Origin of the sequence: Paraburkholderia sp. RL17-368-BIF-A, from assembly GCF_046054045.1 — a bacterium.
Taxonomy (GTDB): domain Bacteria; phylum Pseudomonadota; class Gammaproteobacteria; order Burkholderiales; family Burkholderiaceae; genus Paraburkholderia; species Paraburkholderia graminis.
Map to the genome: position 1 here is coordinate 115343 of NZ_JARESN010000003.1, position 57671 is coordinate 173013.

At 61.9% G+C, this 57671-nt stretch carries 50 protein-coding genes and 5 pseudogenes (2 of these 55 running past the window's edge); 25 read left to right on the plus strand and 30 right to left on the minus strand.

Features of this window, described 5'->3' with window-relative positions; genetic code table 11:
* Positions 1-383, plus strand: partial view of a TetR/AcrR family transcriptional regulator gene (locus tag P0D87_RS06480; protein ID WP_006050981.1) — the 3' portion only. It extends 232 nt beyond the left edge of the window; the window shows 383 of its 615 coding nt (coding positions 233-615); the start codon falls outside the window, past its left edge; its stop codon occupies positions 381-383.
* Between the two features lie 441 nt (positions 384-824).
* On the opposite strand, the gene P0D87_RS06485 is transcribed toward P0D87_RS06480, so the two are convergent.
* On the minus strand, positions 825-1250 hold the full coding sequence (locus P0D87_RS06485) for a MerR family transcriptional regulator (protein WP_198143926.1): 426 nt from the start codon (positions 1248-1250) through the stop codon (positions 825-827).
* A 47-nt stretch (positions 1251-1297) separates the two neighbouring features.
* Between P0D87_RS06485 and P0D87_RS06490 the strand changes: the two genes are divergently transcribed.
* The 7 genes from P0D87_RS06490 to P0D87_RS06520 all read left to right on the plus strand — a co-directional run bounded on the left by P0D87_RS06490 (position 1298) and on the right by P0D87_RS06520 (position 6794).
* The gene (locus P0D87_RS06490) at positions 1298-2119 is read left to right on the plus strand and encodes an oxidoreductase (RefSeq protein WP_082366988.1); all 822 of its coding nucleotides are present in this window, start codon (positions 1298-1300) and stop codon (positions 2117-2119) included.
* Between the two features lie 758 nt (positions 2120-2877).
* Entirely contained in the window at positions 2878-3402 is a 525-nt protein-coding gene (locus tag P0D87_RS06495) for a helix-turn-helix domain-containing protein (RefSeq protein ID WP_029969363.1), read from the plus strand.
* Between the two features lie 119 nt (positions 3403-3521).
* The gene (locus P0D87_RS06500) at positions 3522-4400 is read left to right on the plus strand and encodes a PhzF family phenazine biosynthesis protein (protein WP_321175725.1); all 879 of its coding nucleotides are present in this window, start codon (positions 3522-3524) and stop codon (positions 4398-4400) included.
* Positions 4397-4915, plus strand: a complete 519-nt coding sequence (locus P0D87_RS06505) for a RidA family protein (protein ID WP_035570103.1) — start codon at positions 4397-4399, stop codon at positions 4913-4915. Before P0D87_RS06500 ends, P0D87_RS06505 begins: the two co-directional genes overlap by 4 nt.
* 79 nt (positions 4916-4994) lie before the next feature.
* Positions 4995-5615, plus strand: coding sequence for a transporter substrate-binding domain-containing protein (locus tag P0D87_RS06510; protein WP_051153990.1), 621 nt, complete (start codon positions 4995-4997; stop codon positions 5613-5615).
* 169 nt (positions 5616-5784) lie between these two features.
* The gene (locus tag P0D87_RS06515) at positions 5785-6000 is read left to right on the plus strand and encodes a cupin domain-containing protein (protein ID WP_269745258.1); all 216 of its coding nucleotides are present in this window, start codon (positions 5785-5787) and stop codon (positions 5998-6000) included.
* Between the two features lie 413 nt (positions 6001-6413).
* The gene (locus tag P0D87_RS06520; protein WP_029969354.1) at positions 6414-6794 is read left to right on the plus strand and encodes a hypothetical protein; all 381 of its coding nucleotides are present in this window, start codon (positions 6414-6416) and stop codon (positions 6792-6794) included.
* A 310-nt stretch (positions 6795-7104) separates the two neighbouring features.
* Here P0D87_RS06520 and P0D87_RS06525 read toward each other — a convergent pair whose 3' ends face one another.
* The 3 genes from P0D87_RS06525 to P0D87_RS06535 all read right to left on the minus strand — a co-directional run bounded on the left by P0D87_RS06525 (position 7105) and on the right by P0D87_RS06535 (position 10448).
* Positions 7105-8124 (minus strand): aldo/keto reductase, encoded by a 1020-nt coding sequence (locus P0D87_RS06525; RefSeq protein WP_053858244.1) that lies wholly within the window; start codon positions 8122-8124, stop codon positions 7105-7107.
* 81 nt (positions 8125-8205) lie between these two features.
* On the minus strand, positions 8206-9072 hold the full coding sequence (locus P0D87_RS06530; RefSeq protein WP_053858245.1) for an NmrA family NAD(P)-binding protein: 867 nt from the start codon (positions 9070-9072) through the stop codon (positions 8206-8208).
* A gap of 62 nt (positions 9073-9134) precedes the next feature.
* Positions 9135-10448, minus strand: coding sequence for a serine hydrolase domain-containing protein (locus P0D87_RS06535; RefSeq protein ID WP_171799855.1), 1314 nt, complete (start codon positions 10446-10448; stop codon positions 9135-9137).
* Between the two features lie 288 nt (positions 10449-10736).
* On the opposite strand from P0D87_RS06535, the gene P0D87_RS06540 reads away from it, so the two are divergent.
* Both P0D87_RS06540 and P0D87_RS06545 read left to right on the plus strand, forming a co-directional pair.
* Complete coding sequence (locus P0D87_RS06540) at positions 10737-11669, plus strand: LysR family transcriptional regulator (protein WP_029969346.1); 933 nt, start codon at positions 10737-10739, stop codon at positions 11667-11669.
* 324 nt (positions 11670-11993) lie between these two features.
* The gene (locus P0D87_RS06545; RefSeq protein WP_053858247.1) at positions 11994-12314 is read left to right on the plus strand and encodes a hypothetical protein; all 321 of its coding nucleotides are present in this window, start codon (positions 11994-11996) and stop codon (positions 12312-12314) included.
* Between the two features lie 291 nt (positions 12315-12605).
* Here P0D87_RS06545 and P0D87_RS06550 read toward each other — a convergent pair whose 3' ends face one another.
* The 3 genes from P0D87_RS06550 to P0D87_RS06560 are packed head-to-tail and all read right to left on the minus strand — an operon-like array spanning position 12606 to position 16710.
* Complete coding sequence (locus tag P0D87_RS06550; protein WP_053858248.1) at positions 12606-14261, minus strand: tannase/feruloyl esterase family alpha/beta hydrolase; 1656 nt, start codon at positions 14259-14261, stop codon at positions 12606-12608.
* A 59-nt stretch (positions 14262-14320) separates the two neighbouring features.
* Positions 14321-15364, minus strand: a complete 1044-nt coding sequence (locus P0D87_RS06555; protein ID WP_053858249.1) for a hypothetical protein — start codon at positions 15362-15364, stop codon at positions 14321-14323.
* Positions 15361-16710: an MFS transporter gene (locus tag P0D87_RS06560; protein WP_408636766.1), complete on the minus strand. Its 1350-nt coding sequence runs from the start codon at positions 16708-16710 to the stop codon at positions 15361-15363. Before P0D87_RS06560 ends, P0D87_RS06555 begins: the two co-directional genes overlap by 4 nt.
* A gap of 112 nt (positions 16711-16822) precedes the next feature.
* Here P0D87_RS06560 and P0D87_RS06565 point away from each other — a divergent pair, with 112 nt between their 5' ends.
* Both P0D87_RS06565 and P0D87_RS06570 read left to right on the plus strand, forming a co-directional pair.
* Positions 16823-17731 (plus strand): LysR family transcriptional regulator, encoded by a 909-nt coding sequence (locus P0D87_RS06565; RefSeq protein ID WP_053858251.1) that lies wholly within the window; start codon positions 16823-16825, stop codon positions 17729-17731.
* 172 nt (positions 17732-17903) lie between these two features.
* Positions 17904-18205: pseudogene (locus P0D87_RS06570) on the plus strand (AMP-binding enzyme); the annotation flags it as partial.
* A gap of 93 nt (positions 18206-18298) precedes the next feature.
* On the opposite strand, the gene P0D87_RS06575 reads toward P0D87_RS06570, so the two are convergent.
* On the minus strand, positions 18299-19174 hold the full coding sequence (locus tag P0D87_RS06575) for a LysR family transcriptional regulator (protein WP_408636767.1): 876 nt from the start codon (positions 19172-19174) through the stop codon (positions 18299-18301).
* A gap of 306 nt (positions 19175-19480) precedes the next feature.
* Between P0D87_RS06575 and P0D87_RS06580 the strand changes: the two genes are divergently transcribed.
* From P0D87_RS06580 to P0D87_RS06610, 7 genes are all read left to right on the plus strand, one after another.
* Positions 19481-21361, plus strand: coding sequence for a TRAP transporter large permease (locus tag P0D87_RS06580; RefSeq protein WP_053858253.1), 1881 nt, complete (start codon positions 19481-19483; stop codon positions 21359-21361).
* Between the two features lie 108 nt (positions 21362-21469).
* A complete protein-coding gene (locus tag P0D87_RS06585) occupies positions 21470-22549 on the plus strand; it encodes a TRAP transporter substrate-binding protein (protein WP_006048714.1) in 1080 nt (359 codons plus the stop codon).
* A 32-nt stretch (positions 22550-22581) separates the two neighbouring features.
* Positions 22582-23298: an HpcH/HpaI aldolase family protein gene (locus P0D87_RS06590; RefSeq protein ID WP_006048713.1), complete on the plus strand. Its 717-nt coding sequence runs from the start codon at positions 22582-22584 to the stop codon at positions 23296-23298.
* Positions 23299-23311: 13 nt separating this feature from the next.
* The gene (locus P0D87_RS06595) at positions 23312-24046 is read left to right on the plus strand and encodes a dienelactone hydrolase family protein (protein WP_053858254.1); all 735 of its coding nucleotides are present in this window, start codon (positions 23312-23314) and stop codon (positions 24044-24046) included.
* A 27-nt stretch (positions 24047-24073) separates the two neighbouring features.
* Positions 24074-25060 (plus strand): D-2-hydroxyacid dehydrogenase family protein, encoded by a 987-nt coding sequence (locus tag P0D87_RS06600; protein WP_053858255.1) that lies wholly within the window; start codon positions 24074-24076, stop codon positions 25058-25060.
* 17 nt (positions 25061-25077) lie between these two features.
* Positions 25078-25830 (plus strand): 2-keto-4-pentenoate hydratase, encoded by a 753-nt coding sequence (locus P0D87_RS06605; protein WP_051154099.1) that lies wholly within the window; start codon positions 25078-25080, stop codon positions 25828-25830.
* Positions 25831-25944: 114 nt separating this feature from the next.
* Positions 25945-27438 (plus strand): aldehyde dehydrogenase family protein, encoded by a 1494-nt coding sequence (locus tag P0D87_RS06610; protein WP_006048708.1) that lies wholly within the window; start codon positions 25945-25947, stop codon positions 27436-27438.
* Between the two features lie 254 nt (positions 27439-27692).
* Here the strand turns inward: P0D87_RS06610 and P0D87_RS06615 are convergent.
* From P0D87_RS06615 to P0D87_RS06625, 3 genes and pseudogenes are all read right to left on the minus strand, one after another.
* Positions 27693-27987: pseudogene (locus tag P0D87_RS06615) on the minus strand (sugar-binding domain-containing protein); the annotation flags it as partial.
* A 925-nt stretch (positions 27988-28912) separates the two neighbouring features.
* Positions 28913-29068 (minus strand): annotated as a pseudogene (locus P0D87_RS06620) (branched-chain amino acid ABC transporter substrate-binding protein); the annotation flags it as partial.
* Between the two features lie 141 nt (positions 29069-29209).
* The gene (locus tag P0D87_RS06625) at positions 29210-30139 is read right to left on the minus strand and encodes a LysR family transcriptional regulator (protein WP_053858256.1); all 930 of its coding nucleotides are present in this window, start codon (positions 30137-30139) and stop codon (positions 29210-29212) included.
* Positions 30140-30264: 125 nt separating this feature from the next.
* On the opposite strand from P0D87_RS06625, the gene P0D87_RS06630 reads away from it, so the two are divergent.
* From P0D87_RS06630 to P0D87_RS06640, 3 genes and pseudogenes are all read left to right on the plus strand, one after another.
* The gene (locus P0D87_RS06630; RefSeq protein WP_053858257.1) at positions 30265-31038 is read left to right on the plus strand and encodes an SDR family NAD(P)-dependent oxidoreductase; all 774 of its coding nucleotides are present in this window, start codon (positions 30265-30267) and stop codon (positions 31036-31038) included.
* Positions 31039-31051: 13 nt separating this feature from the next.
* Entirely contained in the window at positions 31052-32035 is a 984-nt protein-coding gene (locus tag P0D87_RS06635) for an aldo/keto reductase (protein ID WP_053858258.1), read from the plus strand.
* A 187-nt stretch (positions 32036-32222) separates the two neighbouring features.
* Positions 32223-32330 (plus strand): annotated as a pseudogene (locus P0D87_RS06640) (biotin/lipoyl-containing protein); the annotation flags it as partial.
* A gap of 800 nt (positions 32331-33130) precedes the next feature.
* Here P0D87_RS06640 and P0D87_RS06645 read toward each other — a convergent pair.
* The 4 genes and pseudogenes from P0D87_RS06645 to guaB form a co-directional block, all read right to left on the minus strand.
* Positions 33131-34326, minus strand: a pseudogene (locus tag P0D87_RS06645) (tyrosine-type recombinase/integrase).
* A gap of 219 nt (positions 34327-34545) precedes the next feature.
* A complete protein-coding gene (guaA, locus tag P0D87_RS06650) occupies positions 34546-36129 on the minus strand; it encodes a glutamine-hydrolyzing GMP synthase (protein ID WP_006048699.1) in 1584 nt (527 codons plus the stop codon).
* A 257-nt stretch (positions 36130-36386) separates the two neighbouring features.
* Positions 36387-37193 carry a hypothetical protein gene (locus tag P0D87_RS06655; RefSeq protein ID WP_053858260.1) on the minus strand — a complete coding sequence of 269 codons (807 nt, stop codon included), beginning with the start codon at positions 37191-37193 and terminating at the stop codon, positions 36387-36389.
* A gap of 6 nt (positions 37194-37199) precedes the next feature.
* Positions 37200-38660 carry an IMP dehydrogenase gene (gene guaB, locus P0D87_RS06660; RefSeq protein WP_006048697.1) on the minus strand — a complete coding sequence of 487 codons (1461 nt, stop codon included), beginning with the start codon at positions 38658-38660 and terminating at the stop codon, positions 37200-37202.
* Between the two features lie 247 nt (positions 38661-38907).
* On the opposite strand from guaB, the gene P0D87_RS06665 reads away from it, so the two are divergent.
* Positions 38908-39885: a DMT family transporter gene (locus P0D87_RS06665; protein WP_006048696.1), complete on the plus strand. Its 978-nt coding sequence runs from the start codon at positions 38908-38910 to the stop codon at positions 39883-39885.
* Between the two features lie 56 nt (positions 39886-39941).
* On the opposite strand, the gene P0D87_RS06670 is transcribed toward P0D87_RS06665, so the two are convergent.
* Both P0D87_RS06670 and P0D87_RS06675 read right to left on the minus strand, forming a co-directional pair.
* Positions 39942-40274 carry an RnfH family protein gene (locus P0D87_RS06670; protein WP_053858261.1) on the minus strand — a complete coding sequence of 111 codons (333 nt, stop codon included), beginning with the start codon at positions 40272-40274 and terminating at the stop codon, positions 39942-39944.
* The gene (locus P0D87_RS06675) at positions 40271-40708 is read right to left on the minus strand and encodes a type II toxin-antitoxin system RatA family toxin (RefSeq protein WP_006048694.1); all 438 of its coding nucleotides are present in this window, start codon (positions 40706-40708) and stop codon (positions 40271-40273) included. The genes P0D87_RS06670 and P0D87_RS06675 overlap by 4 nt, the downstream gene beginning before the upstream one ends.
* 100 nt (positions 40709-40808) lie before the next feature.
* On the opposite strand from P0D87_RS06675, the gene smpB reads away from it, so the two are divergent.
* On the plus strand, positions 40809-41255 hold the full coding sequence (gene smpB / locus P0D87_RS06680; protein ID WP_006048693.1) for an SsrA-binding protein SmpB: 447 nt from the start codon (positions 40809-40811) through the stop codon (positions 41253-41255).
* A 133-nt stretch (positions 41256-41388) separates the two neighbouring features.
* Here the strand turns inward: smpB and P0D87_RS06685 are convergent, their stop codons facing one another.
* The 3 genes from P0D87_RS06685 to ppsA all read right to left on the minus strand — a co-directional run bounded on the left by P0D87_RS06685 (position 41389) and on the right by ppsA (position 45459).
* Positions 41389-42324: an SPFH domain-containing protein gene (locus P0D87_RS06685; protein WP_053858262.1), complete on the minus strand. Its 936-nt coding sequence runs from the start codon at positions 42322-42324 to the stop codon at positions 41389-41391.
* 96 nt (positions 42325-42420) lie between these two features.
* Complete coding sequence (locus tag P0D87_RS06690; protein WP_029970857.1) at positions 42421-42876, minus strand: NfeD family protein; 456 nt, start codon at positions 42874-42876, stop codon at positions 42421-42423.
* A gap of 177 nt (positions 42877-43053) precedes the next feature.
* On the minus strand, positions 43054-45459 hold the full coding sequence (gene ppsA / locus P0D87_RS06695; RefSeq protein WP_006048690.1) for a phosphoenolpyruvate synthase: 2406 nt from the start codon (positions 45457-45459) through the stop codon (positions 43054-43056).
* Between the two features lie 539 nt (positions 45460-45998).
* Between ppsA and ppsR the strand changes: the two genes are divergently transcribed.
* A complete protein-coding gene (ppsR, locus tag P0D87_RS06700; protein WP_006048688.1) occupies positions 45999-46814 on the plus strand; it encodes a posphoenolpyruvate synthetase regulatory kinase/phosphorylase PpsR in 816 nt (271 codons plus the stop codon).
* A gap of 16 nt (positions 46815-46830) precedes the next feature.
* On the opposite strand, the gene P0D87_RS06705 is transcribed toward ppsR, so the two are convergent.
* From P0D87_RS06705 to P0D87_RS06750, 10 genes are all read right to left on the minus strand, one after another.
* Positions 46831-47619 carry a TrmH family RNA methyltransferase gene (locus tag P0D87_RS06705; RefSeq protein WP_053858263.1) on the minus strand — a complete coding sequence of 263 codons (789 nt, stop codon included), beginning with the start codon at positions 47617-47619 and terminating at the stop codon, positions 46831-46833.
* 133 nt (positions 47620-47752) lie between these two features.
* A complete protein-coding gene (gene rnhB / locus P0D87_RS06710; protein WP_053858264.1) occupies positions 47753-48574 on the minus strand; it encodes a ribonuclease HII in 822 nt (273 codons plus the stop codon).
* A complete protein-coding gene (gene lpxB / locus P0D87_RS06715) occupies positions 48571-49740 on the minus strand; it encodes a lipid-A-disaccharide synthase (RefSeq protein ID WP_053858265.1) in 1170 nt (389 codons plus the stop codon). Before lpxB ends, rnhB begins: the two co-directional genes overlap by 4 nt.
* Positions 49741-49743: 3 nt before the next feature.
* The gene (lpxA, locus tag P0D87_RS06720) at positions 49744-50532 is read right to left on the minus strand and encodes an acyl-ACP--UDP-N-acetylglucosamine O-acyltransferase (RefSeq protein ID WP_053858266.1); all 789 of its coding nucleotides are present in this window, start codon (positions 50530-50532) and stop codon (positions 49744-49746) included.
* A 105-nt stretch (positions 50533-50637) separates the two neighbouring features.
* Positions 50638-51102, minus strand: a complete 465-nt coding sequence (gene fabZ, locus P0D87_RS06725; protein WP_006048683.1) for a 3-hydroxyacyl-ACP dehydratase FabZ — start codon at positions 51100-51102, stop codon at positions 50638-50640.
* A gap of 207 nt (positions 51103-51309) precedes the next feature.
* On the minus strand, positions 51310-52434 hold the full coding sequence (gene lpxD, locus P0D87_RS06730; RefSeq protein ID WP_006048682.1) for a UDP-3-O-(3-hydroxymyristoyl)glucosamine N-acyltransferase: 1125 nt from the start codon (positions 52432-52434) through the stop codon (positions 51310-51312).
* A 67-nt stretch (positions 52435-52501) separates the two neighbouring features.
* Positions 52502-53023 (minus strand): OmpH/Skp family outer membrane protein, encoded by a 522-nt coding sequence (locus tag P0D87_RS06735; RefSeq protein WP_006048681.1) that lies wholly within the window; start codon positions 53021-53023, stop codon positions 52502-52504.
* A 47-nt stretch (positions 53024-53070) separates the two neighbouring features.
* Positions 53071-55383, minus strand: coding sequence for an outer membrane protein assembly factor BamA (gene bamA, locus P0D87_RS06740; RefSeq protein ID WP_029970852.1), 2313 nt, complete (start codon positions 55381-55383; stop codon positions 53071-53073).
* 67 nt (positions 55384-55450) lie between these two features.
* Positions 55451-56854: an RIP metalloprotease RseP gene (rseP, locus tag P0D87_RS06745; RefSeq protein ID WP_053858267.1), complete on the minus strand. Its 1404-nt coding sequence runs from the start codon at positions 56852-56854 to the stop codon at positions 55451-55453.
* A gap of 7 nt (positions 56855-56861) precedes the next feature.
* On the minus strand, positions 56862-57671 hold the 3' portion of the coding sequence (locus tag P0D87_RS06750; protein WP_053858268.1) for a 1-deoxy-D-xylulose-5-phosphate reductoisomerase. It continues 396 nt past the right edge of the window; only the last 810 of its 1206 coding nucleotides appear in the window; its start codon lies beyond the right edge, outside the window; it ends in the stop codon at positions 56862-56864.

Genomic DNA, 57671 nt, shown 5'->3' on the forward strand with positions numbered 1-57671 from the left:
ACGCCCTGAGTGAAAATCCCGCCGTAGGCCTGCGAAAAATGGGCGTGAGCTACGCGCTCCTGATGCGCGGAGCAAACATGCAGGCAATTTATCGCCTGATTATCTCCGAGGCCATGCGATTTCCTTTTCTCGGCCAAACAGTCTATGACCGGGTCAAAGGCCCCTTTTTGAAACGCCTTGAAGACTATTTGCAGACGCAAGTCGCAGCTGGCCGGATGGCCATCGACAATATAGAAACAGCGTCTAATCAATTTCTCGCGGTTATCACCGGCCAGTCGTTCTGGCCCGAGCTAATTGGACCTGGCTGCGGTGGCACAAAAAAAGACGTTGAGCACGTTGTCGAGGAAGCGGTGAAACTCATGCTCGCTCGATACGCTGCGTGAAGCGATTCCCGGTACGCGCGCCTGACTGATAAGTTTTGCGCTTTCTCGCGAGTTACTAGCCGACAAATCCCTTCTGTGCATCTATGGAAAAAGCTATCGAGCGGCCACGAAAAATAATCCGCTTTTTAGCGTTTCTTTAAGAATGCGGCATATGTGCGTCTAGCCGACATTCGTTCTGCATGGAGGGCCTGTGCTACCACTATGTTTCATTCTCACGTCAGCCAGCTTGTGTGACGGTAGTTAAATCAATATTTGTTGTCGTTTATAGACCGCAAAGTCGTGTGCTTATTCTGTCCGCGAGTTGATCTGTGATCCGAATGCGAAAATTCATGTACGAATGGTTCCGGACGCTTTCTCAACAGTCGAAACACCGGCTGTCCCGGCCGCTATCCCCGGATTAAATGCGCGCTGATTTCGTCGCGCTTAATGCAGTCACTCGTCTCAATGACCCGTTTCCGTCTTTGTCTCTAGGTATATTCGATCTTTTGCTCGGTATCGTCCCATTTTGTCGACGATGAAGGCTTCGACCTCTTGCAAAGAAGCGATCTTCTCCCGGATGACAACAAGCCTTGCGTCGAGGAACTCGATCGTTTGCTCCACGCTTGGAGGAGCATCCAGATAAGCCTTCAGAAGAGGCGCAATCTCTTTTAATGAAAAGCCCAGGCGTTGTGCGTCACGGATGTGCTCGATCGTGACAAGTATCGATGGGTCGTAGTCGCGATAGACGCGGCTCCCTGCGCTGCGTGCGGTCGAACGGAAGAGGCCCATCTTCTCGTAGTGGCGAATGCCATCCTTGGACAAGCCAGCAATTTTCGAAATCTCGCTTATGAGCATAACAATGGACTTGACTGTGGGGTTACTCGACACTTTATCCTAACCAGCGAAATTTTCATTCACACATTGGAGTGAACAGAGTGGGCCTTATCCAAAAACCCGTCGCTCTCGTTACCGGGGCCTCTTCCGGTATGGGGAACGACTTTGCACTGCGCCTGCTCGATGAAGGATATGTCGTATACGGCGCGGCGCGGCGTCTCGTGCGCATGGGCAACATCGAGGCCGCTGGAGGTATAGCGGTCTTGATGGACATTACCAATGATTCTGACCTGGTGGCATGCGTTGATCGAATCATTCGCGATCATGGCCGAATTGATGTACTCGTTAACAACGCCGGGTTTGGTGAGTACGGTGCGCTCGAAGACGTGCCGTTAGAAGTTGCACGCCGACAACTGGAAGTAAATTTGTTCGGTCCGGCACGGCTTACACAACTGTGCTTGCCATACATGCGGGAACGCCGCGCCGGCCGCATCATCAACGTTTCATCGATCGGTGGAAAGCTGGCGCTTCCTCTAGGTGGCTGGTATCACGCTTCGAAATTTGCCCTTGAAGGCTACTCAGACGCGTTGCGCAATGAGGTTCGCCCGTTTGGCATCGATGTCATTGTGATCGAACCGGGGGGTATAAAATCGGAATGGAGCACTATTGCCCTGGAATCAGCAAAGCGGCATTCGTCGGGAAATGCCTATTCCTCGCTTTCGAAAAAACTGTCGAACGCTCTGGCGAATCCAACTGGTCAACCTGGACCCGAAGTCATCACCGATCTTGTAGTTGCTGCGCTGAAGGCAAAGCGTCCAAAGGTACGCTATTCCGGTGGTCATATGGCAAAGTCGTTGTTGTTCTTGAAGTGGTGCCTTCCTGATCGTCTCTTTGATTGGCTGATCATGTCCGCGCTTAAATAAAGACCTGGGAAATTTTACTGGCAGAACGAAGCTTGCGCGTCAAACTACGGCGGTCAAGGCCATGGTTTGCGGTCGCGATTAATTTTTAGAGCCGCAGATTACCCAGACACTGTCTGGAAAATCTCCGCCTCCGGCCGCAATATCCCTGCTTTCAGACGCCTCGACAATACTCAAAGTGCCCTGGCTGCGGCATGTGCATGGCCGACGCCACGAAACCTGGGCATTTGCTCAACGATGGCAGGCGCGTCTCCGACAACAACCGAGTCGAATCGGTGCCCGCCCTCCATGTTCAACGAGAGAGACCAATCTCCCTCATGGACGGACAGGTTAGCTGTCGGATGCCGGAATTAAAGTACACGTATCATGCGGCAGCGAAGACGGACATCGTTCTCCTTGAGGTGCCACCATGCTGAGATCATTCGACCAGATTTGTCAGCCCGCCGACAAACGTGTGCTCGTCGCTGCTGACGACGGGCACGCGGCGCTAACCGGCGGTGGCACGTATGCGATGCCATGGCACTGGCACGATTGCCTCATGTTCATCCTGCCCAGCCACGGCGCAGTCGAACTTTGCCACGAGGACCAGCGCGCGGGTACGTGGCTGTCGGAGGATCGTTTCGCCGTGGTTCCGTCTGGGCGTGCTCATCAAACGCGCGCGGGATGCGCTACCCATACGCATCTTGCGGTCTACGTGACGGGAGACGCGCTGCGCAAGCTTGATACCAAAGTCGGCTCGCTCGGGCTAATTCCGCCGGCGCATGCGCACACCCATCCTCGCGCGTCAAACCTCAGCCATTCGCGCCTTACAGGACCTCTCGCTGCGCAACGATCTGAGCGACTATGGCAACGCAGCCGTTCGCCAGGCTCTGTCATCGGCCTTGCTGATGCAGTGCATCGGCGAGATCGTCACCGGCAAGACGATGTCGGGCACCTCGCCGCGTGAACATGGCATGGCGCTGGTCGCCGATCTCGAGGCGTTTGTCACTCGCCATGCCGATCAGGCCATCCCGCTCGATACGCTGGAAGGACGCTTCGGCATTTCACGCCGCCACATCACGCGCTTGTTCCGTGAAGGCACCGGCATGTCGATCGGCGAGTTCCAGCAACGCACGCGCTACGAGAATGCCTGCCGGCTGCTCGCCGAAACGGATCTGCCCATAGGCGAAGTTGCGTTTCGCGTTGGGTCCGAAAGCGGCGCGGCGCTCGCGCGTGCGGTGCGACGCATTGGTGGCCATTCACCTTCGGCTCTGCGCACTACCATGGCCCGTTCGGTCAAGAAGTAAGGCCCATAGGGCCGCGCGCCACCGCGCCGATCTCCGTAATCTGACCGGATGGAAACAGATTCCCGGTCAGACGGGTTTGAACGGTCATGCAAGAACGTCACATCGTCGAACTCGTAAGCGTGTTCGCCGCCGGTCCCGGCGGCGGCAACCCGGCGCCCATCGTGGCCGACGCCGCCGGCATGTCCGACACGCAAATGCAGGCAGTGGCCCGGCGCTACGGTCATGAAAGCGGCTTCGTATTGCCGGCGCCCGCCGGTTCCGGCTGCGACTACGAGTTTCGCTTCCGGGTCCCCAACCACGAAATGTCGATGTGTGGCCACGCCACCATCGGCGCAGCGTGGCTGCTCCACCCGACCGGCCGCTTGCAGCGCAACCGGCTCGTCGTCCTGACGCGCAGCGGTCGCGTGTCGATCCGTATCACGGGGCGGGCGGGCGACGGCACCGTGGTCGAGATATCCCAGCCCGCTGGCCGTATCGAACCCTTGCCGGACACGCCAACCCTGCGCGACGACATCCTCGACGTGTTGGGCATCGACGCCGCGCAGCTTGCGCCGCTGCCAATCCAAAACGCCAGCACGAGCCGGGTCAAGACCCTGATTCCGCTTGCCAGTCCCGCGCATGTCGACGCCCTTCGGCCGCGCTTCGAGAGAATCGAGGCGCTGTGCGAGCAGCTCGGCTCGACCGGGCTCTATACGTACGCCACGTTCGACGCAGACCGTCAGATCTTCGACGCCCGGCAATTCCCGCGTGCCTCGGGTTATCCGGAAGATCCGGCCACCGGAATCACGGCCTCCGCGCTGTCGTTCGGCCTCCTCGCCAATGGCATGGTCGAACCGTCCGCGCGCCTCATTACGATTCGCCAGGGACGCGCAATGCAGCGTCCGTCGCAGATATCCGTGCGCTTCAATCACGAGACAGGTTCCACACGCGAGCGTCTGGACGGCTGCTGGCTCGCCGGCACAGTCCGGTTCGAAACACACCTTGGCGCGGCGTCATGACGACCCGGTTGCTGGCGCGGATTGCGCAACTTGGCCTGACTTTGCCACCCGTGCCATCAGCACGAGGTGCATACGTGGGCGCGGTCGTCCACGACGATGTTGTGTACGTCAGCGGCCAGGTCAGCCGTGTCGGCGACGCGATCATCGCCGGTCCGGTCAGTGCCGACACGCGGCCCGATGTCTTGCGGCACGCAGCGCGCACCTGCGTGTTGCGTGCGCTGAGCGCGCTCGTCGCGACGCTGCCGCATGCGACGGCGATCGACCGCATTCTTTTTTTGCGCGGCTTCGTCAATGCCGTACCCGACTTCGCGAATCACAGTCAGATCCTGGACCATGCCTCAGCCCTTCTCCACGACATCTTCGATGAAAGCGGCCGGCATGCGCGCTCGGCACTCGGCGTCGCCAGTTTGCCGGGGAACGGCCTGCTCGAAATCGAACTGGTGGTCGCGCTCGCGCCAGGGTTTCGCATGGGCCGGCCAAAACGCGCTGGCCCCCGTCACGAGAACGGACGCTGACGCTGCACCCGTTCACCAAGGCACCGGACCGGCCTCGACGCGCTGGCCCGGCACGATCACCCAGCGTATAGGAAGCACCATGAACCGCCGTCAACTGTTGCAACTCGGCGTCGCAGTCGGGCCCGCCATGCTGCTGTCCCGTTCCGTGCAGGCAGCCGACGCCGAACTGGTCGTCGGCTCCAACGTTGGCGCTCCGCCATTCGCATTCAAGCAGGGCGACACCTATTCCGGCTTCGACGTGGAAGTGTGGGATGAAGTCGCGAAAGGCCTGAACCGCACGTGGCGCCTGCAGCCCATGGAGTTCGGCGCGCTGATCCCCGCACTCCAGACACATAACATCGACGTGATCGTGTCGCAGCTTTTCATCAAGCCGGAGCGCCGGCAGGTCATCGATTTCTCCGATCCGTACTACAAGAGCGGACTGATCGCGCTCACGCGTATCGACAATACGACGATCTACTCGGCGGGCGACCTCGCCAGCAAACATCTCGGCACCGAAACTGGTACGGTCGCCGTGGGCTACATCAAGGAGCACATCAAGGACGCCACACTGGAACAACTGCCGAGCATCAACAACGCACTTCTCGCGCTGGAAGGTAACACCAGACGGAACCATCAGCCGCGCGAACCGCGCGAAGACGAACTAGCCGCGAGCTCGCACAAACTCTTTTCCTCACCGACCGACCATCGAATTTTTTGATTTGAAAGGCAGATTGATATGAGCACGACGACTGAAAATCTTGCATCTATGGACGGCAAGTTTTGTCTTTCCCGAGCAGATGAACCGTTCGAAGCAGACCCGTTCCGCGACTGGCTGATCGCGCGACTTTGGTCTGGTCGAAGCGACCAACGGCGCCTACGGCGGTCAGATCACCCGCGCGAAAGAGCTCGGTCGTACCACCGGCCCGCACTGGCACCCGATGACGTTCCAGATGATTTACGTGCTGAAGGGCTGGGTCAAGTTCTGGTACGAACGTGAAGGCGAATTAATGCTCAAGGCCGGCGACTTCGTGTATCACCCGCCGCGTGCGGCGCACGACCTCCTGGAATACAGAACGGACTGCGCGCAGATGGCCCCCCCTTGATACCGACATACGCCGCTTTTTCACAGCCTCCGGGCTTCGTCCACTGCGCCAACGAGTTTTCGAAACCGGTAGGCGCAGGCATCGTACTTTTCCTTCATGGCTAACTACGCGGGTCTGATACGCCGAAAGCCGGTGCACGCGCTGAAAAACGAAGAGTGCAATGCCTGGACGCTAAAGACCTGTCGTCCATAGCCGATATTCAGTCACCGCGCGACCGTAGAACGTGGGTAAGTCCGGGCAAGTATGCCGACCCTACCGCAAGCCTTTGACCCGGACTTTCCGCCAGCCTCGCTTCCCCAAACTGGAAACTATCAATGCGTCTCGTCCCGATTTCAGCCATCTGCGTCGTCCTTCTTTCAGCGTGTGCGGGGGCTCCGACCACGAATCCACTACCTGCCGACCGCGGACACGAAGTGGGCACGGTGCTCACTGCCGGTGTAAGCGATCTGCAGATCGATGCAGGATCGTTCGACATTTCTGCCGAAGCGAAGCAGGAAGTCGTCGGGGCTTTCCGTGCCGAGTTGACGAAGATCGGCGTGCCCGTCGCTGCGTCCGGTGCGCCGGTCGTTCTTCACGTCACGGAATTCAAGACGCGGCCCGCCGCGGCACGAATCATGTTTGGTGCACTGTCCGGCAGCGACCACATCAAGGGAACGGTGACGGTCGCTGGAGCCACGTTTGAGGTGGCCGACACAGGCGTCACCATGATGGGCGGCCTGGGTGTCGTCGCGAGAAACGTAGGCAAGCAAACGGCAGATGGCGTAGGACAACTCGCCGGTGTGGCCACCCGATAGCAGGCGGAACATTCGCGCGCGGTCAGCGCATCCGCAGACCGCGTATAACCGTTGAAGACACGATGAGAAGGAAGCCGTCACCGGACATAAGGCATGCGCAAACCGAATCGTCGGTCGACGCGGCGATGCTTCGACGGGCGCTCGCTCTGGGGAACGTCCCGGCAGTCCTCATGAGGCCGCAGTCGCCCCCTTCCGGTCGGCCAGCCGCGGACTTCGAGCGGCGGCTATTCGAGGATGAACTGCCGCACACGGCCACAGGCACTCCCCATTCAACCGCCTCGCGCAGGCAAGATTCCGGACGCCCCGCCGCTCATCCGCAGATGCGGTCCCGGTCATGCAAGCGTTGCATCCAGTAGGGAAAGGGAACCGACGGCTCAGATACTTTGTCGAGCCGCGCACACTGTTCGGCGGTTAATGCGAGATTCTGTGCGTCGAGGTTGGCTGCGAGTTGCTCGCACGTGCGGGCTCCGACGATGACAGAAGTGATCTGCTCGCGCGCTAGCAACCAGCCCAATGAGACTTGAGCCGGCGTGGCCGCCAGTTCGTCGGCGACTTCACGCAATACTGCGAGGATCGGCTCCGCCCTGACTAGATCGACCGGCGGAAAGTCGAGTTTCGCACGCCGCCCGGCAGCTTCGCCATTCTGCGAGTACTTGCCGCTCAGGTAGCCACCTGCGAGCGGACTCCAGACCAGAAGCCCGATTTTGTTTGACGCGGCAACCGGCATGATTTCGTGTTCGATATCGCGGCTCGTCAGCGAATAGTGCACCTGATTGCTCACGACATGAGCCCGATCGGTACGGGACGTTATGCCGACGGCTCGCTCGAGATCGGCTGCACTGAAATTGCACACGCCAATGTGACGGACCTTGCCTTGGGTGACGAGATCGTCCAGCACACGAAGCGTCTCGTCGAGCGGAACGAGCGCGTCACGGTCATGCAACTGGAACAGGTCGATGTGATCGCGACCGAGTCTCTTCAGGCTTGTCTCGACCGAGCGCATGATGTGCGAGCGGCCCAATCCCACTTCGTTGTGGCCCGTGCCGGTGCGTAACCGAACCTTGGTCGCGACGAGCATTCGATCTTCGTCCAGCCCCAGCGCTTTCAGCACATGACCCACGACCTCCTCTGAGCGACCCTGCGAGTAGGCGTCCGCCGTGTCGATCAGATTGACGCCGCGCTCCACGGCCATCGCGACGAGCCGGGCGGCCTGATCGCTGTTCAAGCCGGCAATATTGCCCCAGATGCCCGAGCCGGCACCGAAAGTCATTGCGCCCAGGCTCAGCCGTGAAACGCGTAGACCAGTTCTGCCAAGCGTGCTGTATTCCATCGTGTATTCCTTGTTTGAACGAAAAGCTGATGCATCGGTAGAGCAAGGCCCTGAGTCCACGCGCCGCGCTATCGGCTCTGGTCAGGTTCGACGCGACACAAGCTCGCCCAGAACGGTCTCCAGTTCGACGTGGCCGCGCAAGATTCCATCGGAACTGTTTTCGAAATCGATCCAGCCTTCGTTGAAGCCGTCCAGCATGCGCATGCGCGGTAGAGGATGCTTCATGCCCTGCGTGCGGAACAGCGCTTCCCACGTCTGCCTTTCGACGACTTCCGCACGTACCTGACGACGCAACACGCCGGCGAAAGCCGCTGCGAGATCGTTAGGACTCACCCGGCGTGGACCTTCAAGCTCGACGACGCGCACCCCGCGCCACGTCTGCTGCAGCAGTTCGGCAGCAACGCGGCCCACGTCCGCGGTGGCGACCATCGGCACCGGCTTGTCGAGCGGCTGCAGGTAACTGGCGATGACGCCATCGTCGCTTGCAGACGCAACATCCCATGCGGCGTTCTCCATGAACCAGCCAGGCCGAAGGAAGGTCACGGGCATCGGCATCTCGCGCAGCGCCTGTTCCATCAGCGTGCGTTGAGTGAGCAGGTTGACTTCGTCGGCCTGTGCGCCGATCGTCGAGAGGCAAACGACCTTGTCGGGCCGTGCCTTCAGTAGTGCTGCGGACACAGCGTCAATCACTGTGCGCGCTTCCGGAAACCCGGGCTCCGGATCGAACTCCGAAGGCGGCAGGATGAAAACGCCCGTCGCGCCTTCGAACGCGGCGGCGAGCGACGAAGCGTCTTCCATGAAAGCCGTCGCGATCTCGCAACCTCGCTCTGCCCACGCCTGTGCCCGCGTCGCATCGCGCACGACTGCGCGCACCGGCTGACCAGCAGCCAGAAGTTCGCGGGCCAGTGCGCCGCCCACCTTGCCGGTGATTCCTGTGATTGCATACATTGCTCGTTCTCCTGTGTGGATATATCGGGTGACGCAGCGTCGACGTGCCGACGGCCAATCGCTCACGCGCGACGCAAACCGTCGTAAAACGCCTGCTCGAACTGTCCGTAGAGGTTCACTACGCGCGCATCGTAGAAGGGCAGCATCTGCGTAAAGAGTGATCCGGCGACACGCTTGACCGGATCCACCCAGAAGTAGGTGTTCAACAATCCGGCCCAACTCACGCTGCCTGCGCTTCGTCCGTGGGGTCCTTGCTCTGTATTGATGTCGAACGACAGCCCCCACTTGTGCGCGGCGCCCGGAAACTGATCGAAGCTGTTCGACCACGACGGCTGCGCCGTCCTCATTTCCGTGACCTGCAGATCGCCAATGTGATTGCGGAACATCGTCGCGACGGTGTCGCCGCGTAGCACGCGTTCGCCGCGATATGTGCCGCCGTTCAACAGCATCTGCAGGAACGCCATGTAGTCGCGCGGCGTGCTGAAGAGCCCGCCTCCGCCCATGAAAAATTCGGGGCGCTGATTGATCTCGAACGGCTCGGGCGCGAGTGAGCCGTCCGCCTGACGCCTGTGCATGGTGGCGACGCGCTGCTTCTGCTTGCTGCCGATGAGAAAGCCCGTGTTGCGCATGCCCAGCGGATCGAAGATGTGCTCGCGGAAGTAGACTTCCAGCGACTGATCGGTCACGGCCTCGACCAGTTTGCCGACCCAGTCCATGCTGATGCCGTACTCCCAGCGCTCGCCCGGCTCGAACTCCAGCGGCGCCGCGAATGCACCGTTCATCGAATAGCCGATGTCCGGCATGCCCGTTACCTTCTCGTACCGGCTAAGCTCGTCGCTCCAGATGCTGTACGTGAAGCCGGAGGTATGCGTGAGGAGATGGCGCACCGTGATCGCCTTGCGCGCAGGACGCAGCCTGGGCTGCCCGGAGACGTCGAATCCATCGAGGATTTGAGGCGACTTCAACTGCGGCAGGATGTCGCCCGCGGGTTGATCCAGCCGCAGTCGGCCCTGTTCGATGAGCTGCATGCACGCGGTTGCGGTAATCGCCTTTGTCATCGACAGGAGCCAGAAGACTGTGTCAGGACTAATGGCCTCGCCAGTGCGGGCGTTCGCCCGGCCACACGCTCCCTCGTAAACCAGTCCGCGGTCGGTTGCGCCCATGGCGACAACAGCGGCAACCGTGCCGTCGTCCACCGCCCGTTGCAGGCATTGATCGATCGAACTGTAGGCCGGGTGATGCGCCAGCGCGGCGTCGCCACTCGCGCGCTGCGATACTGCCCGCGCGTCGCGGCTCGCGACGCCACCAAGTGTCGCGAGAGCCAGCAGGCTCGACGCTCCCTTCAGAAGACGGCGACGATCTGTTTGAACTGCCATTTTTCGTTTCTTCCCGAATGAGTGAATGAAGCGCGGCATCGCAGTGCATCAGTGATTGGCGAAAAACGCGCGCTGTGAGCGGTTCCCGTTGAGGCGTCCAGCGGATGTCTCGGTGAGACGTATTCTGGACAAGCACCAAACAAAACAAAATGACATGGATGTCATCAGATAAGTGACAATGAGTCACCTATTTGGCATGATCAACGGAGACTCCGAACTGCTGCGCGGCGCAGCGTTCGCTTTCACCTGGTCGATCGCGCTGCGCCACGCGCATTAACTCGAGTAACCATGAGATCCAGTAGCGAGAAGCTTTCCGGCAGCATTAGCGTGTTCGCCGCCGTAGTGGATGCGGGAACGTTTGTGGCCGCTTCGGAGGTGATAGGAATGACGCCGCCGGGCGTCAGCCGGGCGATTGCGCGGCTGGAAAAAAGGTTGAACATCCGGCTCTTCAGCCGGACAACGCGCTCCGTCTCCCTGACTGAAGAGGGCCGCCGCTTTTACGAGCAGGTCATGCCCCATCTCGCCGGATTGGAAGAAGCAGCGGCCGCTGCGGCAGGTGGCGCGTCCGCTGTGCGTGGAAAGCTGAGAATCAATCTGGATCCTGTCGTCTACCGGACCATTCTCGGGCAACAACTCGATGCGTTCATGGACGCACACCCCGAACTCGAAATCGAGTTCATCGCGCGAGACAGTCTTGGCGACCTCGTCATGGACGGCTTCGACCTCGCCGTGCGATTCGGCGAACCCAAAGCGTCTACCCTGATCGCGAGAAAGCTGCTCGACACCCGCATCGTGACGGTCGCGGCGCCCTCGTACATTGCTCGCTGGGGACGGCCGTCAAGACCCGAGGACCTCAAAGGCCGAAGCCACCGATGCCTTGAATTTCGCAACCCGGAGACAGGCAAGCCGTTCCAGTGGGAATTTCATCGCAAGCGAAAACGCATTGTGGTCGACACTCAGGGACGACTCACGGTCAACGACCCGGGCGCTTTGCTCAACGCATGTCTCGCCGGTTCCGGAATTGCGCAGATGTTGCTGCTCGGCGCCGAGCCCCTGATTGCCGACGGCCGGTTAATCAATCTCTTTCCCGAATGGGTAGACGAACGGTATCCGTTATACGTCTACTACGCATCCCGGCACCACGTGCCGGCAAAGACCCGCGCTTTTCTTGACTTCGTGATCGAGCTGACGCGCAATCACGCGCGCCTCGGCACGCGCTAGCGCCGTTGCGGGGTACATCGGCACGAATGTCTATAGCCGGACCTCGTCAAAACCTGGCAGCGCCCCGTCCGTTGAGCAGGTCATGCGGGAGTTCGGCAGTCTCTATGACGCGTATGACGCAGTCGGGCACGTGCCGAAGCTCGCCCCGAGCGCTCTGCAAACAGGCATGCAGAAAGGAAGTCTGGTCCTGGGGCATTCACCGTTGTCTGTCGCCACGGACAGACGTTCCACCGCGCGGCGTCCGGCACGTGGATTGCTGCATACGTAATAAGAATGCGGCCGACGGCTGCATCCCTATTCTCTCTGACTAAGGAGGCAGAAATCATGAGCAAGGCAACGAGCGCGTTACTCGCGGCTGTCGCCGCACTCACGCTGTCCGGCGGCGCCTACGCCCAGGCCGCCGGTGGCTCCAGCGGTAACGGTTCGACAGGCAGCACGGCTAGCCCCGCAAACCAGGTGAATAGTGCAACGGGCGGCTACGGCACACCGGGCACCACCAATTCGGACAGCGGCATGTCGGGGCATCCCAATTCGGGGCTGCCGAGCAGCGTCAATAGCGATTCGACTTCCGGCGCTACCGCACCCGTGGGTGGCAACAACACCTTGGCGACGCCGAGTGTGAAGTCGCCGACATCGGGTAAGTAGAAGCAATTTAGTTGACTATCGGTGGCGATGAAGCCACCGTCGGGACCCGCTGTCGCGGTCTGGCACGAAATGAGACTGTTGCCCGCGCGACAGCGGGCAGCACCGTGCCTCCCGGCGCGCATGGCGGCAATATCGATAACTGGCGCATCGGCGCTGGATCCACCATGTATTACTGCACCTTCGGGGCCGTGATCGACACCAAAATTCCGACTCGTTCCACGATATGCTGTGAGCGACCGCCTGGCGCCGATCGTGGGCGCCGTCCTGCAGGCGGCGTAAAGCAATTGCGCGTCAGGAGCTAGCGCACTGGAAGCTCGCGGCCACATTGATATCTCCGCCAATGTACTTTGGCCATAGCGGATAACGGCAAAGCGGCCTCGTTCTACCGAGCGTTGCGGCGTTCAGATCGCTCATCGAGAGGGTTTCGGGCGCCTTGCCGGTCTCTACCCATTGATCGAGTGCGGAAAGGGAATCGACGGCCGGATGAAACGGTCCCGTGCCGTGGCCTACGCCCGGCATCAGGTAGAAGCGTACCAACCCATCCACCGTGCTCTGTCCGAAGCGCTGCACAAGTCCATTGTAGTAATCCGTGCTCGAGTCAGTGCTGACAATCTCGTCTGCAAGACCGTGCGTCATGATCAGCTTGCCGCCTTTCGCGACATAGGCGCTCAAGTCGGTGCTGGTCGCGTCCGTGAGCGCCGACACGGTTTGCACTCGCGACTGGTACGTACCGGGATTCAGCGGGTCGAATGTCAATGAATCGAAAGTCGGCACGCGCGTGACGAAGTACTTGACCCACTGGTCGCCCGTTACCCATTGGTTAGCGTCCTTCTTCCCCGCTGGGTTTGCAGGGACTCTGGACTCGCCGAGATCGCGTGTGGTATTTGGCCCGGCGAAGACTGAACCGGCGAGAATGTTGTAGCCGGCATAACGCGTCACGCCGTTCGCAAGCGGATAAGGCAATTGCAGCGGCGCTGCAATGGTCTGCACGGTCGCGATCTGCGCGTCAGACAGACAGGTATCGCCCGAGTCCGCGCCGCTCGGGCAGCGCAGCGATGCCAGCACCGTGGCCGACTGTGCCTTGCACGCCGCCACGTTCGCGATGACGCCGTCGGCAACGCCGTCGAGCGCATCGCATGCGGTCATGACTGCGTTCTGCAGCAACACCGTTTTCGCCACGTCGAGCCAACCCGCACCGCCATTCAGATAAAGCGCCCGGCCGAGCACGACATTGCTCAGGCGAAGCCCCGTATAGTTGAGCGCGGGACGGTTCACCACAATGCCGTCGTAGTCCTGCGGCCAGCGCTGCGCTTCGCTCAGACCATCGCGTCCACCCGTCGAACTGCCGAAGAAATAGACCTTGCCGGGCGCGCTCGCATAGCGCTTCCTGATCAGCACCATGGCGACGTCGTGTGTCTTCTTGAGGCTCAAGCCGCCGTAGTTCGCAAGCGACTCGTCGTTGGCGGCAAACTTGCCGTCCGTAATGCTCGAGCTCTGATGCCCCGAGTCGTCGCCGAAGGTCACATAGCCGTTTGCGAGCGGCGTGGATGTGCCGGTCGGGGCCATGTCGAGCGGATCGACACCGGTGATCAGCGTGCCGTCGAAACCGCCGCCGCCATAATGCAGCGCCTTGTGATTCCACCTGGTCGGGAGGTTGACCTGGAATTTGATGGAAGGCGCAGTCGGGTCGACCGGGGCGATTGCACCGTTCACCTGGCAGTATTCGCCGCTCGTTTCGACTAGCGTCGCGCTGGTAATCGTCGCGCCGCTGGTCGGTTCAGCAATCGAGGACGCAGGAATCGACAGCCCGCTCAACGCGCTGCATTGCGTGGCCGCGGTGGGCGCAGGCGTGGAACCGCCTGGATTCTCGCTGGTCGGTCCATTGCCGCCGCATCCGCTGATGCAAAAGGTGAAGGCGAGCGCCCACGCGAGCGATCTTCTGATCATCTTCGTCTCCTGAAACGATTGGCTGGTTATGTTGTTGCTATGCGTCCGCGCCGCTATCGCTATTCGAGCGCGCGGCCCTCATGCACGACGCCGGTGTCGATAAGCCGTGCGGTCGTGCCGAAGAGCGCCTGCACACCCGCCTGCGACACGAACATCGCGTCACCGCTGTGCGCCGCGCCCGCCACCTCGACCAGTTGATGACGCAGTTGCGGATGCCGTCTGCACAGATACGCGAAATAGGCGCGGCCCCTTGCGAGTCGATGCGGGCCCTGCATCATGGCCTCGCATGAGCGGTCGAGAGCCTGATGAGCCGGATCGTTGTCGTGCGTGCCAAGCAGGTAAGTTACGTCGCGATCGACATAACGGTATTCGAGCTGTTGTACATCCAGTCCCTTTGCATAGCGCGGCAACCCTTCCGTGCCGTACTTCCATGCGTTGAACCCGGTGCAGGCCGCGCGCGCGTCCGCGTTCGATCCGTCTGTACAGTGCGGACGCCAAGCGTCGAAGTACACATACGACGACGGATTCGCAATGACATAACGCACGTTCACTCCCGCCGCCCTGCATCGCGCGGCGGCGTCGCTGAGTATCGCGTGACGATGCGCGACCTGTGCCCCGCCGGAATGCCCGGCAATGACGATCTCGCGCACCTTCGGGTAAGTGCCGTCACGCACGTAGTGTTCGATCAGCGCGTCGAGTACATCGAAAGAGCTCAGCGGCGCTGGCCCGATTGCATCGAGACCGCCCATCCACGAGGTCCATTCCCAGTGCAGACAGTTGGCCGGCAACGAATGATGCTGGACATCGGCCGTCGCCAGAAACTGGGGTACGGCGAGGATCACGCTGTCGGGCTCGACACTCGACGACGCCAGCGCGCACTGCGTGGATTGCAGATATGCGTCCGCATCGCGAAGTCTTCCGTGCAGCATTACGACCACTCGAGTCACCTCGGTGGGGCGCGCACTGCCGCCCTTGAAAAGCGGCACGGCCGCCTCACCGCGCGCGTTCGACACGATCAACCGTTCGCTGGCCACCACCTGCACGGGCACTTCGTTGCGTGACCGTGCATCGCTGTCCATTACAAGATTCATCGCGCCGCTCATTGACCGTCGGCCAGCCAGAGATCAGGCTTGCGAACGAGGCGCCGCCCCGAGGCCGTCAGTCCAACGAGCAGCAGCGAAATGACGCCTGCGCAGATCAGATACCATGCCGGGACCAACCGCGAGCCAGTAACGTCGATCAACGTCGAAACCGTGAGGGGCGCAAGACCGCCGAACAGCGTGACTGCCACGTTGTAAGAGAGCGCAACGCCTGTCGAGCGCGTCGAGGTCGGAAAGAGTTGCGTGAGCATGCCGGGGTGCGCACCTGACATGAGGCTCAGCACGACAGTCGCAATCATTTGCGCGGTGAACACACGTTCAGCGGACGGCGCGGCGAGTACCCATGCAAAGAGCGGATAGGCAACGCACACCCACGCTATCGTGACCGGGAAAAACAGACGATATGCGCCGAAACGGTCGGCAAGACGCCCCGCCAGCGGATAGCCGACAATCCCGATCAGGCCGGACATGGCCGTGCCGAACAACGCATTTTTCAGCGGCAAATGCAGCTGGTGCTCGACATACAGCGGCATGTACGAATGCCACAGGTAGTTCGTTGCGGCTCCAACGATGATGACACCCATCGCGCACAGCGCCGCATCGCCGCGCTCACGAATGAACGTGCGAAGCGACTGACGCGGTGCGTGTCCGAGCCGCTCGCGCAGCTGAAGAAATTCCGGCGACTCACCTACTTTGTGCCGGATATAGAAGCCCACCGGACCGACGAGCGCGCCGAGCAGGAACGGCACGCGCCAGCCCCACGACACCAGCGATTCGTGCGAGAGCCGCGTGGTGAAGAGCAGCGAGCAGAGCGATGAGAGCAGGAGCGCGACGGCCTGCGATGTCATTTGAAAACTGCCGAAGAACATCTTGCGCCGAGGCGGCGCATATTCCGTGAGCATTGCGGCTGCGGTTGCGAACTCTCCACCCACCGACAACCCCTGCAGAATGCGCGCGACAATCACAATGAGCGGCGCAGCAATCCCGATAGTCGCGTAGCTGGGTGTGAGGCCCATCATCAGCGTACTCAGCGCCATTAGAAGAATCAGCAGCGACAGGGTCTTGCGGCGCCCGTAACGATCGGCGCACGCGCCGATAACAATGCCGCCGAGCGGCCGCACCAGGAAGCCGATTGCAAACGTGGCGAGCGTCAATGTGATCGACACAAAGCTGTTATTCGCAGGAAAGAACACCTCTGCAATGACCTTGGCGAAATACCCATAGATGAGAAAGTCGAGCCACTCAAGGCCATTGCCGATGACTGAAGCAAGCACCGCACGGCGCATCTGTGAACGGCTCAGCGGCGGCGCGGCCGCAGCGGGCGTGACCGCTTGCATAACGGTTTGCATGTGTCTCCTTTTGTTTTCGGCTGCCTGCGAATAAAGAGTACGTGCGTAAGTCACCAATGTAAAATACATATGAGACGCGGTTGCCATATCCAGAACATATAGCAGGCTAGCCATGGAACTGAGACATTTGCGCTACTTCCTCGCGGTCGCCGAAGAAGGCCAGTTCACGCGCGCCGCCGCCCGGCTGCACATTCAGCAACCTCCGCTGTCGCAGCAGATCCAGGAACTCGAACAGGAACTCGGCTTCGCGCTTTTCGTGCGGCAGCCGCGCGGCGTCGCGCTGACGGCGGCAGGTGAAACGTTCGCAGCACGCGCCCGTTCCGTGCTGCTCGAACTGGACAATGCGGTCATTCAGGCGCGCCGCGTTGCGCAAGGGCACATAGGCACCGTGCGCGTCGCGCTCACGAGTTCGGCCGCGTTCCACCCTCTGACGCCCACCGCCATACGTAATTTCCGTGAGCTGTACCCTGAGGTCGCAATCGACATGACGGAGGTCAACGCGGCGGACATCATTGAAATGATGGTAGACGACCGCGCGGATGCTGCGATTCTGCGCAAACCGGTTCACACGCCCGCAGGTCTTCGGTTCGAACTGCTGGCTGAAGAACGGATGTTGCTGGTGCTGCCCGTAGGACATCGGCTCATAAGCAGCCGCGCAATAGCGCTTCAGAAGCTTGCCAACGAGTCATTCATTTTCGTGCGTCGGCCTGGCGCCCCCGGCATGTACGCGGATTTTATTAGCGCCTGTCAGTCAAAGGGTTTCGAGCCGCACGTGGTCGAGGAAGTGCCGCGCATGGTAACGGCCATCAACCTCGTCGCGGCGGGCGGCGGTATCTCGCTCGTTCCCGCGTCGATGCATCGCTACCATCAGGAAAGCGTGCGCTACTGTCGCGTGGCGGGCGATCGTGCTTTTCGCGCACCACTGCATCTCGTTACGCGTGATGACTCGCAAAGCGCGGTGGCTTCCCACTTTCGCAAGACGCTGCTCGCTTTTGTGCATCGGCATCCGAGCCGCGAGTGAGTGTTGGGCTGGCGAGGTTTGATGGGAGGGGCGACCAGTGCTGCTGTTTCATGCGGCGTGTCCTGTCCTGTATAACAACGTACGCATGTCACTACGGGGCGTGGACTGTTTCGGGAACGTGTTGCCATCAGGTCCAAGTCCGTTGTCGCGGGCCACACGCGAATACACACCAAGCGCCGGTTATCGCATCGGTCCGGGACCGATCGAGGACTGCCTGCTCCGCCATCCGGCGGTGCGGGCCGCCGCCGTGGTCGGCGCGCGCGACGCCGGGCGTACGGAAATCGTTTGCGCCTTCGTGGTGCTCAAGGACGGCTTCGCGCCTGGCGATACGTTCGTGCGTGAGCTGCAGGCGCATGTCAGAACGGCGCTCGCGCACACGAATATCCGCGCAAAGTACTCTTTGTCGCCGCGCTGCCGCTGACGGCAACCGGCAAGGTCGTCCGCCGCGCGCTGCGCGATTCGCTCGCCGGCTGACGAGCGCGCGATACCGCCAGCGTCCCTTTTCCGGCTAATACTGTGCGATCGCCTGGGCCGCGCACGCCTGGCCGGAATGCATCGGCCGAGAGATCAGAAGAGCTCGTGATGCGCGATCAACTCACGAATCAGATCGACCAGCCTTTTGATTCCCGGCCCAAACTCACTCGCCTGGTAGCAGATCGAGACGCTATGCGCCGGGACCTCCGGCGCAACCACAAGCTGCCGCACCCGATGCGCGTCGACTTCCGACTGGATGATGCGCACCGGCACCAAGGCCACGCCCAGTCCTTTGACAACCGCCTGAACCGTCACCGGCAGGCTATTGCAAGTGCTCACTCGCTCCGGCGTCACGCGCGCATCGGCGAACCATTTGAGAACCGTCTCATGCAGCCTTGCCGTCGGCGGGCTGATGAGCAGATGCAGGGAAGCGAGGTCCGATGGCGACAGCACCTCGCGCGTGACTGGGAAACCTGCATGCGCAAACCACCCGAAACGGTTCTTGCCGATCACCTCCTGTTTCACATGTCCGGGCACATGTGCCTCCGACACGATCGCCACGTCCAACTGCTCTGCCGCAAGCATCTGGCTAACCGCGCCGGTATCGCCGACGAAGATGGACGTCCGCACCGCAGGATAATGACGCTCGATGCGCTCGATCAGATCGGTCGCCGACACCAGCGCGAAGCTTTCATTCATTCCGAGCCGCAGCAAGCCTCGCAGCGGATCGCGCGTGCGAAAGCGCTCGACGAGTTCACTCGCGCTGCCCAGCGTTCTATCGGCCAATTCGATCAGCGCGTGCCCCTCGGCGGTCAGCCGGATCCTCGGTCCCTGTCGCACGAACAACTGCACGTTTAGCGCCGATTCGAGTTCCTTCACGCGCGCTGAAATGCTGGGCTGCGCAAGGTGCAGGTCCTCCGCAGCCGCATTAAAACTGCCGAGACGCACCACCCGCTCAAACGCGCGCAATTGATCCAGCGTTACGTTCATTCCAGTACCCCGCGCTCGGCGTCGATAGAAAATTTGGATCGCTAGACCGCAAAACAATCAGTTTTTCCTTGCGAAGGATAGCGCTTAACATCGCCTTCACGAAACTGGGAAAACCCGGCACCGCAGCTCACCGAGGCCAAACGTCTCACGTGCGCCGCGCAGACTGAGTAAAAAAATACGGAGACGACGCATGGACATCATCAACGCATCGGACCCTGCGTGCGCGGTCCGCAATCTTGCGCTGCGAGGCGGCGCCCGCCGCGCGATGTGGTGCGGAGGTGCACGATGCAGCCGGTGAACTCGACCGCGCACGGCCCACTTTCGGGCCCCACCCGTGCTGATCTGCCTGCGTGGATCCGCTCCACGGATCGCATCGTCATCACAGTGCTGAATCTGATGCTGATAGCGCAGGTGTTTCTGATCTTCGTCGCGACGCTCTCGCGCTCGGTGTTTCATTCGTCGGCGCTCATGGGCGTCGACGAGCTATCACCGCTCTTTCTCGTGACCGCCGCGTTTCTCGGCGGCGCTGTTGCCTACAGCCGCGGCCAGTTCCTGTCGATCCGCCTTTTCGTGGACCGTCTGCCGAGGCGCTGGCAGGACATTTGCGATGGCGCATCGGAATGGATCGTGATCATCGTCTCTCTGCTGATCGGCGGCTTCTCGATTCCCCTCCTGATCTCGAACGCGGACGAATCGACCGTGCTGCTCGGAATTCCCTACGCGTGGAGCACTCTGCCGATCACCTTCGGATCGGCACTCTTCGTGATCCATGCGGCGCTTGCGAATTTGAAGCGGCCGACCTTCGCAAAGCTAGCCTCGTTCGCACTGGTGTGGCTGCCGGTGCTCCTTTTCATGTTGTGCAAGACGTGGCTCGGTCTTCATGCGCCCGTGCTGTACTTGCTGCTGACCGCGCTCTTTCTCGGCTTGATCGTGATCGGGGTGCCGGTGGGATTCGTGCTCGCGGTGATCGGCGTCGTCTGCGTGCAGGCAATTGGCTCGGCCGATATGATGTCCGCCGTCGCCAACGCTCAGCGCGGCTCGGGCGGCTTCATCTATCTCGCGCTGCCGTTCTTCATCCTGGCGGGATTCATCATGGACCGCGCGGATGTGGGACTGCGCATCGTCGATTTCGTCGGCAGCCTGATCGGACACAAGAAGGGCGGCCTCTTCCAGGTGATGATCATCGGCGTGTACATCTCGTCGTGCATATCGGGCTCGAAAGCCGCCGACATGGCAATGGTCGGCCTGCCGATGAACCGCAAGCTGCAACACCACGGCTACGCCGCCGAAGAACGCGCGGCGCTGCTTGCCTCGTCGGCAGCGATGTCGGAGTCTGTGCCGCCTTCTATTGCGTTGATTCTGATGGGCTCGGCCACGTCGATCTCGACCGGCGCGCTGTTCGTCGCCGGTCTGATACCAGCCGCGACGCTCGCGATCTGCCTGATGATTCTGGTGCGCGTGCGTGCGACGTTCGCCGGCTGGATGCCGACCCCGCGCGCGAGCCGCGCCGAAGTGCGCGCCTCGGCGAGGCGCGCCGCGCTGCCGCTGCTGATGCCCGTGATCCTGATCGGCGGCATCGCGGGCGGGCTCGGCACGCCGACCGAAGTGTCGACTTTCGCGGTGCTGTACGCGCTCGCGCTCGGCCTTCTGAACCGCAAGATCGGCGCGCGCAGCTTCTGGCAAACACTGACACAGGCGACGCTGCTCAACGGCATGATCTTTTTCACCGTGAGCGCGGCCACCATTTTCTCGTGGGCGCTCACCCTCGAAGGCGTGACTACCGCGATTGCCAATATGGTCGCGAGCTTCGGCGCGGCGACCTTTCTGCCCGCCGTGGTGGTCATCACGGTATTGCTCGGCTCGCTGCTCGAAAGCTTCGTGACCATCATCATCATCGCGCCGCTGTTGCTGCCGGTGGCTATCCAGTTGGGCATCAATCCACTGCATTACGGCATCGTGATGGCGGAGGCGTTCGGCATCGGCGTGATCCTGCCGCCAATCGGCATCGCGCTATATGTCGCGTGCGCGATTTGCGGTGCACAGGTGGAACGCGCAATCCGGCCGATGCTCTGGTATCTGCTGGTGCTCTTCGCCGGCCTCGTGATCGTTGTGTATGTGCCGGGACTCACCGAATTTCTGCCGCATGCGCTGGGCTTCAAGACGTAAACCTTCATAAACCTGACACTCAATCCCACGAAAACCGGATATGGGTCACTCGCATAACAGCGCGCCGCCAAACGGAGCGGCCCCACCAGCCTGGAGGAGACACAACAGATGAAACCGATCAACATCGTCACACATGGGGCAGCGGATAGTTCGGAGCCGGCTGGCGCCGCGCTGGACGAACATGGCCGCGCCCGCCGCGCGGTGATGCATGCGGCGGCCGGCACGGCGCTCGGCGCCGCCTTCGGGCCGCTCGCGAGTTTGCATGCGCACGCGCAGGGCGCGCCGAAGCGTCTGCGCGTTGCGCATACGGCACCGACCGAGCACGGTTGGCACGTATGGTCCGTCGCGTTCAAGGAGTCGCTTGAAAAGCGCAGCAAGGGTGCCATGCTCGTGCAGATCTATCCGAATGCGCAGATGGGCACGGAGCGCGACATTGGCCAGGCGGTGCGTAATGGCGCGCTGGAAGTCGGCGTGATCGGCGTGGGGCTCACGAACTGGGTGCCGGAAGTGTCGATCACCGATGCGCCCTATCTGTGGAAAAGCCGCGACCAGGCGTACCGCGCGTTCGCCGGCGCATTCGGCGACGATCTGCGAGCCAGGTGCCGCGAAAAGGGCTTCGGGCTTATCGGCTGGACGGATCTGGGTTTTCGCTGCATCACTAACAGCAAGCGGCAGATCCAGTCGGTAAACGACATGCAGGGGTTGAAGATGCGCGTGCCGATCTCCAAGGCCTACATCGCGATGGTGCAGGCGATGGGCGCAACCACTGCGGCAGTCGATCTGAGCGAACTGTACCTCGCGTTGCGCCAAGGCGTTGCCGACGGCCAGGAGACGCCGCCCACAGTGGTCAAGTCGAACAAGTACTACGAAGTACAGAAGTACGTCGCGAAAAGCGATCACGTGCTAACCACCGGCTATTCAGTGACCAGCACGAAGTATTTCGATGGGCTTACCGCCACCGAAAAGCAGACTTTCATGGCCGCCGCGAACGATGCCGACAACGTGCTGCGCACCCACACGCAGAAGGAAGAGGTCGACGCATACCAGTTCCTCGGCAAGCATGGCATGCAGGTGAACCTCAGCGTGGACGTCGAATCGTTTCGCAAGGTCTGCCTGCCGCTCGTCGACAAGATGCCCGACCAGTTTCCACCACACCTTGTAAAAATCGCGCGCGCGACGCCTGTCTGAGTGCTCATTTCCTAACAACGGATTCCTGAAAAATGAACCATGTAAAGCACGCGGCGGCAACCGGACAGCCAATTCGAGGCATCCATCTGACCTTTGCTGCGCCCGCCGTCATCGAAGTCGCGAGCGCGGCCGACCTGCAGTTCATCTACATCGATGGCGAGCACGGCGCGTTTGACTGGCGCGATGTCGAGGCAGCCTGCATTGCCGCCGAACGTCACGGTATGACGCCGATCGCGCGGGTACCCGACATTTCCGTCGCGACCATCACGCGATTTCTCGATCGCGGCGTGCGCGGCATCGTTGCACCGCACATCGAGACGGTCGAGCAAGCGCAGCGCGTGATCAGCGCAACCTATTTCGCGCCGCTGGGCGCGCGTTCTTTTGGCGCGGGGCGGCCCGAATACGGCCAGCGAATCGCGAATCGCACCGCGTATATGCAGCAGTGCAACGAAAGCGCATCGGTGTGTCTGATGATCGAAAGTGCGCAGGGCATCGAGATTGCGGGCGAGCTCGCGGCGCTCGAGGGCGTCGACTATTTGAGCTTCGGGCTGCTCGATCTCGCGCAGGATCTCGGCTATCCAGGGCAGTCGGATCACGCCCAGGTAAAGGCGGCCGTCGCCGACGCGGACCGGCGCATCGCGGCGGTCGGCAAGCGCACGCGAGAGAGCTTCATGAAATATGCATGGATCAACGAGGTGCTGATGGCCGGTATGCACCAGTTGCTCGGCCAGAAAGCGCCGGCGCGATAGCCAGGGAGTGGAGATGATCGAGAAAGAAGTCGCAATTCCGACGAAGTACGGGACGCAGCCTGCGTTCGCCGTCTGTCCGTCCGAGCCGGGCATGTATGCACCGGTGATCCTGTTCATGGATGCGCCGGGCATTCGCGAGGAGCTGCGCAACATGGCGCGGCGCATTGCGCGTGCTGGCTATTACTGTCTGCTGCCGGATCTGTACTACCGGCTCGGCACGCTGCGCTTCGACGTACCGCGCCGCAACGAGGCGATGTCGGTACTGATACGCGGCGCGATGGCAAGCCTGTCGAACGCTGATGTGCTCGACGACACGTACGGCATGGTCGGCTTTCTGGATGCGCAGGAGCAGGCGGCGCCCGGCCCTGTCGGCGCAATCGGCCATTGCATGAGCGGGCCGTTCGTCGTCAATGCCGCCGCGCGTCTGCCCCGCATGGCGGCGGTCGCGGCGCTTTATGGGGTGAACATGGTGACCGACAAACCCGATTCGCCGCATCTTCTCGCGGACAACATTCAGGGCGAGGTTTACGCCGCGTTCGCCGAGATCGATCCGGCCGTACCCGCTAATGTCGTGCCCACGTTTCGCGATGCAATGGAAAAAGCCAATGTCGCGGCGCGCGTCGACGTGGTGCCGGGCACGCATCACGGCTTCTGCTTTGCCGCGCGCAACGACTACCACCCGCACGCCGCCGAAGCCGTCTGGGAGGACATCATGGCGATGTTCATGCGCCGGCTTCATGGCCAATGAGTGCATCGCTCTGTCAGGAATCATCCAATGAACGCCGTAGATACCGATAACACCCGCTGCCGCGTCGCGATTCTCGACGACTGGCAGGATGCCGCGCGTAGCTGCGCGGACTGGACCCGACTCGAAGCGCGCGCGTCGCTGGCATTTTTTGGCGAACCCTTCGCAAGCGAAGATGAAGCGGCCGACCGGCTCGCGCCGTTCGACGTGATTCTCGCGATGCGCGAGCGCACCGCATTTCCTGCCTCGCTGATCGAACGGCTGCCGAAGCTGCGCATGTTCAACCTGTCCGGCATGCGCGCGGCGCTCGTCGACATGGCGTTCATGCAATCGCGCGCCATCACCGTGTGCCTGACCGAAGGCGGCCCAGGCGTCGAATCGACCGCCGACCTCACGCTCGCGCTGATGCTGTCGGCTGTGCGGGATTTGCAGGCGGCTTCCGGTGCGGTGCGCGAGGGCAGATTTCAGCGCGGCACGCGGCCCGGCGTCGCGCTCGCGGGCAAGACACTCGGACTCGTCGGCTTGGGAAAGATCGGCGCGCGCGTGGCGGGCTACGGCCGGGCGCTTGGCATGCGTGTCATTGCGTGGAGCCCGAACCTGACGGCCGCGCGCGCTGCCGATGCGGGCGTCGAATACGCCGCCAAGGAGACACTCTTCTCTACCGCCGATGTCGTCAGCGTTCACCTCGTGCTCTCAGCGCGTACCGCCGGCGTGGTCGGCCGCAATGATATTGCGCGGATGAAGGACGGCGCGACGCTCGTCAATACGTCACGCGCGCGGCTCGTAGACGAAGCAGCACTGATCGATGCGGTGCGCGAGGGCCACATTGTCGCCGCGCTCGACGTATTCGATCAGGAACCGCTGCCGCGCACGCACGCGCTCGTCGCCGCGCGTCACGCGGTGCTCACGCCGCATCTAGGGTACAGCACGCGCGACGTGTACGAAGTGTTCTATCGGCAGCAAGTGGAAAACACGCTCGCCTTTCTCGACGGCAAGCCGATCCGCACACTCGCGTAACGCATGGAGCCTGGACGATGAAACCCGAAACCATCGCGCATGCGGCGCGGCAGCTCGCCGAGGCGCGCGTCACTCGCTTGCCGCTTGCGGAACTCGATGCGCATGCGGCGCCGCAAAGCGCCGCTGACGTCCACGCGATTCAGGACGCGACCGTCTCGCTGCTCGGCGAACAGGTTGCCGGCTGGAAGGTGACGACTTCGCCTGCGGGCGAATTCGTGCGCGGCGCGATTCTGGGTTCGCGCGTGTTCGCGAGCCCTGCGTCGATCGACGGCGCGCTCGTGCCAATGCGCGCGGTGGAACTGGAGATCGCGTTCCGCTTCGAGCGCGCGTTGCCGCCGCGCGCGCTCGACTACACCTACGACGAGGTCGCCGATGCGGTGAACGCGTTCGTCGCGTTCGAGATCGTCGATTCGCGCTTCACTAGTTATGCGGACGCCCCGTGGCTGCATCGCGCGGCCGACTGCGTGTCGAACGGCGCGTTCGTCGCCGGGGATGCGCGCGCGGACTGGCGCACATTCGATCTGGCGACGCTCGAAGCGCGCTTATCCGTCGGCGATGCCGTGAGGGTTGAGTGCACCGGCGGCCATGCGAGCGGCGACCCGCTCCTGCCGGCCATCGCGCTCGTCAATGCCTTCCGTCGCGATGCGGGTGTGCCGGTCGGGCGGTTCGTAACGACCGGCACGTACACCGGTCTTCAGCGCATTGACAGCGGCGCGCGCGTCACCGGATCGTTCACAGGTTTTGGAACGGTGTCTTTAACGTTCCTCTGAGCGCGCGCAAGTGCGCGGCCAGCGCTGCGCCTATGCGCCGTTCTTTCTCCTTGCGCGCGCTCGTCTGCTGGCGGCGCGTGTACCGCTGTTCTCTTATTCAATGCGGGGACTCAAATGAACGCTGCAAGCTCTTTTCCGCTGCTACCCGAAGTTGCCGAATTTCTCTCGGGCGCGCCGATTGCCTCTGTCATCGGCGGGCGCGATGCGCTCGCACGCGACGGCACCAGTTTCGATACGTTCGATCCAGGCAGTGCGCGCCACCTCGCACAGGTCAGCGCGCTCGGCGGCGCGGATATCGACGACGCGGTGAGCGCCGCCGCGGCCGCGTTTCCCACGTGGTCCGCGCTCGCTGCGAGCGAGCGCGCTGTTCATCTGCATCGGCTCGCGGATGCGCTGGAAGCGCGCAAGCCAATCCTCGCGCAGATAGAGGCGCTCGACGCCGGCAAACTGGTGCGGGCCGCCGAGCAGGACGTGCAGGTGTGCATCGACACACTGCGCTATTTCACGGACATGGCACTGCACGCCACGCGCCGTACGACGCTAGCAGTCTCCGGGTACGACGCATGGACCACGCGCGAGCCGTGGGGCCCGTGCGGCTTCATCTTCCCGTGGAACTTCCCGATCCTGCTGATCGGCTGGGGCGTGCCGCCCGCGCTAGCGGCGGGCAATACCGTCGTCATCAAGCCCGCCGAGGACACGCCCCTGTCGGCGATTTACCTCGCCCGACTCGCACGCGAAATCGGCTTCCCTGACGGCGTCATCAACGTGGTCACCGGACACGGCCAGACGGCAGGCGCCGCGCTCGCCGCACATCCGCGCCTGAAGCGCTTTTCGTTCACTGGGTCGCCGGAGGTCGGACGGCTCGTCGGCGCCGCATGCGGCGCAAACCTCACCCCGTGCAAGCTCGAGCTCGGCGGCAAAGGCGCGGCCGTGGTGTTCGACGACGTCGACATCGACGCAACTGCTGAGAGGCTCGCTATCGCGATTACCACTCACGCGGGCCAGGTGTGTTGTGATGCGACGCGCTGGCTCGTGCACGAACGCATCCATGACCGCTTCGCCGACGCTTGTGCGAAGCGCCTCGCCAAAGTGCGCGTCGGATATCAGATGGATGAAGCGTCGCAGATGGGACCCGTCGTCAATGCGCGGCAGCGCGCCCGGGTGCTCGGTTATCTCGCGCGCGGTCAGGCAGAGGGCGCGCGGGCGCTGCTCGCAGGCGGACCGGCTGACGTGCCGGGTTTCGACGGTTTCTATGTGAAGCCGGCGCTGCTCGCGGGCGACCCCGCGAACGTCGCATCCCGGGAGGAAATCTTCGGACCGGTGGCGTTTCTCACAACGTTTCGCGATGAGGCGCATGCGGTCGAACTCGCTAACGCCACGGACTACGGCCTTGCCAACAGTGTATGGAGCGCAGACCTGCAACGCGCGACGCGGGTTGCGGAAGCGATGGTGGCCGGCAATAGCTGGATTAACGCGCACAACGTGTTTCCGCACGGGGTGCCCTACGGCGGAATCAATAGTAGCGGCATGGGCGGCGGCGTGAACAGTCCGGAAACGCTGTTCGACTACTGGCGCAGCCAGTCGATGGTGCGACCGCGCGCGATCTGAAATCGCAGCGCCAAGCGGCGGCTTGCGATACGGGGTGAGCCCGTTGAGCGCGCCGCGTGCAATTGCACCTTCGGGTGGGGGGATGTGGACCGGCAGCATGAAAACCAGGACGCGCCATCGCGGCCGGTTTGCCGCCTGTCTGCAGCCCGTTTGCAGCCCGTTTGCAGCGGATCGCCTCGCCGGCCGGACAGCGTGCCCGCTTTCCCGTCTACCGATCTGGCGCGGCGGGCGCGTGCACCGGTACACGTAGGTGCTTACGTCGCGCTTGCCGCTTCGGATCCTGCGCCATGCCGAGGCATGGTCGCCGCATCCAGACTCAGCACTGACTGGGCGATCGCCTCGGTCGTCGCGAGCGTGTTAATGGCGCCGGTGCGCAGTGCGCCAAGCACCGCAGTAGTCTCGGTATCTCGCTGGCAACAGCAATAACATTGGGAATGCGCACGAGATCTTCGAACGAGAGCCCGATCACACGGTGCGCAAACGGAGTGCGCGCGGGTGTCCGGCGAGATCGATGAAGTCGTAGCCCATCATGTCGCCCACTGCGCCGAGCTGACGCACAGCAACGATTCCTGCGCTTTGTCCGAACCATCATCGAGAAGCCCATTCGGGTGCGCAAGCTCAGGATAGTAGAGTCGCGTTGCTTGCATGTTGAAAGACATAGTCCCAGCTGATTATCCAGCGAGCGAATCCTCAAACATGAAATTGCGAGCTCACTGACGGAGCTCTTGGAGCACCCTTTTCGTGCCGGTCTCACCGGTTACGGTCTGTAGCCAATGTCTGAACGTTCGAGAGACGCCGAATAGAAACCGCGGCTCATCGCCGTCTGCCGGCCGACGCGGTTGGCGGCATTCGGACCCACCTGCAGCCGTTCAGCTTCGAGCAGTTTCGATGGCCGCTTCCAGGTACGGCGGCGGCTACTGGTATTGCGCTCTCGGCGCACAGACGTCAAGTTTCAGCGATCACAATCTTGTTGCTTTTGGGCAACCGTGCGGGACCGTCTAGAGAAAGCGCTTCGTTACGCCGACAATAACGAAGCACCGAGATCAGACGCTTCTTTTCAATAATATCGAAGGACCAGTGAAAAATAGCAATCGTCGCGTTGGCGCTGTGGCCGGTCGTTAACCGGAAACGGTTTGGCAACACATAAACGCTGACGGTCCCCAGAAGTTGCTGACACAACCAAAAGAAGGATCAAAGAGTGAAGTGGATCATTGTTGGAGGCTTGTGCTTACTGATTTGCGGATGCCAAGGCATCTCGACAGGGGCGATTCGAGAACGATCGGCACTTGTCGATGCGTCAACATCCCGAACGCTCACTGAAGTTGCAACCTGCCTCACCAGCGCATCCAACCTGGAAGAGCTTCGTGGGGGTGGAAGTATGAAGATACTGTCATTCCCCGATTCAAAGGTCATGGAATTTGCCATCGGTGCCATCCAGATGGGAACCTTCAAAAGCTTCTATCTTGTCACGCTGCGCGACATAGGCAAAGGGCGCATAAACCTGTAATGGCTGATGGAAACGCGCCTCGTACTTCCGCGCAAACGCCGCACCGCCAGGCATCTTTTCCAGAGCCATGCCGGCTTCCGGGCAAACGAGGTTATCAGCTGCGGCGCCCGCCAGCCTGGGGAGGAACGAGCCGGCTGCTCACTAACGGCATCGGAGCGCTCGTCCGTCGCATGCGAACGCGTGCGACGGGCAGCATGACGAACATCCACGTCAATGAATCTTTGTCGCAAAGGCAACGGCAGCAATTGGCGGCGCAGGTCCGGCTCACTCACGCGACCTTGAAATCTTCGCGAGTGACTGCTGTTTCCGGATGATATTGATCAAGCTAAGCAACGCCGGGTGGTTGTATCGACGACCACTGTAGTACATATGGAGTGGATCCTCTGCGCACGCATGGTCTTCGAGAACAACTCTCAGGGTACGCCGCGCCAGCTCATCGGCGATTCGAGCCTCGAGTAGATACGCTATACCCATTCCTGCCTTGCACGCGCTAATCGTGGTCGCGGTATCGTTGATCGTGATCGACCCCGGCACTCGGATCGGGGTTGTTTTACCTGCAACGCTGACTTCCCAACGGTAGCTCGAATTGTCACCGAGCAAAAGCTGAAGGCAGTTGTGATCGGCCAGTTCGCTGACGTGACGAGGAGCGCCGTGTTTCTTCAGGTATGCGGGCGACGCGGCCATCACCCATCGCTGCGGGCCGGTAAGCGGCACTGCAATCATGTCTTCGGGAACATGATGACCGTAGCGAATCCCGGCGTCGTATCCTTCTGCAACGATGTCGATCGGCCGGTTGTCGACCACGACCGTAAGCTGCACATCGGGGCACAGGCGTGCGAATTCCGGCAATGCCGGTGCGACCAGCAAGTGGGCGGCATCCGCGAAAACATTCAGGCGTAAAGAGCCGAGTCGCGCGGTACCCGGCGCTTCAAAACTCTCGAGAGCGGAGCCGATCTGATTGAAGCCGTCTTCCAGCCGGGAAGCGAGATCGAGCCCCGCCTCCGTGGGCGAAACCGCCCTGCTCGTCCGGTTAAGCAGCTTCGCGCCCAGGCGGTCTTCCAGCCTCCGCATCGCGTGACTGACTGCTGACGGCGTCTGCCCGAGTTCGATTGCAGTCAGCCGGAAACTCCGGCACCTGACTATCGCAAGAAACAGCCTTAAGTCCGCAAAATCGATCCGGTCGTTCTTTGCCATGATGAATGCAGTTCATCGTTCCAGTGAATCCGTTTCATTCTACGGTATGTAATCATTTTCTTCGTCGAGGACTTTGGGCGCTGCGGCGTATGCCCCGCTCGTGTATATCCATTCGGAGGAATTCCATGCATGGACTTGAGCAACTACAGATCGGCGATCTGAAAGATACGAGAATTTTCGTCACGGGCGGGTCGACTGGAATAGGAGCGGCTGTTGTTCGCGCATTCGCCGCACAGGGCGCGCACGTGGTCGCGCATTTCAACGAGAGCGAAGCGGCTGCGCAAGCGCTGCGTGCGGAATCGCCGGAGCGCATTCATCTTGTCCACGGTGACGTCAGCGAGCCGGGCGAAGCATCACGGGTCGTGAAGGAAGCGGCGCAACTGCTAGGCGGACTCGATGGGCTCATCAATAACGCCGGCGCCATGTTGGGACGGTTGACATCTATAAGCGCCTCCGCCAGCCACTTTGAACGCGTCGTCAATCTGAACGCAAGATCGGTTTGGGAAGCGACCTCGGCCGCCCATCCGTTTCTCAAGGAATCACGTGGTTACGTGATCAATACGTCGTCCGTTGCAGCGCGTACGGGCGGCGGCGCAGGAGCGGTGCTTTACGCGGCTTCAAAAAGCTTTGTCAGCAGTTTGACCCGTGGCCACGCAAAGGAATTTGTACGCGACGGAATCCGGGTCAACGCAGTAGCACCCGGACTTATACAGACGCCGTTCCACGACAAATACACGCCGCCGGAAATCTGGGCGTCGCAGACTGCCACGGTGCCGATGGGCAGAGAAGGCCTACCGGAGGAGTGCGTCGGCGCGTTCCTGTTCCTCGCGTCTCCCGCCATGTCGGGATACATCACGGGGCAGATTATCGAGGTCAACGGCGGACAACTCATGCCATGAACGGAGAATCAAGATGAAACAACGGAAATTCGGACACGCAGAAAAGAGCGTCTCTGAAATCGGGTTTGGAGCGTGGGCCATTGGAGGTTCATGGGGCGACGTCGCCGAGAGTGATGCAAAGGCGGCTCTGCATGCAGCGCTCGATAACGGTACAACCTTCATTGACACCGCCGACGTTTATGGCGACGGCCGCTCGGAGCGGATCATCGCGGACGTGCTCAAGGAACGCTCGGGGCCGCGACCCTTCGTGGCGACCAAGGCCGGGCGGAGACTCGACCCTCACGTCGCACAAGGCTACACCGCAGCGAATCTGAATGCTTTTGTCGACCGGTCCTTGAAGAACCTGGAGATGGAGCGGCTCGATCTCGTACAGCTTCATTGTCCACCGACCGAGGTCTATTACCGGCCGGAGGTTTTCGATGCGATGGACCGCATGATCGCAGCGGGAAAGATCAGCAGCTACGGTGTGTCGGTCGAGAAAGTCGAAGAAGGTCTGAAAGCGATCGAATATCCGGGCGTGAAGTCGGTACAGATCATCTACAACATTTTCAGGCAAAGGCCTGCCCGCTTCATTCAGGAAGCTCGCGACCGAGGAATCGCCGTCATTATCCGGGTACCTCTTGCGTCGGGCCTGCTCACCGGAAAAATGACGCGCGAGACGACGTTTGCGGCCAATGACCATCGCCTTTTCAATCGTAACGGCGAGGCCTTCGACAAGGGCGAGACCTTTGCCGGCGTTCCTTATGACGTCGCGCTGGACGCCGTCGAGGAAATCCGCTCACTCGTACCGCAAAATGCCACGATGGCGCAGTTCGCGCTTCGCTGGATCCTCATGAACGATGGGGTGACGACTGTCATCCCAGGAGCGAAGAACGCGGCGCAAGCCAAAGCAAACTCTGAGGCGAGCGAACTGCCGCCCCTCACAGATTCGGCCATGGAGGTCCTTCGCGCGCTATATCTGAAAAAGATCGCACCGTTTGTCCATCATCAGTGGTAAAGCCTCGCTAACAACTGTTGGACATTGCTTTCCGGTTACCGACCGGAAGCACCGGCAACCAGCCTGGATTCTTGTGCCAGTGGCTTTGACGCTTCAATCAGCTTGGCCCGATCAAGCCAGTCATCAGATGATCGGTCTGTGACCACTATCCGGAGCGCGCACATGCGAGCAACCCGGGGACAAACCTTTCGTTGACGTCGGCCAAGAAGTCAAAACTGGTCAGGCGCTTGACGTCATCGAGGCGATGAAGATGCTTGGAGAGTTGGAATGCGATGTTGAGGGAAGCCGGATATAAGACCGCAGCCGATACCTCGTTACCGCATCACATCAAGATCGACTTGGCAAACCGGGCGGTGTCCATATAAGGCTGTGTGGACCGTTAAGGCGGCTAACGCTCGGCGTTCGACTCAAGCCGCGCACAGGCAAAATGGCAAGCGCCACTATGAACCTTGAGCCCAGGATGTGCTGGCGCATCACCCGACTGACGGTCGCTCGAACGACGGTTCCTGTGGCGTCCATTGGCCTCCCGGGCGCCGGGTCGCTTTCAGCGATACTCATGCGCCGACCGAATATTGCTAGAGCCGATTGAGTGGTCGCTCTAGGTAGTTTACTGGCGCTCGATGTACCGTTTTCAGCCGCCTCGGGAAAAACTCAGCCTCAAACGAAAAAAGCTATATGGACATGCGTCCATAAGGCCCTGATTGCCTTGGTGGGAGAAAGAGAATCTTAACCTCCTACCAGCTGCAGCTCGTGCAAGGTACAGATCGCCGCAACCATACGAGCCTGACCGGCGGCTTCGCGGCACAGGAACAATTTCAACAAACGAACAGCATCCTCTGAAATCCAGTCGTTTTGCGTATACACGTACGTATAACAGACGAGACACTACTGAATTTTCTGTTTGAAAACAGTTGTTTCCACACTACACTCGAGTCCTCTCCTGGCACCAAGCAATGTTTGGAAGGATAAATAGGAGTCCGACTCATCAAGAAAAATTTTTCGACGTACTACCAAATTCTGTTTCTTGCCGTCCAGCGTCAAACATGGCGATTCAAGTGCAAACGGGTACATTCTTGAGCACACAGAAGTTCGAGCTCAAGCGATGTACTCACGAGTCTTGGCTGGCTGCGCCAGCGCTAGGACGCTCGCCTTTGGATTCGTAGCAATCCAGCCGTCGAGCATATCTGCCCACGCCTGGAGCATCGCCCACCTCTGCTCTGCATACTCTGCCTTGTTGTAGACCGCGCGCACGCCACGCTGTTCATGAGCGAGGCATTTCTCGATCCAGTCGGTGTTGAACTCTGCTTCGTGCAAGAGCGTGCTGGCCGTCCGACGCAGATCATGTACCGTGAAAGGATCGGAATCTGTCCCGTCGTCGCGTATCAGCTTGACGGTGCTGTCAATGACGCGGTTCAGAGTCGCCATACTTATTGGGGAGGCCGTCTCATAGCGGCCGGGATGCACGTATGAACTCGCTCCGAAGCACGTCTTGAATGCGACCAGAATGTCCAGAGCCTATTGGCTCAGATAGACAATGTGGGGGCGACCGGCCTTCATCCGTTCCTTCGGAATTGTCCAGACTGCGGCGTCGAAATCTATCTCACCCCACATCGCCAGAATGAACTCGGACTTGCGCACCAGCGTGAGCAGCATGAACCTGATAGCAAGGCGCAGCGTAGGCATCGTCGGCGTCTGTCCAATGCACTGAAAAACACATGGATTTCAGCAGGCGACAGCGTCCGATCGCGCGGCTTGAAGCTGGCGATCGCAGACGGGCGGATGGCCTCCGCAGGATTGTCCACCTTTAGTCCCCGTGCCTGCACGAAACGGTAAACCTGCAGAACGATGTCACGCGCCTGCGCGGCAGGGGCAGCAGCGCCCCTCTCCTTGATCTTCGCGCAGCGCGCCATCAGTCGTGCGGGCGTGATCTCTTCCAACTTCAGCCGGCCAAATTCCGAAGCGAGATTCCGCTCGTATACCGATTTGCGCATCGCCCGTGTGGAGTCGGCAAGAGCAGTCTCCACAAAGTATTTCTCCGCCCACTTACCAAACGTCAGCGCCTCGATAGCCATTCCGAATCCGAGTTCGTCTGGCCTGCGTGGCCTCCGTGCGGAAAGTGATGGATCGTAGCGGCCTATAACCAGGGTTTCCCGGCGACCGTTCACCCGGTAGTCGTACCGGAAGCTCACCGTGCCTGAAGGCGTCACTGCCGCATATAGCCAGCGCTGATCGGCAATCTTAAAGATCTTCTGAGCCGGCTTCAGCGCTCGTAACTGCATGTCTGTGAGCATAGGGACTCCTCGAACGTATACCGTCAACCAATACCGTCAGGCTGATTCGACGGTATCGGACAAGGCCGTCCGAGGAAGAAATGTCGGTACCGTCACCTATACCGACATTTCTATCTGGCATTGCCCGGATCACAGTAGACCACACCGGACAATAACCCCATGTTTTAAGGAAAAACATGGAAAATCGGACCTCTCCGAACGACTTGGGAGCAGTCTAAATCACTCCCACTCAATCGTCGCCGGCGGCTTCCCCGAAATGTCGTACACCACCCGGTTAATCCCGCGCACTTCATTAATAATGCGGTTCGACACATGCCCCAGCAACTCGTGCGGCAGATGCGCCCAATGCGCGGTCATGAAGTCGAGCGTCTGCACCGCGCGCAGCGCGACCACATACTCGTAAGTCCGGCCGTCGCCCATCACGCCGACGCTCTTCACCGGCAGAAACACCGCGAACGCCTGGCTCGTCAAATCGTACCAGGACTTGCCGGTTTCCTTGTCGATGAACGTGCGCAGCGTCTCGATGAAAATCGCGTCCGCGCGACGCAGCAGGTCCGCAAACTCGCGCTTCACTTCGCCGAGAATCCGCACGCCCAGGCCGGGACCGGGGAACGGATGGCGATACACCATGGCCGGCGGCAGACCGAGCTTCACGCCCAGTTCGCGCACTTCGTCCTTGAACAGTTCGCGCAGCGGCTCGAGCAGCTTCAGGTTCAGCGTCTCCGGCAGGCCGCCCACGTTGTGGTGGCTCTTGATGGTCTGCGTCGCCTTCTTGCCCTTGCCCGCCGATTCGATCACGTCCGGATAGATCGTGCCTTGCGCGAGCCACTTTGCGTCGGTCAGCTTGCCGGCTTCCGTCTGGAACACTTCGACGAATTCCGCGCCGATGATCTTGCGCTTCGCTTCCGGATCGGTCACGCCTTCGAGCTTGCGCAGGAACACATCGCTCGCGTCGACGTGAATCACCTTCACGCCCAGGTGATCCGCGAACGTGGCCATGACCTGTTCGGCTTCGTTCAGGCGCAACAGGCCATGATCGACGAACACGCACGTCAGTTGATCGCCGATCGCGCGATGCAACAGCGCCGCCGCGACCGACGAATCCACGCCGCCCGACAGACCCAGAATCACATGCTCGTTACCGACCTGCTCGCGAATCTTCGCGACCGCCTCGTCGATGTAATGCCCCATTTCCCAATCGGGACGCGCGCCGCAAATCTGCAGCACGAAGCGCTCGAGCATCGCGCGGCCTTGCACGGTGTGCGTGACTTCCGGGTGCCATTGCAGACCGTAGAAATGGCGCTGCTCATCGGCCATCGCGGCGATCGGGCACGATTCCGTCGATGCCATCAGCGCGAACCCCGGCGGCATCTCCAGCACCTTGTCGCCGTGGCTCATCCACACCTTCAGCATGCCGTGGCCTTCGGGCGTCGTGAAGTCGCTGATGCCTTCGAGCAGGCTCGTGTGATTGCGCGCGCGCACTTCGGCATAACCGAACTCACGCAGATGGCCGATGTCGACCCGGCCGCCGAGTTGCTCGGCCATGGCCTGCATGCCGTAGCAGATGCCGAGCACGGGCACGCCGAGTTCGAACACCACTTGCGGCACGCGCGGCGTGTCGGTTTCAGTGACCGAGCTCGGTCCGCCCGACAGGATCACGCCCTTCGGCGCAAAGTCGCGGATGAACGAAGCATCGACGTCATACGGATGGATTTCCGAATACACGTTGGCTTCGCGAACGCGACGTGCAATCAGTTGGGTGACTTGCGAACCGAAGTCGAGGATCAGGATCTTGTCATGCATGGCAGCGGACGATGTCAAAAGTGAGCGGATACGGAATGCCGCGCGTACGGCGCGGCGTTGAATTCAAAGCGGTCCACGAGGGAACAAACGGCCGGGGCTTGCGACGGTGAAGCGCAGCGGCGAGAAAGCGGAACGCGATGCTGATGCCCGCGTGACGTTCGCTCGTTGCACCCGAAGCCACAACATGGGTCACCAGGCTGCGGTGCGGCGCGCGTGCGGATTCCGGTTGCTTCGGCAAACGAGTCGCGCGCGGCCCGTCAACCATGGAACGGAGGCCGTGGCGCATTCGCGGCGTCGTCGGCGGCATTGCGGGCATCGTCGCGTGCGGCAGCAGCTTCAGCGCGTGCCGCTCGCTCCGATGGGCTCAGCACTTCGCCCGTCGTGGCATGCAAATGGGCGGAGGTCGTCGGGTTGACCGACGGTGCTTCGGACGCCGCGGGCACCACAGGCACCACAGGCGCCACGCCAGGCCTTGCAACCGGATCAACGCCACGACCGATAACAGGCTCAACCACCGGCTCCGCGTGATACACCGGAAACCCCGCCGTAGCCGGCACAACCGGTTCACGGCGATTCGCCTCGAGGTTCGCGGCGTTTTTGGCGGCGTCTTTTGCGGCCTGCTTTTCGGCGCGCTCAGCAGCAACAGCCTCAGCGACGCGCAACTTCTCGCGCCGCCGCACCGCGCCCGACAAACGCACGCCGCCAAGACCGAGCACCAGCAGCACGACACCGGTCAGCACCGCGACGATCTGCCCAAACGCGCTCAGCGACGGCGTATGCAGCCCGAGCAGCCACACCAGCATGAGCACGCCGGTCAGCCAGTTCACATGGCCGACCACACGTGCCACCGACGAAGTCAGCGCCCCGTCGATCGACGCATGCAACGCAAGCCAGGCGAGCCCGATGAGCGCCAGGCCAAACGCCTGGCCGACAAGAGCCGGCTGCGTCTGCACCAACAGCAGCGCGTTGTACAACGACGTCCAGGGCGTCAGCAGGAACAGCAAGCCGAACGCGAGCAGCAACAGCGCATCGACAATCAGTACAGCGCGCAGCAATGGCTTCATTGGCGTTTAGTCCACGTGGTAGTTGGGCGCTTCCTTGGTGATCTGAACATCGTGCACGTGCGACTCGCGCAAACCCGCGCCCGTGATCTGCACGAACTCGGCCTTCTCGTTCATCTCGGCAATCGTGCGGCAGCCGCAGTAGCCCATGCTCGCGCGCACGCCGCCGATCAACTGGAACAGGATCGCGTTCACGGAACCCTTATAAGCGACGCGGCCTTCGATGCCTTCCGGCACCAGCTTGTCGATATTCGCCGAGTTGTCCTGGAAGTAGCGGTCCGCCGCGCCGTCCTTCATTGCGCCGACCGAGCCCATGCCGCGGTACGACTTGTACTGGCGGCCTTGATAGAGGAACACGTCGCCCGGCGCTTCTTCCGTGCCGGCGAACATGCTGCCCATCATGACGGCGTTCGCGCCCGCTGCCAGCGCCTTGCTGACGTCGCCCGAGAAACGCACGCCGCCGTCTGCGATGACCGGCACGCCCGTGCCCTTCAGCGCTTCCGACACGTTCGCGATTGCCGTGACCTGCGGCACGCCGACACCGGCGACGATTCGCGTCGTGCAGATCGAGCCCGGGCCGATGCCGACCTTCACGCCGTCCGCGCCGTATTCGACGAGCGCCTTGGCCGCCGCTGCGGTGGCGATGTTGCCGCCGATCACTTCGACGTGCGGGAAGTTCTGCTTGACCCAGCGCACGCGCTCCAGCACGCCCTTGCTGTGGCCATGCGCGGTGTCGACGACGATCACGTCCACGCCCGCCTGGACCAGCAGTTCGACGCGCTCTTCGTTGTCCGCGCCGACGCCGACGGCCGCGCCCGCGCGCAGCTTGCCGTGCTCGTCCTTACAGGCGTCCGGGTGTTCGGTCTGCTTGGTGATGTCTTTCACCGTCATCAGGCCGCGCAGCTCGAATGCGTCGTTGATGACCAGCACGCGCTCGAGGCGGTGGCTGTGCATCAGCGCCTTGGCCTCGGCGAGCGACGTGCCTTCCTTGACGGTCACGAGGCGCTCGCGCGGCGTCATGATGCTGCGCACCGGCTCGTCCAGACGCTCCTCGAAACGCAGGTCGCGGTTGGTCACGATACCGATCAGCTGCGAGCCTTCCACCACCGGAAAGCCGGAAATGCCATGCTGCTGCGACAGCGCGATGACGTCGCGCACCTTCATTTGCGGCGGCACCGTGATCGGATCGCGCACCACGCCTGACTCGAACCGCTTGACCTTGGCCACTTCACGCGCCTGCTCGGCAGCCGTGAGGTTCTTGTGGATGATGCCGACGCCGCCCATTTGCGCCATCGCAATGGCGAGACGGGCTTCGGTGACGGTGTCCATGGCGGCGGACACGAGCGGCATATTCAGGGAGATGTTGCGGGTCAGCCGGGTCTTGAGGCTGGTGTCGCGCGGCAGAACATCGGAGAAGGCCGGGACGAGGAGCACGTCATCGAACGTGAGTGCTGTTTGGATCAGACGCATGGCAAATCCTATAGGCGCAAAAGCGAATTATACGCGATACCTCCCCGCTTTTCACTGCGCGAACAGCAGCTTAGCGAATTTCGGGCGCATTTTTTCGTGGCTTTTACACCCTTGATTTCGCTTCGCCGTTCGCCTCGGGTTCGATCGCGTTTCGTTTGCTCGGGCCCGAATGCAGAATCAAACAAGACGCCTCTCGCGCCGGCCGGCTACGCTTGCGACCATTCCAGTTTTCTCGCAGGAGCAGTCGATGCAGCGCGGTGTCGCCTATGGAGTCATGGCCGGAGCCCTATGGGGCATGGTGTTTCTGGTCCCGCGCGTGCTGCCGGATTTTTCGCCGCTGTTGCTGTCGGCCGGCCGCTACACGATGTACGGCGTGGTCGCGCTCGCAGCGGCGTTGCCCACGGCGCGTTCGCTGCTGAAGCGCCTGACTCGCGAGGACCTCGTCGCGCTCGTCAAGCTCGCGCTGGGCGGCAATCTCCTGTACTACCTGCTGCTGACGGCGGCGGTGCACCTCGTCGGCATCGCGCCGGCGTCGCTGATCGTCGGCGTATTGCCGGTGACGGTCACGCTGATGGGCCGAGGCGACCGCGGCGCGGTGCCGCTCGCGCGCCTCGCGTGGCCGCTTGCGGTCGTGATGGCGGGCATCGTCTGCATCAATATCGACGTCTTCACGGCCGCCGACGGCACGCCCGCCGGCGTCCTGACGAAGCTGCTCGGCCTTGCCTGCGCGGTCGGCGCGCTCGGCTGCTGGACGTGGTTCGCGGTCGAGAACACCCGCTACCTGCAACGGCACACGCATTTCAGCGGCAACGAGTGGTCCGTGCTGTGGGGCGTCGTGACGGGCGCGCTCGGCGCCGCGCTGTGGCTCGCGATCGCCGCGCTGCCGCCGGGCGGCCCGCAGGGCGAACTCGCGCAAAGCCGCTGGCACAGCTTCTGGGCGCTCAATCTGGTTCTCGCGATCGGCGCGTCATGGCTTGGCAACGGCCTGTGGAATGCGGCGTCGAAGCGGCTGCCGTTGACGCTTTCCGGTCAGATGATCGTGTTTGAAACGCTGTTCGCGCTGCTCTACGCGTTCATTTACGACGAGCGCCTGCCGCGGCCGCTCGAACTCGCCGCGATTCTGTTGCTGGTGGCGGGCGTGTGCTGGTCGGTGCGTCAGCATGCGGACGACGATTCCGGCGGCACTGCGCCGGTCGAAGAAAAGGCTCAGGGTTCGGCGCCCTAGCACGCACGGTCCACGGGCCGCCCCGCATTGCAGCCCGCACCGAGCAACCTACCCGCCTAACGCGAATCCTTGTTCTGCCAGCGACGTCCTTCGATCGAGCCCGCCTTGCGGGTCTTCTCGACGCGACGCTGGCGTGACACCTTCGGGTCCACGAGCAGCGGCCGGTAGATCTCGACGCGGTCGTGATCGGCGAGCACCGTGTCGAGCGGCTTGAGCTTGCCGAATACGCCGAACTTTTGCGTCCCGAGATCGATCTGAGGAAAACGCTGAAGAATGCCGCTTGCCTCGATAGCCTGTGCGAGCGTGGCGCCCGCCGGCAATTGCACGTCGACGAGCGCCTGTTCGTTCGCGAGCGCATAACAGACCTGGACGGACAGACGCTCGCTCATGCCTTGCCGTAGCGCTGGTCCGCGCGCTTCACGAAAGATTCGACGAATGTATTGGCGATGTGATTGAACACCGGCCCGATGATCTTTTCGAGGATGATGTTGGTGAACTCGTAGTGCAGCGCGAACTCGATCTTGCAGGCGTCCGCGCGCAGCGGCGTGAAGCGCCAGAAGCCGGTGAACTTGCGAAACGGCCCGTCGGCGAATTCCATGTCGATGCGGGTGGGCCGCTCCATGCTGTTGCGCGTCGCAAAGTGCTGCTTGATGCCCTTGAAATTGATGTCGATCTTCGCCTCCATGCTGGTATCGTCCCGATGACGGACCTCGACGCCTCCGCACCAGGGCAGGAAGTTCGGGTAATCGGCGACGTCGGTGACGAGGTCGAACATCTGTTCCGCCGAATGGCGGATCAACACGGTTTTCTGGACATCTGCCATAAATTGAACAGCACGTGGCAAGGGTGGACGGGCGCGGCGGGCTTTCCTTGCCCCGCTTTGCTAAAATCGTGATTTTAAACGAGTTGGGCACTTTCCATTCATGAGCATTATCGACAACAGAAAAGCGTTCTACGACTACTCGGTCGAAGAACGTTACGAAGCAGGGCTCGTGCTCGAAGGATGGGAGGTCAAGGCGCTGCGCGCCGGGCGCGGCCAGATCAAGGAAGGTTACGTCGTGATCAAGAACGGCGAGCTGTTCCTGATCGGCACGCACATCAGCCCGCTGCCCGAAGCCTCGACCCACATCAACCCCGACCCTGTGCGCACGCGCAAGCTCCTTTTGCACAGCGAAGAAATCAGCAAGCTGATCGGCAAGGTGGAACAGCGCGGCTACACGCTCGTGCCGCTGAATTTTCACTACAAGGGCGGCCGCGTCAAATGCGAGATCGGCCTCGCCAAGGGCAAGAAGATGCACGACAAGCGCGAAACCGAGAAAAAGCGCGACTGGGAGCGCGAAAAGGCGCGTTTGATGCGCTCGCCGACCTGAGTTTTGCGCGGGCGTTTGCCGCGACGCTGCCAGAGCAGTGTTTGCCGAGCACGATGAAAATGGCCCGCTTGCTGCGGGCCATTTTTTTACCAGCGATGGCGCAACGGCGCCCAACGCAAAAACCAACGCGCGCTCAGCGCGCCTCCGCCACCCCGCTCTTGCCCTTGTTCACGATGGCCAGCGCCGAAGCGATCATCGAACTCATATCCGCGAGATTGCCTGGCACGATCAGCGTGGTGCCCTGCTTCGCCAGATTGCCGAACGCGTTCACGTATTGCTCGGCGACCTTCAGGTTTACCGCCTCCATGCCGCCATGCGACTGAATCGCAGCAGCAATCTTCTGGATGGCTTGCGAATTGGCCTCGGCAACCGCAAGAATCGCCGCGGCCTGCCCTTGCGCCTGGTTGATCGCCGCCTGCCGCTCGCCTTCCGATTTCTGGATTGCCGCCTCGCGCCCGCCGGACGCGATGTTGATCTGCTCCTGCTTGCGCCCTTCCGAAGCTGCAATCAACGCGCGCTTTTCGCGCTCGGCGGTAATTTGCGCCTGCATCGCGTGAAGGATTTCCTTCGGCGGTGTCAGATCCTTGATCTCATAGCGTAGGACTTTGACGCCCCAGTTCGCCGCTGCTTCATCGAGTGACGAGACGATGCTGTGATTGATGAAGTCGCGCTCCTCGAAAGTCTTGTCGAGTTCGAGCTTGCCGATCACCGAGCGCAGCGTGGTCTGCGACAACTGCGTGATCGCGAACACAAAGTTGCTCGATCCATACGACGCCTTCATCGGATCGGTCACCTGGAAATACAGCACGCCGTCCACCTGCAACTGCGTGTTGTCGCGCGTGATGCAGACCTGGCTCGGCACTTCGAGCGGAATTTCCTTGAGAATGTGCTTGTACGCGATCCGGTCGACGAAAGGAAACGCGAAGCTCAGGCCCGGCGTGAGCGTGCGGTGATAGCGGCCGAGCCGCTCCAGCACCCACGCATGCTGCTGCGGCACGATCTTGATGGTCTGCGCCGCCAGCACGATCACAATGACGAGCAGCACCGCCCCGATAATGGTCGAATCCATTTACGCCCTCCAATCTTTAGTTGGTTTGATTAGTTAGTTTGGTTAACTAGTTCGGTTGACTGGTTTGGATTAAGCAAGTCAGCGCATTTCCGACGCTTACCGCGTATTGACATGATGCGTCGCGGGCCGCTTCGCCGCGACCACAAGACAACTGCCGTGCAGTTCGATGATTTCGTAGGTTTGGGCGTCTTCGGGCTCGCCGGGCGCGAGCTCCGCGTCCCATTGCGCGCCGCGATAGCTGACCCGCGCGCGACGCTCGTGCCACGCGGGCACGCTGAGCGTCTGCCCGATGTCGAGATTGACGTCCGGATTCGCGGACGCTTCCTTGCGCGTCCTGCGGCCAAAGCGCGAACGCTTGAGCACAAACACGGCCGCCAGCGCGACGACCGCGGCAACGGCGAACTGCACGTCGGCGGCGGCGCCCGCAATATGCGCGATAGCCGCCGCGACGCAACCGAGCGCGATCATCAGCAGATAGAACGTGCCGCTGAGCAATTCCAGCACGACCAGCACGCCCGCCCCGACCCACCAGAACAATCCCCCTGGCGCCACGTCGACCTCCACAAAGCAAAACACCCCGGATCTACCGGGGTGTTTATAGCACGAAGCGCGGACAAATTACCGGCATTCAGGACGCGCTTCACTGCGCCGCTGACGCGCGTTTGACGCGCCGTTGATATGCCGCACTCTTCGTTATGCGTGCCGCTTAGGACGCGGCACGCCGCACGCTTACTTCGTCGACGATTTCGCCAACTGCTGCCACGTCTCGATGATCGTGTCAGGGTTCAGCGAGATCGACTTGATGCCTTCATCCGTCAGCCATTGCGCGAAGTCCGGATGATCCGACGGACCCTGACCGCAGATGCCGACGTACTTGTCCAGACGCAGGCACGTTTCAATTGCGCGCTTCAACATGAACTTGACCGCCGGATCGCGTTCGTCGAAATCGACCGCCAGCAGTTCCATGCCGGAGTCGCGGTCGAGGCCGAGCGTGAGCTGCGTCAGGTCGTTCGAACCGATCGAGAAGCCGTCGAAATATTGCAGGAACTCTTCGGCGAGAATCGCATTCGACGGCACTTCGCACATCATGATGAGACGCAGCCCTTTCTCGCCGCGCTTCAGGCCGAACTTCTCCAGCAAGCCGACCACGCGCTCCGCCTGCTTCAGCGTACGCACGAACGGCACCATGATCTCGACGTTGTCGAGGCCCATCTCTTCGCGCACCTTCTTCAGCGCGACGCATTCCATCTGGAACGCTTCGGCGAAGTCTTCGGCGATGTAGCGCGACGCGCCGCGGAAGCCCAGCATCGGATTCTCTTCGTCCGGCTCGTAGCGCGAACCGCCGATCAGCTTCTTGTACTCGTTCGACTTGAAGTCCGACAGACGCACGATCACAGGCTTCGGATAAAAGGCCGCGGCGATCGTCGCGATACCTTCGGTCAGCTTGTCGACGTAGAACGCGCGCGGCGACGCGTGACCGCGAGCGACGCTTTCCACGGCCTTCTTCAGGTCCTGGTCGATGTTCGGGTACTCGAGAATCGCCTTCGGATGAACCCCGATGTTGTTGTTGATGATGAACTCGAGACGCGCGAGACCGACGCCCGCGTTCGGCAGTTGCGAGAAGTCGAAAGCCAGTTGCGGGTTGCCGACGTTCATCATGATCTTCACCGGAATGGGCGGCAGTTCGCCGCGCTGCACTTCGGTAATTTCCGTTTCGAGCAGGCCGTCGTAGATCTTGCCTTCGTCGCCTTCCGCGCACGAAACCGTGACGAGCGCGCCATCCTTCAGCACGTCGGTCGCGTCGCCGCAGCCGACCACGGCCGGCACGCCCAGCTCACGCGCGATGATTGCCGCGTGGCACGTGCGGCCGCCACGATTCGTGACGATTGCGGACGCGCGCTTCATGACCGGCTCCCAGTTCGGGTCGGTCATGTCGGCGACCAGCACGTCGCCCGGCTGCACACGGTCCATTTCCGACGGATCGTGAATCACGCGCACCGGACCCGCGCCGATCTTCTGGCCGATCGCGCGGCCGGTAGCCAGAACGTTCGATTGACCTTTCAGCTTGAAGCGCTGCTCGGCCTTGCCCGTCGCCTGGCTCTTCACCGTTTCGGGACGCGCCTGCAAGATAAAGATCTTGCCGTCGCGGCCGTCCTTGCCCCACTCGATGTCCATCGGACGCTGGTAGTGCTTTTCGATGATGACCGCGTATTTCGCGAGTTCGATCACGTCTTCGTCGGTGATCGAGAAGCGGTTGCGCTGCTCGTGCGTCACGTCGACGGTCTTCACGCGGCCTTCTTCACCGGCCTTCGTGAACTCCATCTTGATGAGCTTCGAGCCGATCGAGCGGCGGATGATCGGATACTTGCCTTGCGCGAGCGTGGTCTTGTAGACGTAGAACTCGTCCGGATTCACCGCGCCTTGCACGACCGTTTCGCCGAGACCGTAGCTCGACGTGATGAACACCGCGTCCTTGAAGCCCGATTCCGTGTCGAGCGTGAACATCACGCCGGCCGCGCCGACGTCCGAGCGCACCATGCGCTGCACGCCGGCCGACAACGCGACTTCAGCATGCGTGAAGCCCTTGTGGACGCGATAGGAAATAGCGCGGTCGTTGTAGAGCGACGCGAACACGTGCTTCATGCGATCGAGCACGTCTTCGATACCGACCACGTTGAGGTAGCTTTCCTGCTGACCCGCGAACGATGCGTCCGGCAAGTCTTCCGCCGTTGCCGACGAACGCACGGCAAACGACAGCTCTTCAGGCGAGCTGTTTTGAAGCGTGTCGAAGCCCGCGCGAATGTCGGCTTCGAGTTGCGGCTGCATGGGAGCGTCGACGATCCATTGACGGATCTCCTTGCCCGCTTCGGCAAGCGCCTTCACGTCGTCGACGTCGAGCGTCTCGAGACGTTGGGCGATGCGTTCCGTCAGGTTGTTGTGATGCAGGAAGTCACGGAAAGCCAGTGCCGTCGTGGCGAAACCGGTCGGCACGCGCACGCCGGCTTCGGCGAGCTGACTGATCATCTCGCCTAGCGACGCGTTCTTGCCGCCGACAATCTCCACATCGGTCATCCGCAACTGCTCGAACGGAACTACATACGCCTTATCCTTTGCGACGGTAACTGCGTTAGTCATACAAGCCCCTAAGTGTGAAAGAAATTCACGGCTGTGCAAGTGGGCTCGAACGCGAGACGCTCATTGGAAGCGTGAGCTCGCGTCTTGCACAACCTGTTGGAGAAGCAATCGCTTGTGGCGCCGCGCGGGTTCGGGCTTGCGCTCCCGTTCCACACGAAGAAGGCGAATCGACGCATTTAGCGCCCGATCAATCGCGATCCGCCCGCTTTAGCACCAGATAACATCGCGTTGAACGACCGTTCGCAGCGAGTTAGACGCCAATCGCCTGCAATTGCTTATCCAACAGGTTGCCGCTATTCTACCGTGCCGACTCTCGAAATGTGACTGTCGGACGAGAATTGCGCCTCGAATCGCGCCAGGCTGCCCGCAGGGCTCTTTCGATGCATGAAGAGAGCCTCCGGCCAGTCCTGGCGTAGTAGCGGTGCCCACGGCGCGCTGTTTCGACGCCGCTGCATGAGCGGTCAGCCACCGCGCAGCGAAGTCGCTCCAGCAATGTTCCATTCGAGCGCTTTTTGCCGCTCACGTTCCCTGCCCCACTGATGCCGCCCACCGTATTCATCGTCTCCGACGGTACAGGGATCACTGCCGAAACCTTCGCGCATTCGATCCTCTCCCAGTTCGACCAGAAATTTCGCCTGGTCCGCGTGCCTTTTGTCGACTCGACAGAAAAGGCGTACGCCACGCTCGAAAAAATCAATGAAGCGGTCCAGCAGGACGGTCGCCGTCCGATCGTCTTCACCACGCTCGTGGACAGCGCATCGAATCAGATCGTCAAAGGCTCGAACGCGCTCGTGCTCGACATGTTCCAGACCTTCGTCGAGCCGCTCGAACAGGAACTGGAGCTGAAGTCGAGCCACGCGATGGGGCGCGGACACCAGAACGCGGACACCGAGGAGTACAAGAACCGCATCGAGGCGATCAACTTCTCGCTCGCGCACGACGACGGCCAGTCGAACCGCAATCTCGCCGACGCAGACGTGATCCTCGTCGGCGTATCGCGCAGCGGCAAGACGCCGACGAGCCTCTACCTCGCGATGCAGTACGGCGTGAAGGCGGCGAACTATCCGCTGATTCCGGAAGATTTCGAGCGCGGCAAGCTGCCTACGCCGCTATTGGCGCATCGGCAGAAGATGTTTGGCTTGTCGATCGATCCGCAACGGCTTTCGGAGATTCGCAACGAGCGCCGGCCTGGCAGCAAATACGCTGCGCCGGAAAATTGCCGTTACGAGATCAACGAAGCCGAGGCGATGATGCGTCGCGAAGGGATCAAGTGGCTGTCGTCGACGCACAAGTCGATCGAGGAAATCGCGACCACGATCCTGCAGGAAATCAAGCTGGATCGGCCGTCGTATTGAGCGAGCCTTCGCTCGTTTATGCGCGGCTCGCGCGCTGCTGCCTGCATTGCTCGAACACGCAGACAGCCGCGGCCGCCGCGACGTTCAGCGATTCCATGCCGCCCGGCTGCGGAATCGTCACGCGCAACGTGACCGCGTCGCGCCATGCTTGCGACACGCCGGCGCCTTCATTGCCGAATACCCACGCCAGTTCCGCGCTCAAATCGCAATCGTAGATCGCTTCGGCGCCGTGCGAATCCGTGATGACGACCGCCACCGCGAGGCGCTCGATCAACGTCTGCGCTTCGACGTCTTCGTGAATCTGCAGCAGGAAGTGCGCGCCCATGCCCGAGCGCAATACTTTCGACGACCAAGCGTATGCCGTGCCCGGCGCGCAGAACACCTGCTGAATGCCGGCCGCGGCCGCACTGCGCAAGATCGAGCCGACGTTGCCCGCGTCCTGCACGCCGTCGAGCACGATGCACGTTTGCGCGACCGTGTCGGGCACCGGCGTATCGAGCTTTTCCACGAGCAGCAGCATGCCGACGCCGTGCACGACATTCGACAGTTGTCCGAACAGCGCATCCGGCAGCGTGACGATGCGTTGCTCGTCGATACGCGAAACGATCGCCTGAGCTTCGTCATGACGAAGCGCGCCCTCGGTGACGATGCACATTTCCGGCTGCCCCGCGACGTCGAGATACGCGCTCGCGAGATGAAAACCTTCCAGCAGCGCATGACCGCTGCGACGCTGTTGATGCGTCGATCCGGCAAGCGCCTTCAGGCGTTTATAGAGCGGATTGTCCCGCGAGGTGATGGCTTTCACAGGCAGCGAAGACGGTGAGAAATGAGGAAAAGGATGAGCGCGTGGCTGATCGCAGGCGGTGCGGCTGGCGGCTCGTTACGGCGACGGCAGCATTGACGGGCGATTGTGCCACGTTAGCTGCGGCGCCTTCTGCTCACGCGCCGCTGCGTTCGCCGAACGCGTCGCTGTCGAGCAGCGCATCGTCCAGCACGCCGTCCGCGAGTATTTCCGACACGGCGATAATCTCGCCCGCCGGCAGCGGCACGCCGGTGCCGAATCGCAGATGCGCTTCGCGCACGGGTGCGAACGAGCGCCGGTGATGCTCGCATGGCCCATGTTCGCGCAAGGCCGCCAGATGCTGCGGCGTGCCGTAGCCGGCATGCGCGTTAAAGCCGTACACGGGATAAGTCTGGTGCAATTCGAGCAGCATCCGGTCGCGCGTCACCTTCGCAAGAATCGACGCCGCCGAAATGCTTTTGACCAGTGCGTCGCCGCCGATCACCGCTTCGCTGCGAACGCTCAGCGTGGGGCAGCGGTTGCCGTCCACCTTCACGAGCGTCGGCGTGACGGACAGCCCTTCTACCGCGCGCTTCATGGCCAGCATGGTGGCGTGCAGAATGTTCAGCGTATCGATTTCCTCGACCGTTGCCGAGGCGATGCAGTAAGCGAGCGCACGGTCGACGATCTTCTCGTACAGTTCGTCGCGCTTTTTCGCGGTAAGCACTTTCGAATCGTCGAGGCCGCGAATCATCGGCTTCGACGGATCGAAAATCACAGCAGCAGCGACGACCGGCCCGGCCAGCGGCCCGCGCCCGGCTTCGTCGACGCCGCAGACGATGTCCTCCGCCGTCTCGAAGTTCAGGCCGACCTGCCGAGTCGCCGCGCTGGCGACGGCCGCGGTCTTGCGGCGTGGCGAGCGGGCAGCGGCGTGCGCAGCGGCGTGCTCGTTAGTGCGCTTGGTGCGTTCGTCGCTCACGGCCGCGCCCTGCGCTTCTCAACGACACTCGCGACCACTTCCGCCGCACGCTGCGCGGTGTTCTGCTTCAGCACGTGATGCATCTCCGTGAAGATTTCCGTCAGCGTGCGCCGGTTGGCTTCATCGCGCAACTGTTTCAGCGTGGCTTCGGCGAGCGCCTGCGGCGTCGCGAAGTGCTGGAGGATTTCGGGCACCACGAAGCGGCCCGCCAGAATGTTCGGCAAGCCGACGTACGGCAGATAACCCTGCCGGCGCATGATCTGACCCGTCAGCCAAGGCACCTTGTACGAGATGACCATTGGCTTTTTCAGGAGCGCGGCCTCGAGCGTGACCGTGCCGCTTTTAACGAGGATCGCGTCGGCAGCGGTCATGGCGAGCTGCGACTGGCCGTCCGTAATGGTCAGCGCGAGACCGGGGTGCGAATCGACCAGCGGGCGCAGCATCTCACGCAATGCCGGCGTGGCCGCGGGCATCACGAAGCGCAGACCGGGCTCCTGGTGCTGCATCATTTCCATCGCGGCGAAAAACGTCGGCCCGATCAGATCGATCTCCGAGCGGCGGCTGCCCGGCAGCACCGCGATGACCGGACCGCTTTCCGCCAGACCGAGCGTGCGGCGCGCGCCGAGCGTGTCCGGCTCAAGCGGAATTTCGTCGGCGAGAGGATGACCCACGTACGATGCCGCGACGCCCGCCTTTTCGAGCAGCGCCGTTTCGAACGGGAACACGCACAGCATATGGTCGACCGCCTTGGCGATCTTCTTGATGCGCCCGCCGCGCCACGCCCAGATGGACGGGCACACGAAGTGAACGGTCGGGATGCCGGCCTCGCGCAGCGGATGCTCGAGCCCGAAGTTGAAATCGGGCGCATCGACGCCGACGAACACCGCGGGCGGCTCGGCCAGCAGTTGGCGCTTCAGGTCGGTGCGGATGCGCAGAATCTCGGGGATATGCCGCAACGCTTCGACATAGCCGCGCACGGACAGCTTTTCCATCGGCCAATGGGCGTCGAAACCGGTGGCGACCATGCGCGGACCGCCGATCCCGTAATAATGCGTGGCGGCAGGCAGGCGGCTCGCAAGGCCGTCCAGCAGCGACGACGCCAGCAGGTCGCCGGACGGCTCGCCGGCCACCATCGCGATGCGCAGCGGACTGGGTTGCAATGCCATCGCTTAGCGGATGATGCCGCGCTGCGACGCTTCGACGAATGCGAGCAGCGTCCCAACCGGGCCGTCGCCGTCGCCGCCGGCGGATGCGAGCTCACGCAGTTGCGCCTTGGCTTCCTCGAGCGACAGGCTGTTCTTGTACAACAGACGGTACGCCGAGCGCAGCGCCGAAATGGCGTCCGGCGAGAACCCGCGGCGGCGCAGACCTTCGACGTTGATGCCGTGCGGCTCCGCCTTGTTGCCGGCCGCGATCACGAACGGCGGAATGTCCTGCACGAGCGCCGATGCGCCGCCCAGCATGGAATGCGCGCCGATGCGCACGAACTGATGCACGCCCGACATGCCGCCGACGATCGCGTGGTCGCCGATCGTCACATGGCCCGCCATCTGTGCGTTGCTCGACAGAATGACGTTGTTGCCGACATGGCAGTCATGGCCGATGTGCACGTACGCCATGATCCAGTTGTCGTCGCCGAGCGTGGTCACGCCCGCGTCCTGCACCGTGCCGGTGTGGATCGTGGTGAACTCGCGGATCGTGTTGCGGTTGCCGATCTCGAGCCGCGTCGGCTCGTCTTTGTACTTCATGTCCTGCGGACGGCCGCCGACCGATGCGTAGTGGCCGATGCGGTTGTCTTCGCCGATCGTGGTGTGACCTTCGATCACACTGTGCGAGCCGACCGTGGTCCGCGCGCCGATCGTGACATGCGCGCCGATCACGGCATACGGTCCGACTTCAACGGATTCGTCGAGTTGTGCGCCCGGTTCGACGATCGCAGTGGGATGAATCCTGCTCATGCGTCCTCGCTTCTGATTCTGTTGCGTTGTCTGGATGGGCTGCGGCGAGCCGGCTGCGCTGCATGAGGCGCCGGCTGGCCGAAGCTCGAGTCAGGTGCCCTTGATTCAGGCGTCCTTGTCCGTGTGACGCACCGCGCACATCAGGTCGGCTTCAGCCGCCACCACGCCGTCCACCTCGGCCCGCGCCTTGAACTTCCAGATGCCGCGCATATGCCGTTCGAACGTGCAGTTCAGGATGAGCTGATCGCCCGGCTCGACGACACGCTTGAAGCGCGCGTTGTCGATACCGACAAACAGATACAGCGTGTTCGACGGATCGCTCGGCTCTTCCGAGAACGTCAGCAGCGCCGCCGTTTGCGCAAGCGCTTCGAGGATCAGTACGCCAGGCATGACCGGACGCGTCGGGAAATGCCCCTGGAAATACGGCTCGTTGATCGACACGTTCTTCAACGCTTTGATGCTCTTGTGCGGCTCGAGTTCGAGCACCCGGTCGACCAGCAGGATCGGGTAACGATGGGGCAGCAGCGTGAGAATCTTATGGATGTCGAGATTGATTTTTTCGGTGCTCATGGTGTTTCTGCTCACGCATTGACTGCGCGATGATGACTGCGGATGCTGGTGCAGGTGGGTTGTCAACGCGTTGTTAGCGCGTGATGAGCGCATGCTGCCGGCGCTCGCCGTGAACCGGTTGCCGTGCCACCGCGGGTCACGGCAACCCTCTTCGCTTCCTGATATTCGCCCGCCATTTTACGCGGAGTCGGCGGGCCGTCCGGAAAACTAGCTTTTCTCGCTCCGTGCATGACCTGCCGCGCCGGATGCCGCGCTCGCCGGCTTGCTGTCCTGCTGATCCGCGGCGGCGTTTTCCAGTGCCTTGATGCGGTCGCGAAGCTTGTCGATATTGCGCAGCAAGGCCGCGCTCTTGTTCCAGTCGGCGTGATTCACGGCCGGGAACGCGCTGGTGTACATGCCGGGCTTGAGCAGCGACTTGGACACGCCGGACTTCGCAGTCACGATCACATGATCTGCCAGCGTCACATGCCCGGCAATGCCGACCGCGCCGCCGATCATGCAGTGACGGCCGATGGTCGTGCTGCCCGCAATGCCTGCGCAACCGGCAATGACCGTGTACGCGCCGACTTTGCAGTTGTGCCCGATCTGCACGAGGTTGTCGATTTTCACGCATTCCTCGATGATCGTATCGGCCATCGCGCCGCGGTCGATCGTGGTGTTCGCACCGATTTCGACGTCCGCCGCAATCGACACGCCGCCCACTTGCGGAATCTTCACCCAGCTACCGGTGCGCGCGTCGCCTTCGCCGACGAAATCCGGCGCGAAGCCGAAGCCGTCCGAACCGATGACCGCGCCCGCGTGCACGATCACGCGCTCGGCGAGCTTGCAGCCGTGATACACGGTGACATTCGGATAGAGATGCGAGCCCGCGCCGATGCGCGTGCCGCGGCCGATGGCCACGTTCGCGTCGAGCCGCACATTTTCGCCGATGACCGCGCCCGCTTCCACCGTGACATGCGGCCCGATCACCGCGCTTGCGGCGATCTGCGCGGACGGATCGATCGTCGCGCTCGGATGAATGCCGGGCGCGACCTTCGGCGTGGCGAGGTCGATGAAGGTTTGCGCGACGCGCGCGAAGTAAGCGTACGGGTTCGGTGTGACGATGAAATTACGCCCGCTGCCCGATGCGAGCTTCGCGAGGTCGTCCGCATTGATCAGCACCGCGCCCGCGCGGGTTGTTTCGACTTGCGACAGGTACTTCGGGTTGGCGAGGAACGCCAGCTGGTCCGGGCCTGCCTGGTCGAGCGGCGCCAGACTGCCGACGCGCTGCGAACCGTCTCCCACTACTTCACCGCCGAACCGCTGGACGATGTCCTCGAGCGTAAAAGCCATGCCTATCGTGTCTCCTGCTGATCAGTACAACTTGTCGGTGCGCGCTGTCGGCGCTCTACTACCGCCTTCAGTTGCCCGAAGCCGCGAGAGCCTTGAGCACCTGATCCGTAATATCGATGCGCGGGCTCACATACACCGCTTCCTGCACGATCAGGTCATAGTGCTGCGCCTCGGCGATCTGCTTGATCACCTTGTTCGCGCGATCCAGCACCGCCGCCAGTTCTTCATTGCGGCGCTGATTCAGGTCTTCGCGGAACTCGCGTTGCTTGCGCTGGAAGTCGGTGTCGAGTTGCGACAGATCGCGCTGCTTTTGCGCACGGTCCGTGGACGACATCGACGCGCCGTTCTTGTCGAGCGAATCGGACATCGACTTGAGCTTCTGCGCCATGTCCGCGAGGTCCTTGTCGCGCTTGGCGAACTCGGCCTCGAGCTTGACCTGGGCCGCCTTCGCCGCCGCCGATTCCCGCAGAATCCGGTCCGAATTCACCGCGGCGATCCTGGCTTCCTGAGCGTGCGCCACTCCGACGCCCAGCGTCATTGCCAGCGCCAGCGCGCAAGCCACACGTTTCGAAAACATACCGGTTAGCAAAGTGATCCTCTCGATACTGTTGTTTGGCGAGCCGTCCGCAACGCGGATCAGAACGCCGTCCCGATCTGGAACTGGAACTTCTGATACTGGTCGCCCGTGTGCTTCGTGAGCGGGAAGCCCAGGCTCAGCTTGAGCGGCCCGATCGGCGAAATCCATGCGAGACCGACACCGTAGCCGTAACGCAGACCGTTCGCGCCGTTCGAATTGGCCGCAGCGCTCGCGTCCGCCCAGACGTTACCGGCGTCGAGGAACGTGAACACGCGCAAGGTGCGATCATAGCCGGTGCCCGGCAGCGGGAATGTCAATTCGATGTTGCCGACGAGCAGCTTCGAGCCGCCGATCGGATCGCCCGTCGTCTTGTCGCGCGGACCGAGCGAGCTCGGCTCGTAGCCACGGACCGAACCGATACCGCCCGCGTAGTAGTTCTTGAAAATCGGGTATGGCTTGCCGCCCGTGCCCTTGCCGTAGCCGCCCTGGAAGTTGAAGCCCAGCACGAAGCCGCGCGCAAACGAGTAATAGTACTGTGCGTTGATGTCGGCCTTGTAATACTGCGTGCTGCCGATCGGCGTGCCGTATTCGGCGTTCGCCTGCGCGAAGTAGCCGCGGCTCGGCACGAGCGCGCTATCGCGCGCGTCGCGCGACCAGCCCACCGTGACGGGGACGTTGTTCGACACGCGGCCGAAGTCGTCGACGTATTGCTTGTACGACGCCGGCGTGTTCGCGTCGACGTCGAGCTTGTTCTGCTCCAGACCCGCGCCGAAGTACACCGTATCGACTTCCGAGAACGGAATGCCGAACTTCAGGTCGCCGCCCATCGTGACGATCTTGAAGCTCGAATCGGTCGAGTAATACAGCGGCTGATACGTGCGGTAATAGACGTCGGTAATACGCTTGATGCCGTCCACCGTGAAGTACGGGTCGACCTGCGTGACCGTCAACGTGCGATACGTCTTCGCGGTGTTGACGTTCACCGCGAGGCTCGTGCCCGAACCGAACACGTTGTCTTGCGAGACGCCTGCGGACAGCACCACCTTGTCCGTCGACGAGAAGCCCGCGCCCAGCGTAATGGCGCCGGTCGGTTTTTCGGCGACCTTCACGTCCACGTCCACCTGGTCGGGCGTGCCTTCCACGGGGATCGTGGTCACGTCGACGTCGGTAAAGTAGCCAAGACGGTTGATACGGTCTTTCGACAACGCGAGGCGGTTCGAGTCGAACCACGAGCTTTCGAGCTGGCGCATTTCGCGGCGCACCACTTCGTCGCGCGTACGGGTGTTGCCCACCACGTTGATGCGGCGCACGTACACGCGGCGGCTCGGGTCCACTTGCAGCGTCAGGTCCACCTTGTGATTGGACTGGTCGATCTGCGGCTGCGCGTTGACGGTCGCGAACGCGTAACCGTATTCGCCCAGCTTGTCGACGATTGCCTTGGTCGTGGATTGCAGCTTTTCGGCCGAGAAGCGGTCGCCCGGTTTGATCTTGATGAGCTTGGCAAGCTCCGGCTCGCGGTCGAGCAGATTGCCGGCCAGCTTGATGCTCGAGATCGTGTACGGCTCGCCTTCATGCAGCGTGACCGTCAGATACATGTCCTTCTTGTCCGGCGTGATCGACACCTGGGTCGACTCGATGTTGAACTCGAGATAGCCGCGGTTCAGGTAGTACGAGCGGATATTTTCGAGGTCGCCGGTGAGCTTGTCTTTCGCGTACAGGTCATTCTTCGTGTACCACGAGAACCAGTTCGGCGTGGACAACTGCATTTCGTCGCGCAGCGTGCCGGTGCTGAACGCCTTGTTGCCGATAAAGTTAATCTGGCGAATCTTGGCGCTCGGCCCTTCGGCCACCGAGAACAGCACCGAGACGCGATTGCGGTCGATCGGCGTGATGGTGGTCGTGACTTCGGCTGCATAGTAGCCGCGCGTCAGATACTGGCGCTTCAGTTCCTGTTCCGCCTTATCGACGAGCGCCTTGTCGTAGTAACGGCCTTGCGACAAACCGACCGCGCGCAGCGCCTTGGTCAGGTTTTCCTTGTCGAATTCGTGAATGCCCGCGAAGTCGATCGTGCCGATGGCCGGACGCTCCAGCACCTGCACGATCACTACATTGCCTTCGGTCGCGATCTTGACGTCGTTGAAGAAACCCGTTGCGTACAGCGCGCGAATCGCTTCGGATGCCTTGTCGTCGTTGAACGTGTCGCCCTGCTTGATGGGCAGGTAGGCGAACACCGTACCGGGTTCGACGCGTTGCAATCCCTCGATCCGGATGTCTTGCACCACGAAGGGCGTGGTTGCGTGAGCAACCAGCCCATGCGCGGCGAATGCCGCGGTTATAACCGTCTTCGGAACAAAGCGATGAGGTTTAAACAACGTGCTTCCCCAGTGTGTATAGCTGCATCAGGTCGGACGGTCGCTATTGTGAGCGCCGCCGGACACTTTAAAAGTGGATTAAACGAGCGAGATCGTTGAACAGTGCAATCGCCGACAAAGCGACGATGCAGGCGAGACCCGCCCTCTGAAAAACGAGTTGCCAGCGATCGGAGACAACTTTACCGGTCACAGCTTCAACCAAATAATATAACAGATGACCCCCGTCCAATACCGGAATTGGTAGCAGGTTCAGTACACCGAGGCTAATACTGACGAGGGCGAGGAACGACAGGAATGCAGAAGGACCCAGACGTGCGCTCTTTCCTGCGTAATCGGCGATGGTCACCGGACCGGACAGATTCTTCAGCGATGCATCGCCGACGATCATGCGGCCGAACATCCGCACCGAGTAAACCGCGAGATCCCACGTGCGGCGCGCGCCGAGCTGAAGACTTTCGACCGGTCCATAACGCACGTTGATGGACGGCACCTGGGTCGCCAGTTCGGCGCCGATGCGACCGACCTGCTGCCCCGTTGCCGCGTCGCGCTGCGCTTGCGGAACGATCCTGATGTCTTCGAGCTTGCCCGCGCCCTGTGCTTCCGTTTGACCCGCGGCTGCGCGCTCTACTTGCAGCGTCAGCGGTTGGCCGGCGTGCGATTTTACATACGCGATGAAGGCTGTGGCGTTATCAGTCGCGACTCCGTTGATCGCGCGCAAGCGATCGCCCGGAAGAAGGCCCGCCTTTTGCGCGGCACTGCCCGGCTGCACGCCGGCAACCGTCAGCTTGCCCCCGCCGGGTTCGAAGCCGAGCCGCGACATGAAGTCGTCGTCGACGTCCTTTTCGGTGACACCGCGCAGATCGAGCTGGAAGTCGGACGGGCCGTTCGCGCCTTTCGCGATCAGCACGACGCGCTTGTGATCGAACGCCGCGCCGAGCAGCTTCCAGCGCAAGTCCGACCACGAGCGCACCGGCTCGGAGTCGGCCGCGTTCTCCGCGCGCACCGCCACCACTGTTTCGCCGCCTTCGAAACCGGCGGCCGCAGCGGTCGTGTTGGGCGCGGGCGTGGCAAGGATCGCCGCCGGTTCGGTGACGCCGGTCGCGAACACGAGGCCGAACAGGACGATGGCAAGCAGGAAATTCGCGACCGGCCCGGCCGCGACGATTGCGATGCGGCGCCACACCGACTGCCGGTTGAACGCATGCGGCAACGCTTCGGCGGGAATCGGCGCGCCGCCCGTCTCGCGCTCGTCGAGCATCTTCACGTAGCCGCCGAGCGGCAGCGCGGCGACCGTCCATTCGGTGCCGCTCTTGGGACTAACCCATTGGAACAGCGGCTTGCCGAAGCCAATCGAAAAGCGCAGCACCTTGACGCCGCACAGCCGCGCCACGCTGTAATGCCCATATTCGTGGACGACCACCAGCACGCCAATCGCGACCGCGAAGGCGAGCACTTCGATCAGCAGATTCATAGGCGCCTCACTGGACGGCGCGTTCCGTGCGGCGGGCGGCGTCGGGCAGACGCGCGATGAATTCGGCTGCGGCGCGACGCGCGGCGGCGTCCGCTTCGATCACGTCTTCGAGCGCATGCGCGCTGCGATTGGGCAACGCGTTGAGCACCGAGTCGACCACCTGCGCGATCGCCATGAAGCCGATCTGGCGCGACAGGAACGCTTCAACAGCAATTTCGTTAGCGGCATTGAGCGCCGCGCTGGCGACGCCGCCTTCGGCGAGCGCCTTCATGGCCAATGCCAGGCAAGGGAAACGCGTGTAGTCCGGCTTTTCAAACGACAGCGACGCTATTTCCACCAGATCCAGTTGCGCGACGCCCGAATCCACGCGATCCGGGAACGCGAGCGCGTGCGCGATCGGCGTGCGCATATCGGGATTGCCGAGTTGCGCGAGCACCGAACCGTCGGCGTACGACACCAGCGAATGAATCACGCTTTGCGGATGAATCAGCACGTCGATGCGCTCGCCCGGCAAGCCGAACAGCCAATGCGCCTCGATGACCTCGAGGCCCTTGTTCATCATGGTCGCGGAGTCGACGGAGATCTTGCGGCCCATCACCCAGTTCGGATGCTTGCAGGCTTCATCGGGCGTGACGTCGGCGAGCGTGGCCGGTTCGCGCGTGCGGAACGGGCCGCCCGACGCGGTCAGGATGATCTTGGAGACGCCGCCATGCAGCGCGGCTTCGCGCGGCAGGCACTGGAAAATGGCGTTGTGTTCGCTGTCGACCGGCAAGAGCACGGCGCCGTTGTCATGCACGGCATCCATGAAGATAGCGCC

Coding starts and splice junctions, on each gene's coding strand:
- P0D87_RS06555 (WP_053858249.1), bottom strand. CDS start 15,364: ATGAGCGGCGCGATGAATCTTGTAATGGACAGCGATGCACGGTCACGC.
- P0D87_RS06685 (WP_053858262.1), bottom strand. CDS start 42,324: ATGGATTCGACCATTATCGGGGCGGTGCTGCTCGTCATTGTGATCGTG.
- P0D87_RS06535 (WP_171799855.1), bottom strand. CDS start 10,448: ATGGCAGTTCAAACAGATCGTCGCCGTCTTCTGAAGGGAGCGTCGAGC.
- P0D87_RS06595 (WP_053858254.1), top strand. CDS start 23,312: ATGATCGAGAAAGAAGTCGCAATTCCGACGAAGTACGGGACGCAGCCT.
- P0D87_RS06635 (WP_053858258.1), top strand. CDS start 31,052: ATGAAACAACGGAAATTCGGACACGCAGAAAAGAGCGTCTCTGAAATC.
- lpxA (WP_053858266.1), bottom strand. CDS start 50,532: ATGAGCAGGATTCATCCCACTGCGATCGTCGAACCGGGCGCACAACTC.
- ppsA (WP_006048690.1), bottom strand. CDS start 45,459: ATGACTAACGCAGTTACCGTCGCAAAGGATAAGGCGTATGTAGTTCCG.
- fabZ (WP_006048683.1), bottom strand. CDS start 51,102: ATGAGCACCGAAAAAATCAATCTCGACATCCATAAGATTCTCACGCTG.
- guaA (WP_006048699.1), bottom strand. CDS start 36,129: ATGCATGACAAGATCCTGATCCTCGACTTCGGTTCGCAAGTCACCCAA.
- P0D87_RS06540 (WP_029969346.1), top strand. CDS start 10,737: ATGAGATCCAGTAGCGAGAAGCTTTCCGGCAGCATTAGCGTGTTCGCC.
- smpB (WP_006048693.1), top strand. CDS start 40,809: ATGAGCATTATCGACAACAGAAAAGCGTTCTACGACTACTCGGTCGAA.
- P0D87_RS06495 (WP_029969363.1), top strand. CDS start 2,878: ATGCGCACACCCATCCTCGCGCGTCAAACCTCAGCCATTCGCGCCTTA.
- P0D87_RS06530 (WP_053858245.1), bottom strand. CDS start 9,072: ATGTATGCAATCACAGGAATCACCGGCAAGGTGGGCGGCGCACTGGCC.
- P0D87_RS06580 (WP_053858253.1), top strand. CDS start 19,481: ATGCAGCCGGTGAACTCGACCGCGCACGGCCCACTTTCGGGCCCCACC.
- P0D87_RS06590 (WP_006048713.1), top strand. CDS start 22,582: ATGAACCATGTAAAGCACGCGGCGGCAACCGGACAGCCAATTCGAGGC.
- guaB (WP_006048697.1), bottom strand. CDS start 38,660: ATGCGTCTGATCCAAACAGCACTCACGTTCGATGACGTGCTCCTCGTC.
- P0D87_RS06585 (WP_006048714.1), top strand. CDS start 21,470: ATGAAACCGATCAACATCGTCACACATGGGGCAGCGGATAGTTCGGAG.
- P0D87_RS06655 (WP_053858260.1), bottom strand. CDS start 37,193: ATGAAGCCATTGCTGCGCGCTGTACTGATTGTCGATGCGCTGTTGCTG.
- P0D87_RS06670 (WP_053858261.1), bottom strand. CDS start 40,274: ATGAGCGAGCGTCTGTCCGTCCAGGTCTGTTATGCGCTCGCGAACGAA.
- P0D87_RS06675 (WP_006048694.1), bottom strand. CDS start 40,708: ATGGCAGATGTCCAGAAAACCGTGTTGATCCGCCATTCGGCGGAACAG.
- P0D87_RS06545 (WP_053858247.1), top strand. CDS start 11,994: ATGAGCAAGGCAACGAGCGCGTTACTCGCGGCTGTCGCCGCACTCACG.
- lpxB (WP_053858265.1), bottom strand. CDS start 49,740: ATGGCATTGCAACCCAGTCCGCTGCGCATCGCGATGGTGGCCGGCGAG.
- P0D87_RS06510 (WP_051153990.1), top strand. CDS start 4,995: ATGAACCGCCGTCAACTGTTGCAACTCGGCGTCGCAGTCGGGCCCGCC.
- P0D87_RS06560 (WP_408636766.1), bottom strand. CDS start 16,710: ATGCAAACCGTTATGCAAGCGGTCACGCCCGCTGCGGCCGCGCCGCCG.
- P0D87_RS06630 (WP_053858257.1), top strand. CDS start 30,265: ATGCATGGACTTGAGCAACTACAGATCGGCGATCTGAAAGATACGAGA.
- P0D87_RS06525 (WP_053858244.1), bottom strand. CDS start 8,124: ATGGAATACAGCACGCTTGGCAGAACTGGTCTACGCGTTTCACGGCTG.
- P0D87_RS06505 (WP_035570103.1), top strand. CDS start 4,397: ATGACGACCCGGTTGCTGGCGCGGATTGCGCAACTTGGCCTGACTTTG.
- ppsR (WP_006048688.1), top strand. CDS start 45,999: ATGCCGCCCACCGTATTCATCGTCTCCGACGGTACAGGGATCACTGCC.
- P0D87_RS06665 (WP_006048696.1), top strand. CDS start 38,908: ATGCAGCGCGGTGTCGCCTATGGAGTCATGGCCGGAGCCCTATGGGGC.
- P0D87_RS06565 (WP_053858251.1), top strand. CDS start 16,823: ATGGAACTGAGACATTTGCGCTACTTCCTCGCGGTCGCCGAAGAAGGC.
- P0D87_RS06600 (WP_053858255.1), top strand. CDS start 24,074: ATGAACGCCGTAGATACCGATAACACCCGCTGCCGCGTCGCGATTCTC.
- P0D87_RS06625 (WP_053858256.1), bottom strand. CDS start 30,139: ATGGCAAAGAACGACCGGATCGATTTTGCGGACTTAAGGCTGTTTCTT.
- lpxD (WP_006048682.1), bottom strand. CDS start 52,434: ATGGCTTTTACGCTCGAGGACATCGTCCAGCGGTTCGGCGGTGAAGTA.
- P0D87_RS06610 (WP_006048708.1), top strand. CDS start 25,945: ATGAACGCTGCAAGCTCTTTTCCGCTGCTACCCGAAGTTGCCGAATTT.
- rseP (WP_053858267.1), bottom strand. CDS start 56,854: ATGAATCTGCTGATCGAAGTGCTCGCCTTCGCGGTCGCGATTGGCGTG.
- P0D87_RS06605 (WP_051154099.1), top strand. CDS start 25,078: ATGAAACCCGAAACCATCGCGCATGCGGCGCGGCAGCTCGCCGAGGCG.
- P0D87_RS06550 (WP_053858248.1), bottom strand. CDS start 14,261: ATGATCAGAAGATCGCTCGCGTGGGCGCTCGCCTTCACCTTTTGCATC.